A 53356-nucleotide genomic window follows, 5' to 3' on the forward strand; every position below is an offset into this window, starting at 1 on the left:
CACTGCCGGCGAGGCCCGAGCCCTGGGATGTCCTGCTCACCTCGGTGGCCACGTTCCGGCTCAGCCGCCTGGTGAGCAAGAGCGCCGTGCTCAGCCCGCTGCGGGCCCCGTTCACCGAGTACCGAGGATCCCAGGGTGCCGCGGAGCTGGCGGAGGAACCGCGCGACGGGGCCAAAGGGGTCGTCGGCAGCCTGCTGACGTGCCCCTTCTGCGTCAGCGTGTGGACCGTGTCCACCCTGACCGGTGCCGCGCTGCTGTGGCCCCGCGCCACCCGTACGGTCACGGGCGCCCTGACCGCGCTGGCCGGGGCCGACGCGCTCCAGTTCGTCCACACCGCCCTGAAGGAGAAGACCACCGGGAACTGAGCACCCGGTACGTCAGCGGCACCGCCCCGGCACGGTCAGGCACCGGACGCCGGGGCGATGTCCTGCTCCGCCCAGACCACCTTGCCCATGGGCGTCCGGCACGATCCCCAGCGGCGGCACAGCATGTTGATCAGTTGCAGACCCCGTCCCCCCTCTGCGCTGAGCGGGGCGTGCTGGATCTGCGGCAGGTCCGGGCCCGTGTCCGACACCTCCACGCTCAGCCGGTCGTGGCGGACGAGCCGGAGCTGCCGCGGACCGCCGCCGTACCGCAGCGCGTTGCCGACCAGCTCGCTCACCACCAGCTCCGTGACGTCCACCAGATCGGCCAGCGCCCAGCGGCCGAGCTGCTCCCTGACCAGGCGGCGTGCCTCCCCGGCGGCCGACCCGTCCGGCGGCAGCGACCGTACGCACAGCTCACCGTCGCCGAAGGCACGGGCCTCCGCCACGAGGACGACCGCGTCGTCGAAGCGCCTGCCCCCCTCCCCGAGGATCCGGGCCGACGACACGTCACAACTCCGCCGCAGCGCGGGCCGAGGCCCCGCGACCGCCTCGCGGAGGCGGCCGAGCTGCACCTCGATGTCCGCCTCCCGGCTCTTGACCAGGCCGTCGGTGTACAGCATCAGCCGCGCGTCCTCCGGCACCCGTACCGTCAGCGGGTCGTACGGGATCACGCCCGCCCCCAGCGGCGCGCCCGGGGGCACCTCCACGAACGACGCGCCGCCCCCGGAGGCGATCAGCAGGGGCGGCGGGTGCCCGGCGCTGGCCAGCCGGAACGTCCCGTCCGCCGGGTCGTACACGGCGCACAGACAGGTGGCGACCTGGTCCTCCTCCAGGTCCCGGGCGGCGAGGTCCAGCCGCGCGAGGACCCGTTCCGGCGCGATGTCCAGGCCGAGCAGCGTGCGGGCGACCGAACGCAGCCGCCCCATGGTGGCCGCCGCCGCCAGACCGTGGCCCATGACGTCGCCGACGACCAGCGCGGTCCGGCCGCTCGGCAGGGGGACCACGTCGAACCAGTCGCCGCCCACCCCGCTCGGCTCCACGGCCGGCTGGTAACTGGACGCCACCCGCAGCCCGGGTGTCGAGGGGGCCGCCCGGGGCAGCAGGGCGCGCTGGAGGGTGAGCACCGTCTCCCGCTCGCGGCCGTAGAGACGGGCGTTGTCGATGTACACCGCGGCCTTCGACGCGAGCTCCCAGGCCAGCGCCAGGTCGGTCGGGGTGAAGGGGCCCCTCGACCCGGCCCGGACGAAGTCGGCGGCCCCCAGCAGCACACCGCGGGCGACGAGGGGCACGGCCATGTAGCTGTGCACCCCCGCGTGCCGCATCACCCGCGCGGCCTGCGGGCTCGGGGCGATGGACTCGTACTGACCGGGCGCGATCCGGCTCACCAGAACCGGGCGGCGTGCCGTCAGACACCGGTACACGACCTTGGGCGTCGCGTGGAGGGAGGTCAGCTCGCCCACCGGATCCGGTTCCAAGTGCCGCAGCGGGTCGATCACGGAGACGGCCATGGCGCGGGTCAGCGGCACGCCGGTACCACCCGCGCGGTCGCCCTCACCCCCGCGCAGCACCGACTCCAGCAGGTCCACCGCCGCCCCGTCCGCGATCCGGGGCACCGCGAAGTCGGCGAGCTCCTGCGCGGTCCGGCCCAGGTCCAGCGTGGTGCCGATGAGGTTGCCCGCCTCGTTCAGCCACTCCAGCCGGCCGCGCGCGGCGGACAGGGAACCCACGGCGGCCGCGGCCCGCCGCAGCATCCGCGCCGCACGCAGCGGGTCCACCCGGGCACCCGGCCCGCGCCCTCCGCGCCCCCGACTGCGGTTGTCGTCCACGTCGTGTACCTCTTCCCACGGCGCCGCCGAACCCTGGAGCTCCCGATTCTGCCCTGCGCCGGCACCGGAGGCCTCCCCATCGCACCACCCGGCCCCAGGACGGCCACGCCAGGACGACCAGCACGCCGCCCGCCGCCGTGCCGCCGTGGAACGGATGACCGAAGTCCGTGCTTCCACCAACGACATGCGGGTACCAGGGCAGCCATGACCGCTCACGGCCCGGCCGACCGCACCGTGAGACCGGTGTGTGCCGATGGACGGATGTCTCCGGGGCATCCGTTACGCGCCACCCCGCGACGGTCATGGCTGAGGAGTCCCAGTCCCGAGCACGGAGGAACCATGCCCAACCCCAATCCGCTCAAGGCCGCCGCCGAGAAGCTGACCGAGACCCTCCGGGACGGCGGCCCGGCCGAGGGCGTCCCGGGCGCCCCGGCCCCCGAGCCCGCCCAGGTGGACGAACCCACCGAGCCGCGCGACCCCCTCCCGCCCAAGCCGGACCAGGGCGAGCCGGCGCCGTACTCGCCCACCGGCCGGCACACCGGCAACCCGCCGCAGTCCCGCGCGCAGGACGGCCCCTACCTGACCACCGCCCAGGGCACCCGGCTGTACGACTCCGACCACTCGCTCAAGGCGGGCCCGCGCGGGCCGGTCCTCCTCCAGGACCACCACCTGCGCGAGAAGATCATGCACTTCGACCACGAGCGGATCCCGGAGCGCGTCGTCCACGCCCGGGGCGCCGGGGCCCACGGCGTGTTCCAGGCGTACGGCACCGCCGAGGGCGTCACCAAGGCGGCCTTCCTCCGCAAGGGCACCGAGACCCCCGTCTTCGTACGGTTCTCCACCGTCCTCGGCTCACGCGGCTCCGCGGACACCGTCCGCGACACCCGCGGCTTCGCCACGAAGTTCTACACCGAGGAGGGCGTCTTCGACCTCGTCGGCAACAACATCCCGGTCTTCTTCATCCAGGACGCCATCAAGTTCCCCGACGTCATCCACGCGGGCAAGCCGCACCCCGACCGGGAGATCCCGCAGGCCCAGAGCGCCCACGACACCTTCTGGGACTTCGTCTCGCTGCATACCGAGGCCCAGCACCACACCATGTGGAACATGTCCGACCGGGGCATCCCCCGCTCGTACCGCACCATGGAGGGCTTCGGCGTCCACACCTTCCGCCTCGTCAACGCCGAAGGCGCCACCACCCTGGTCAAGTTCCACTGGAAGCCCAAGCTCGGCGTGCACTCCCAGCTCTGGGAGGAGGCCCAGATCACCGGCGGCGTCGACCCGGACTTCCACCGCCGCGACCTCGCCGACGCGATCGAGGCCGGCGCCCACCCGCAGTGGGAGCTCGGCATCCAGACCTTCCCCGACACCCCCGAGCAGACCTTCGAGGGCATCGACCTGCTCGACCCGACGAAGATCGTCCCCGAGGAGCTCGCGCCGGTGCAGCCCATCGGCCTGCTCACCCTCAACCGCAACCCCAGCAACTTCTTCGCCGAGACCGAGCAGGTCGCCTTCCACGTCGGACACCTCGTCCCCGGTATCGACGTCACCGACGACCCGCTGCTCGCCGGCCGCCTCTTCTCGTACCTGGACACCCAGATCACCCGGCTCGCGGGCCCCAACTTCCACCAGATCCCCATCAACCGCCCGCACGCCCCGGTCAACGACATGCTCCGCGACGGCTTCCACCAGCAGGCCGTGCACAGCGGCGTCGCCCCCTACAAGCCCAACTCGCTCGACGGCGGCTGCCCGTTCTTCGCCGGCGCCGACACCGGCGCCTACATCGAGACCCCGGTGGAAGTGCCCGCCGCCCGCAAGGTCCGGGAGGCCCCCGCCAGCTTCGACGACCACTTCAGCCAGCCCCGGCTGTTCTGGCTCAGCATGTCCCCGGTCGAGCGCGAGCACATCATCACCGCTTACACCTTCGAGCTGGCCAAGTGCTACGACAACGCCGTCAAGCAGCGCCAGCTCCAGGCACTCGCCAACATCGACGCCGAGCTGTGCGCCCGTGTCGCCGAAGGCCTCGGCCTTCCCGCGCCCGAACCCACCCGGGCGCCGGCCGACGTCGTACCGAGCCCCGCGCTCTCCCAGATCGGCCAGGAGTGGCCCGCCGACGGCCGCATCATCGGCATCGTCGCCGACGACACCGCCGACCTCGACGGCGTCCGCGCCGTCCGCCAGGCCGTCCTCGACGCGGGCATGGTGCCCCTCGTCGTCGCACCGGCCGGCGGGAAGATCGGGGCGGACGGCCCCGACCCCGTCACCGTGCAGCGCACCTTCGCCACCGCGCGCTCCATCGAGTTCGACGCGCTCGTCCTGGCCGGGGTCCCCGCGCCGGGCGGCGACGCCTACGGCGCGCGGGACGCCAAGGCCGGCGACGCCGGACAGGCGGCCACCGCCCTCGACCCCCGGCTGCTGCTGATGGTCTCCGAGGCCTACCGGCACTCCAAGGCCATCGGCGGCTGGGCCGGCGCCGATACCGTCCTGGAAGCGGCCGGCGTCCCGGCCGGGGCCCCCGGCGTGGTGACCGGGGACAGCGGCGAGGGCGTGCTCGCCCGGCTCACCCCGCTCCTCGCCCGCCACCGCGTCTGGGACCGCTTCCCCGCCGCCGCCTGAGCGGTCAGGTGCGGACCCCCGGCTCCCGGTCCGCGTCGTGCCGCAACGGCGTGATCTGCTCGATGTCGTAGCGGCCGCGCAACGCGGCGATCGCCGCGTGGTCCGGGGGCCCGCCCCGGTCGAGGATGCCGATCAGCTCCTCGAAGTACCGCTCGTGGTCCGGGGGAGGGGACGCCTGGAAGAACATCCTGGCGGGCCGGTCCGTGCGGTTGGCGAAGGCGTGCGGACACCCCGGCGGGACCACGATCACCGTGCCCGGCGTGGCCCGGACGGTGCGCCGGCCGGACGGCGACTCCCAGTGCCGCCAGTCGTCGCCCGTCCGGACCCGGGGCTCGAACGCCAGGACGTCCAGCTCGCCGTCGAGGAGGTAGAACAGCTCCTCGCTCCGGGCGTGCACGTGCGCCCCCACGTCGAACCCCGGGGGCACCACCACCTCGAAACTGGACGCCGCCCGGGAGTGCTCGCCCGTCACCTTGAAGGTGACCTCCTGCGCCGGCGAGCGCAGCGTCCGCCCCTGGCCCCTCGGGACCAGCAGCCCGTCGGGGGCGTCGGCCACCATCGCGGCCGGCGCCCCCTGGTGCGCGGTCACCAGGTCACCGGAAGGGACTCGGGCCCACGGATGAGCGCACCGCGGCGGAACCGCACCTCCTCGACCGGAACGGCGAACCGCAGACCGGGGAACCGGTCCAGGAAGGCGTCCACCAGCAGCTCGGACTCCATCCGCGCCAGCATGGCCCCCACGCAGAAGTGGGGCCCGTACCCGAACGCCACATGCGGATTGGGGGCCCGGTCCAGGTCCAGGGCATCCGGGTGCGGAAAGACGTCCGGGTCGCGGTTGGCCGCCAGGTACGAGACGTACACCGGCTCGCCCGCCCGGATCCGTACCCCCGCCACCGTCACGTCCTCCAGGGCGATCCGGGACAGGCCGACGGCGCTGCGGTGCGGAATGAACCGCAGCAGCTCGTCGATCGCCCGCGGGCGGATGTCCGGCTCGGCGCGCATCCGGGCCATGTGCTCGGGGTGGGTGAGCAGGACGAACAGCATGTTGCCGCAGTTGTTGGTGACCGCCTCACCGCCGATCTGGATCAGCAGCGCCAGCCCCACCGCCTCCGAGGCGGTGATCTCACCGTTCGCCACCGCCGTGCCGAGCAGCCCGATGACGCTCTCCTCGTCGCCGTCGTCACCGTCGCGCGGCTGGCTCAGCAGGTCGGCGAAGTAGGCGCACATGTCCTCCTTGGCACGCTGGCTGCGCTCCACGCCGTGGGCGGAGGACAGGATCAGGTTCGTCCACTCGTGCATCCGTGGCCGGTCGATGGGCGGCACGCCCATCAGCTCGCACACCACGGCCAGCGGGAACGGCCCGAGCAGCCGCTCGGTGAAATCGGCCGGCGGGCCGTCGGCCAGCACCTCGTCGACCAGCTCCGCCAGCAGGAGCCGGGCCCGCTCGCGCAGCCGTTCCACGCCGCGCGTGGTGAAGGCGGGCGCCACCGCCCGGCGCAGCCGCGTGTGGTCGGGCGGATCCTCGAACCCCACCGCCCCGTCGACCGGGATGAAGTGCGGCGCAAGCCGGGTGACGTCGTTCTCGACGACCAGCTTCCGGCTGAACCGCGGGTCGTTGGTGACCGCCCGGACGTCGTCGTAGCGCGTCACCAGCCATGCCCAGCCGTCGCCGTTGGGCAGCTTGATCCGGCTCACCGGTCCCTCGCGCATCAGTTCCGCGAGCACCGGGTCGAACTCCACCCCGAACAGGTCCAGGGCCGGCCAGTGCCGTACCGGGGGCAGGGCGGCCGTGGTCGTCGTCTCATCCAACACGGGACGGTTCCTCCACCAGGACACGGTCGGGCACGTCCGAGAGCACGCGGGTGGGCACCCGCTCGGACACGCGGTCGGAGACGGTCCAGCGGCCGAGCGACATCTCGGCCGTGATGCCGGGGCCGAAGCCCGCGAGCAGGCCGCGCGCCGTGTCGTGCGCGCCGCCCTCGTCGAACAGCCGGCGCAGCGCGTCCAGGACGACGGCGCTCGCGATGTTCCCGTACTCCGTCAGCGTGGCGCGGCTGAAGCGGAACGCCTCGGCCGGCACGCCCAGGAACGTGCTCAGGTCGTCCAGGATCCTCGGACCGCCCGCGTGGATGATGTAGAAGTCCAGGTCGGACGCGTCCCAGCCGTGCCGGCCCGCCAGCTCCTTGAGCGCCGGAGCCAACGGCTCCATGGTGCCGGGCACCCGCTTGTCGAGCTTGAAGTGGAACCCGGTGGACCGCACGTCGTACGCGATCCAGTCCTCCGTCTCCGGAACCAGGTACGAGCCGTTGCGCTCCAGCGTCACGCCGGTGCCGCCCCGGCCGCGCATCACGGCGGCGGCGATGCCGTCGCCGAAGAGCCCGTTGGACAGCAGGTTCCCGACGCCCAGGTCGGTGGGCTGGTAGCACAGCGAGCAGAACTCGCACGCCACGATGAGCGCGTTCGCCTCCGGGTAGGCGGTGCAGAAGTCGTGCGCCCGGTTGATCGCCGCGCCGCCCGCCGCGCAGCCGAGCTGGGCGATGGGCACCTGACGGGTGTCGCCCCGGAAGCCCATGGTGTTGATCAGCCACGCCGTGAGCGACGGCATCATGAAGCCGGTGCACGACACGTAGATGATCACGTCGATGTCGGAGGCCCGGAGCTCCGCGTCCGCCAGCGCCTGTTCGATGACGGCCGGCACGCGGGCCTTGGCCTCCGTCTCGTATATCCGGTTGCGTATCTCGAAGCCGTCGTGCCGGAGGGTTTCCTCGATCGGCCGCAGCAGGTGCCGTTTCTGGACACCGGTGTTCTCCATCAGCCGCAGGGCGAGCGGGAGCTGGGGGTGGTCCGCGTGAATGGTCCGCGCCAGATCGAGCGTCTGCTGCATGGTGATCACGTGCTCGGGGACGGAGACCGCGGGTCTGCACAACGTGGCCATGACGTAAGCCCTTTCGTCGCGTTTGCACTCAAAGGATCCGGGACGGGCGATCGTCGCGCGCGCCGAAACTCGTGCCACCCCGTTACGTCGAACCGGTGACCGGCACCCCCTGCGGCCGCCCTCCGGTACCCCCCGCATCCGCCCTCCGTGCACCGGGCACCCCCGCCCACGCCTCACCACGCACGCGCGCCGCACCGGCCCGGCCCCGGCGCCCGGCCGGAGCACACCACGCGGCAACGGGCCAGCCGCGCGCGCCGACCACGGCGGGAGCCCTGGCCCGCACCGGGCCCTTCCGTTCCCCCGTACGGGGGAGCACCGGGTGCCCCGGGGGACGGGCGCGACGGAGCATGGGCGCATGCCCCTCCACCTCCGCATCGTCCACGGCCGCCCGACCGCCACCGAACTCGCGGCCCTCACCGCCGTACTGACCGCCCTGGCCTGCCGGACCGGGCCGGCCGGGCCGTCGCGGGGCGGCGGGGCGCCCACCGGCCGTGCGCAGTGGGACCGGGGCTGGCGGGCCCATCCGGCACCCAACTCCTGGTGCGCCCGGCTCCACCTCCCGGCCCGCCACCCGCACCATTGAGGGGTGAAGGCGAACCGTGACGTACGACTGCTCCTGACGACCGACACCCACCTGCCGACACGGGCCAGGGAACTGCCCGCCGAACTGCTGGCCGGCATCGAGGCCGCCGACGTGGTGGTGCACGCCGGCGACTGGGTGGACACCGCCACGCTCGACCTGCTGGAGGCGCGCGCCCGGCGGCTGCTGGCCGTCCACGGCAACAACGACGGCCCGGAACTGCGCGCCCGGCTTCCCGAGGTCGCCCGCGCCGAGCTGGACGGCCTCCGGTTCGGCGTCGTCCACGAGACGGGCCCCGCGCAAGGCCGCGAACGCCGGTGCGAGGAGCGGTTCCCCGACCTGGACGTCCTGGTCTTCGGCCACAGCCACATCCCCTGGGACAGCACGGCGCCCGGCGGGCTGCGGCTGCTCAACCCCGGCTCGCCCACCGACCGCCGCCGCCAGCCGCACTGCACGTACATGACCGCCGTCGTCACCGGCGGCCGGCTCGCCGAGGTCCGCCTCCACCGGCTGCCTCCCCGCCACCCGGTGCGTCCCGGCACCCCGTAGAGCGGATACGGTGCTGCCGTGGTGATCGACAGGGAGGACACGGCCGGGACGGCGCTGCTGCTGGCGGCCGCCCCCGTCGGCAAGGGACGACTGATCGACGCGGCGGGCGTGCTCCCCGCGCTGGCCGCCGTACCGCCGGGCGCGCTGACCGGCACGGCGGCCGCGACACTGGTCGAGCTGGCGGACCCGCTGGACCCGCAGACCGTGCTCACCCGGCTCCGGGCCGCCGTCGCCGCGTCCGGCCCGCTGTCCGTCTACATCGCCGGGCAGCTCCACCTCGACCACCGGCAGCGCCTGCCGCACCTCGCCCTGGCCCGTACCTCGCCCTCCACCCTGCGCTACACGGCCCTGCCCTGGCACTGGATCGCCGGCGAGCTGAAACTCCGCCGCCCGGGCACGACGACGGTCGTCGTCGACCTGGTCGCCGACGAGCAGACCTGGCAGCAACTCGCCACCGACCCGGGGCTCCTCGCGCTCTGCCACGGGGTGCGGGTCTACGGCAGGGTGGGTCCGCCCCCCGGGCGCCGCGCGCTCGCGAGCCCCGACTACCTCAAGGCCTATGCCGCCGTCTGGCGCAGTGGGGCGCGTCCGCCGCTCGCCGCGCTGCACGAGCAGGTCGTCGCACAGTCCGCCCCGGACCGCGCCCTGGTGTTCGCCGCCGACTTCCCGCCGGCACAGGCCCCCGCCCCGGCCGCGCCCTCCTCCGCCGTCCCGCCCGTTCACGTGCCGGCCGTTCCCGCCCCGCCCGCGCCCGGGACCACCGCCGCGACCGCGGCCGTACCCTCCGCGCGGCAGGAGCCGGGGCGGACCGCCGGGGACACCACCGCACCGCCCCCCACCGGGGACACCACCGCACCGCCCCCCACCGGGGCCGACCCCCTGCCGTCCATCCTGGCCGCCGCGGAATCCGGCCGTCACGAGGAGGCGGCGGCCGCCGCGGCGGCCTGGGAGCAGCACGCCCACCGGACGCACGGCTCCGGCTCGGCGCAGGCGCTGCACTGGCTGGAGGTCCGCGCCGACCTCGCCCGGCTGGCCCGGGACCCGGCCGCCAGTTGCCGGCTCTGGATGGCGGCCGCCGAGGCGAGGCTGGCGCGCGGGCAGACGCTGGACGCGCCCGACGTCGAGGGTGCCGTGGACCGGGCCCACCACCAGTGGGAACGGCTGAGCGACCCGGAGGCCGCCCGCGCCCTCGCCCCCGCCCTGATCGCGCTGCGCCGCCGGGTGCCCGGCCGTCAGCGCGCAGCGCTCCAGGTGCTGCAACGCCGCCTCGAACGCTGGCATGACACCGGTGAAGGTGTCATGCGCTGACACATTGGCCGAAAGGCGCTGCACCCGCACTCCGCTTATGGCCATTCCTCATACCGGCACACCGACTCTCCCTAGCATGTGCCTCTCATACGACCGACCCCACGGCACCCGAGCGGATGAGGACTGGATGGCACGCGAGTTGTGGAGCCCAGCGGAAATCGACACGACCGTGCCCAGCGTGGCGCGCATGTACGACTTCTTCCTGGGCGGCAGCGACAACTACGAGTCCGACCGCGAGGCCTGCGAGCTGTTGCTCAAGCAGGTCCCCAGCACCAAGGCGCTCGCGGTGAACAACCGGCACTTCCTGCGCCGTGTCGTGCGCGTCCTCGCGACGGAGTACGGAATCCGCCAATTCATCGACCACGGATCCGGTCTGCCCACCCAGGACAACGTCCACCAGGTCGCCCAGTCCGTCGACCCCGACTCCCGCGTCGTGTACGTCGACAACGACCCCATCGTGCTCGCCCACGGCCGCGCCCTGCTGGACGAGAACGACCGCACCGCGGTCATCCAGGCGGACATGCGCGACACGGACGGCATCTTCGGGCACGAGGAAACGCGGCGGCTGATCGACTTCAGCCGGCCCGTCGCCGCCCTGTTCGTGTCGGTCCTGCACTGCATTCCCGACGAGGACGATCCGGGCGCGCTGGTCCGGCGGGTCGCCGAGCGTCTCGTACCGGGAAGCTTCCTCGTCGTGTGCCAACTGGTCAGCGACCGGCCGGAGATCCGGGCCTTCGTGACCGACTTCATGGCCGAGGCCACCGACGGCCACTGGGGCCGGGTACGCGAGGAGCACGAGGTGTCCGGGTTCCTCGACGGCCTGGAGCTCCTCGAACCGGGCCTGGTGGAGGTGTCCACCTGGCGCCCGGACAACGACCTCGCCCCCACCCAGCAGACCGACGAGTGGGTGGAGTGGGGCGGCGTCGCCCGGATCGTCTAGCGGTGGACGACGCCGGTGCCGTCAGGAGTAGCGCCGGATCCGCTCCTCCAGCAGCAGGAGCGACTCCTTGGGAGTGAGCGCGCAGGCCCCCAGCCGGTCGAGCATGTCGCGGTACTGCTCGACCGTCTGGGGCTTCTGGCTGAAGGTGCTGTCCGTCAAGTGCTCGATGTAGACGGCGTCCTTGAGGTCCCCGAGCGCGAACCGGAGGTACGTCACCCCGGTGCCCACCCCCACGGACGCGGTGACGTCCAGCGGCGCGACCTGCACGGTGACGTGGGCGCGCCGCATCATGTCGGCGAGGTGCTCCAGTTGTTCCCGCATCACCCGGGGGCCGCCGACCGTGCGCATCAGGACCGACTCGTCGATCACCGCCCAGAGCCGCGGCGCGTCCGGCTGATCCAGCTGCCGCTGCCGTTCCTGCCGCAGGTCCACCCGGCGGCGCACGTCGTGGGGCAGCAGGCGGGCGGGCCCCGACTCGATCACGGCCCGCGCGTAGGCGGCCGTCTGGAGCAGGCCCGGCACGTAGAACGGCTCGTACGTGCGGATGATCGCGGCCGCCCCCTCCAGGGCGACCAGCGGGGTGAAGAAGTCCGACAGCACATCGCTGAACGACCGCCACCAGTCCGGTCGGCGGGACTGGTTGACCAGCCGGTGGAACTCCGCGACCAGTTCCTCGTCCTCCACGCCGTACAGACGCAACAGGGCTTCGGCGTCGGCCGGTTTGCACCCGTGCCGGCCCAGCTCGATCCTGCTGGTCTTCGATCGTGAGAAGCCGAGGCGGACGTCGACGTCCGCGGGGTCGAGCCCGGCGTTCACGCGCAGTTCGCGCAGCTTGCCGCCCAGGATGAGCTTCAGGGCGGTCGGGTTGTTCTCGACCGCCCCCAAGGGCCGGACGAACAACGACGTGCTCCGTTCGGTTGCAGCCATCGGGGCGCTCCTGCTCTGTGAGGACACGACAGTATCCGGCACGGGGCGGGGCGGGCCAGAGAGCGTGACGCCCTCCTGGCCGGTTCAGTCCAGTACGGAGTCGAAGTCGCCGTCCCGCGCGCCCTCGACGAAGGCCGCGATCTCGTCACGGGTGTAGATCAGCGCGGGGCCGTGCGGGTCGCGGGAGTTGCGGACGGCGACCCGGCCGCCGGGGAGGGCCGCCAGCTCGACGCAGTTTCCCGTGGCGTTGCTACGACCGCTCTTGGTCCATGTGACCGGACCCAGGGCTCCGGCCCGTATACCGTTGAAGAACTCCACACCCACCAACCCCTGTCGTTATCGTTCAGGTGTTCACGCTGTCCCAGAATGCAATCCCAGATGCAATTGCATTCTGGGTACCAGGCCGACGATACTCGTTGCAGATCGACTGCCGCACCGTCGAACACCGAAGCCAGCAGGGGGACATGCCCAGTGACGGCTCATATGTCGGCCTTGACCCGTACGGATGCCACGTTGCCCCGCGACGAGAGCCTGGGCGCCTTCGCCGCGTGCGGCCTCGGTGGGTGTCCCCGCAGTCCGGGGCAGGCGCGGCGCTTCGTGAAGGCCACGCTGACCTCGTGGGCGCTGCCGTCGCTCGTACCGGACATGACGCTCGTCGTCAGTGAACTGGTGACGAACGCGGTCCAGCACGGCCTGGCCCCGGCGTCCCCGCCGCCCGGCCCCCCGCCCTCCGCCCCACCCCCGCCGCCGTCCGAGAACCCGGTCTGGCTGGGCCTCTTCCGCTACCCCGGCGCCGTCGTGTGCGCCGTCTCCGACCCGAGCCCGGAGCCCCCGCGGCCGCGCACCGCCCCCGAGGGCGCGGGGAACGGCCGGGGCCTCGCCCTCGTGGGCGCCCTCAGCGAGTCCTGGTCCTGGGACGCGGCCCCCTTGTGGGGCAAGACCGTCTGGGCCACCCTCCCCCTGCCCCGCGACGGGGCCTGACCCCCCTCGGCACACCGGCCCGCCCCGCGTGTGCCGCGGGGCGGGCCGGTCGCCGGTGCCTCGGTACGCCGTACGTCAGTCCTGGACGGCGGCCGAGAGGTTCTCGGAGATGACGTCCTCGAGGATGTGCGACAGGGCGCTGTCGCCCTTGACCGCGGTGGAGTTCTCCGCGCACTGCTGGTTCTGCGTGTCCTGGAGGAGGTCCTGGACACCGATGTTGATCAGCAGGATGTTCTGGACGTCGCCCTCGACCGGCAGGCCGACGCACAGCTTGTTCAGCGAGCCCTGCACCAGCCCGACCTGCGGGCTCATCCGGCCCCCGGTCACGGTGTTGCCGTACGACTGGGTGGCGAAGTTGCCGTTCTGCGTATCGATCCCGCGATCACCCACGGCAGCGGCCATCGGCGCGGACACACCGAGAACGGCGGCGGCGACACCGGCCGTGGCCAGAGCCTTCTTGATCATGTTCGTCCTTCGTCGTTCGGGATACCCGGATCCCCGGGTCCCTTTGCGTAACAGGCCGCTCCCGGCCGCGTAACGGTCGCGCGACCGGGGAAGCACGAGTTCACCCCTTTGCCGCACCGCGCAGTCCCGGCGCCGGGACTCCGGACGTGCCGTCCTCCCGGGGGCCGACCGGGCCGACCGGGTCGATCGGGTCGAGCCGGCATGGGCCCGGCCATCGGGGGTCACACATGGGGCATGAGTGATTCGCTTGCGGACGAACAGGTCGTCGAACGACTCGTACCGGTATGGCTGGAGGAGGCGGCCCGGCACGACGCCCGGGCCGCCGAGGACGCCCGGGAGGGATGGCGGCGGGGCGACCTGTCCGCCGAGTCCGCCCGGGAACTGGCCGACTGGGTGACGGCGCGCGTGACCGCCACCGGATTCAACGAGGACGAGGGGCCCGCCCCCGACGGGCCCGCCCCCATCAGCGTGGCCGACAAGGCGGCCGTTCACCGCTGGCTCGCGGCACGGGGGTACGACGTGTGACCCGGGGCGTCAGCCGAAGAGGGGGAAGCGCTCCGCGTCCGCGCCGAGGGCCGCGCGTTCGGCGGGTGTGAGCGGCGCCCGCCCGGTGGCGGCGCGGGCGTAGTGCGCATCGTCCCACCGCACCGGGACGGGGTGGCCCAGCAGTCCGTCCAGCGTGCGGCGGACCTCGGCGAGGCCCTCGGGGGAGGGGCCGGGCGAACCGGCGCCCGACGCCCCGAGGTCCAGGTGGTGGACCGTCGCCTCCACCGCGAGCGTACGCAGCAGGTCGCCCGCGCGCAGGACGTGCCCCTGGGTGCGGACGGCCTGCCCGGGGTCGGTGCGGTCCGCGGCGTGCAGCGCGGCCGCCGCCGTCTCCAGGTACAGCTCCCGCAGTTGCCCGAACCGCAGGAACATCCCGGCGACGGTACGGGCGAACCGGCGGCCGTGGGCGGCCCGCTCCTTGCCCTCGGCGTCCTGCTGCCGCCAGTCGGCCCAGTAGGTGACGGCGTCACGGTCGGGCGCGGCGTCCGTGGGGGTGTGCAGCGCGTTGAGGGCGCGTTGCGCGTCGGCCAGGCAGTGGAACACCAGATCGCGCACGGCCCAGCCGGTGCATCCGGTCGGCGCCCACGAGCGCTCGTCGTCGGTCTCGCGGACGGCGGCCATGAACGCCCCGTACGCCGCGCGCAGCACCGCCGTCGGATCGCTGGAGCTCTCGGTGTCGGTCATGACCTCCAGTGTGCGCGGGCGGGTGCCGTGCCGGCTCGGGCGCCGTGCCGTGGCGGGGGCACGACACCCGGGCGCTGCTTGGTGTGTACCTGACGCTAGAGTGCGGTGCTCGATCCATCGGCGTACGGAGTAGGGGGACGGCGCATGAGTGCGCAACTGCGGGAGGCGGCGGCCGAGTTGGCGGCCGTACTGTGGCGGGAGCACACCGTCTACCGTGAGCGGACCGGGGGAGTGGTCATCCGGGGCGAGCACGTCAGGCGCTGGATCAGCCTTGCCCCGGCCGGGGGCAGGGGCGAGATACTCCTCCGCGCCGGCCGCATCCTCGACGGCGGTACGACGGCCCCGGCCCGCTCGGAAGCGGTCGTACCGCTCACCGCGGGCACGGCCGAACTCGCCGCCGCGTGCCGCCGCCTGCTCGCCGAGACGGCCGCCGAGCCCGCCGAGACCGCCGGCGGTCGTGCGCGCGGTGCACGCGGGACGCGCGGTACGGCGGGCGCCGGCGACGGTGTACGACGGAGGTCGGCGGCCCGCCCCCGGCGCCCGAAGAGGACGCGCCGGCTGGGGCGCGGGGGACGGCACACGGGCTTCGGCTCCTGGCTCGTCCTGCTGTGCCTCGGCGGCGTCATCGCGTACCACTTCTGGAGCATCGGGGCGACGCCCTGAGGTGACCCGCGCCCTCCGCGCTGCCCCGCACCGCCTTTCGTGGTCCACTTGAGGCAGTCAGGAGCGGAACCGATGGGGACGAAACGCACGTCGGCGGAACGCGAGCCCGCGAAGCACCAGCCCGCGAAGCACCAGTCCACGGCACGCGGGCCGGCCGCACGTGGGCCGGCACCGGTCCGGGCGGCCGTCGCCGCGGCGGTGTCCGCCGCCATGACGGCCGGTCTCTTCGCCTGCACGGGGACCGGCCCGGAACCCCGCCCGCAGCCACCACCGCGCACGGCCACCCCGCCCGCACCCGCCCGGCCCGGCGTCTCGCCCTTCACGGGCCTGCCGGCCGAGCCCGCACCGGTGCTCGCCGTGAAGGTCGACAACGTCCGCCCGGCGCGACCCCAGACCGGCCTGGACGCGGCCGACATCGTCTACGTCGAGCAGGTCGAGGCGGGGCAGAGCCGCCTCCTCGCCGTCTACTCGTCACGCCTGCCGCGCACGGTCGGCCCGGTGCGCAGCGCCCGCGAGTCGGACCTGGAACTGCTGCGGCAGTTCGGCCGCCCCGCCCTCGCCTACTCCGGCGAGCAGTCGGCGCTCCGCCCGCTCGTCGACGCCGCCCCGCTGTTTCCCCTCACGCCCGGCCAGGCACCCCGGGCCTACTTCCGGGGCGGGGACCGGGCCGCCCCCTACAACCTGTACGTACGGCCCGAACGCGCCCTGGCCGCCGCCCGGAAGGCCGGCGCGGCGAAGGACATCGGCTTCCGGTTCGGCGCCGCGCCTCCGGGCGGCACACCCGTGAACCGGTACACCGTCCGCTATCCGGCGGCCCGGTACGCCTTCACCTGGTCCGCCGGCGCCGGCCGGTGGCTCGTCTCCTTCGACGGGGAACCCGCCCGCACCACCGACGGCGGGCAGGCGGCGCCCAGGACGGTCGTCGTGCAGAACGTCGACGTCAGCCCCTCCCGGTTCCGTGACCGGGGCGGCCACGTCACCCCGTACACCAGGACCGTCGGCTCCGGCACCGCGCTCGTCCTGCGCGACGGCAGGAGCCACCGGGCACGGTGGAGCCGCCCCTCGGCGGACGGCGGCACCACCTTCACCACCCCCGCCGGGCGGCCTCTCGCCTTCGCCCCCGGCCAGGTCTGGGTCGTCCTCACGGGCGGGTGACGGCCACCCACGTGCCATCCCACGCGCCGCCCCGGCGGCGCCGGGCCGCTCAGCCGTTCAGCCGCGCGAGCTGCGACGGCGACAGCGTCAGCCCGGCAGCCAGGGCACAGTCCCGTACGTTCCCGGCCCGGCGCGCACCGGGGATCGGCACCACGCGCGGGGACAGGGCGAGCATCCACGCCAGGCACACCCGCTGCGGACTCACGCCCAGCTCGCCGGCCACCTCGTGGAACGCCCGGTGCCGCGAGCCCAGCGCCGCCGCCTCGCCCATGCCGCCCAGCGGGCTCCACGGCAGGAACGCCAGCCCCAGCCGCTCGCACAGCTCCAGCTCGGGCAGGCTGTCGCGGAAGGAGGGCGAGAACCGGTTCTGCACGGCGACCAGCCGCTCGCCCAGGATCCCGTGGGCCAGCCGGATCTGCTCCGGGTCGGCGTTCGAGACGCCCACCGCCCGCACCTTCCCCGCGTCGCACAGCTCCTTGAGCGCGCCGACCGACTCCTCGTACGGGACCGCCGGGTCCGGGCGGTGGTACTGGTACAGCCCGATCGCCTCCACGCCCAGCCGCCGCAGCGACGCCTCGGCGGCCCGGCGCAGGTGCGCCGGCGAACCGTCCAGCGCCCACGAGCCGTCCGGCGGGCGGGTGTGCCCGCCCTTGGTGGCGACCAGGACGTGCGAGGTGTCGCCCCCGTACGCGGCCAGCGCCCCGGCGATCAGCGTCTCGTTGTGCCCGGGGTCGCTCGCGTCGAGGTGGTAGGCGTCGGCCGTGTCGATCAGAGTGATGCCGGCGTCCAGCGCCGCGTGCAGGGTGGCGACGGCCTGCCGCTCGTCCGGGCGCCCGGGGACGGACAGCGGCATGGCGCCCAGGCCGATCGCGCTCACCTCCACGCGTCCGACACGGCGGGCGGGCAGGGTGGTGGGAAGGGGAGTCTCAGTCACCGCTCCAGCCTGCGTGCGGAGGTACGGCACTGTCCAACACCGGCTGCCGATGGCTGCCATCAGCCGGACCGATCGCTCCCCGCCGTCGCTCCCGCCACCGACAGGGAGGCCAGCAGCGCCCGTGCCGCCGCCGAGGGACGGGTGTGCGCCGGCCACGCCACCGACACCTCCCAGGTGACGTCCGTGGCCGGGACCAGCGACCGCAGCCCGCGGGCCTGCTCCTTGTCCGCGACCGACCGGGGCACGAGCGCCACGGCGCTCCCGCCGGCCACCACCTCCAGCAGCTTGTGCACGTCGTCCAGCTGCATGGCGACGGCACGCCGCACCCCCGCCGCGGCGAACGCGGCGTCGGCGACCCGCCGCGCCCCCCAGTGCGGGTGCAGGTCCGTGAAGACCTCGTCGGCCAGCTCCGCCGGGTCCACCGGCTCCCGCCGCCCCGCGACCCGGTGCCCGGGCGCGCACAGCAGCACCATGGACTCCCGCGCCAGCTCCCGCTGCCGGAGCCCCGACGAGTCGCCCGGGCCGGCGACGAACGCCACGTCCAGCCGGCCCTGCCGCAACCGCTCCCGCAGCACCGCCGACCCGGCCTGCTCCACGTGCACGTCCACCGACGGGTGCGCCGCCCCGAACCGCATGAGCGCGCCGAACGGGTCGGCCGCCCCCATGCACTGCTCGGTCCCCACCCGCAGGGTCCCGCCGACCACCCCGCGTACCGCCGCGACCGCCTCGCGCGCGGCGGCCGCGCTGTCCAGCGTCCGCCGGGCCTCCTCCAGCAGCGCACGGCCCGCGTCGGTCAGCTCCACGCCCCGCGCGGTGCGCACGAACAGCTCCGCCCCCAGCTCCCGCTCCAGGGCGCGGACCGACGACGACAGCCCCGACTGCGCCAGGTGCAGCCGCGCGGCGGCCCGGGTGACGTTGCCTTCCTCGGCCACGGCCACGAAATGTTCCAGATGCCGAAGCTCCACGTCAGGCAGTCTAGGTCGGGCGCCGAACGCCCCCTCCGGCCGGGACGCCCCCTCCGGCCGGGACGCCCCCTCCGGCCGGGACGCCCTTTCGGGCGGGCGACGCCATCTCCGGCGCACGCCCCGCGGCACCCCTCCGGATGCCCCCACGTGCGGGTGATCCATGGCGCCGCGGGCGCTCCCGGCGGCCCCGGCCGGGGACGGCTCCCCCTGTCGGTACCGCAACCCGAGGGGAGCCTTCCATGAGCATCGGATCCGTCGGCCGCGCCGTGCTGGCCTGGGGCGTCAACCACTGCGGACAGCTCGGGGACGGCACCCGCGGCGAACGGCCCGCGCCGCTGGCCCTGCACGATGTCGGGGCCGACGTCGTGGCCGTCGCGGCAGGCTCCCACCACACCCTGGCACTGACCCGGGAGGGCACCGTCCTCGCCTGGGGCGCCAACCACTACGGACAGCTCGGGGACGGCACCCGCGAGGACCGCCACCGGCCCGTGCCCGTCCAGGGGCTGACCGGCGTCACCGCCGTCGCGGCGGGCGGCGGCCACAGCGTGGCCCTGCTGCGCGACGGCACGGTCCGCACCTGGGGCGCCAACGACTGGGGCCAGCTCGGCGACGGCACCCGGCACGACCACCACGTGCCCGTCCCCGTGCCCGGCCTGCACGAGGTCGTCTCCGTCGCGGCGGGCGGCGGGCACAACCTCGCGCTGCTGAAGGACGGCACCGTACGGACCTGGGGCTCCAACAACCGTGGCCAGCTCGGCGACGGCAGCAAGGACGAACGCCGCACTCCGGTGGCCGTCCGCGACCTCGGGGACGTCACGGCCGTGTCCGGCGGCGGCTACTTCAGCGTGGCCCTGCTGCGCGACGGCACGGTCCGGGCCTGGGGCACCAACCACTGGTGCCAGCTCGGTGACGGCACCAACCAGGAGCGCCGTACGCCCGTCCCCGTACGGGACCTCGCCGGCGTCACCGCCCTGGAGGCCGGATGGCACCACACCCTGGCCGTCCTCGGGGACGGCACCGTGCGGGCGTGGGGCAACAACCACTGCGGGCAGCTCGGACTCGACCCGGACCACGACCCGGCGGGCCCGGTCACCGTCCCGCGTATCCAGCACGTCCACCGGGTGACCGCCGGCTACCGCCACAACCTCGCCGTGCTGGAACCCCAGGGACAGGACGGGCCGCACCAGTGCCTCACCTGGGGCCTGGCCCCCGACGACCGCGCGGCGCCCACCGGGGGCCCGGCGCACCTGGACCTGACCGGCGGCCGGCCCGGGCCCCGCGTCCACTCGCTGAGCGCCGGGTGGGCGCACACCGTGGCCCTCGTCGGCCACGCCCCCGCGACCACGGGCCACTGAGGCGCCGGTGGCCCCGCCCGGCCGGCAGGCGTACCGGTCCGCCGCCCCGCACCGCTCGCGCGCCCGCCGGGCGCTGACGCGGCCACGCGTAGGGGGCTACGCGGCCAGGCAGAGTCCGTTCCGCCGGGCGTCCGGGCGCGGGGCCGTGCCGGTGCCCGCCCGCCGGACGTGGAGCTCGCTCACGGCGGACCCGCCGCCCACCGCGACGGCGACGCGCCCCGGCACCGTCCGCGCACCCACCGGGCGCGCACCCGCCGCGCGGGCCAGATCGGTCCGGGCACGGTCGAGGAGACCGGCCAGCCCGAGCCCCAGCGCCCGCGCCGCGGCCGCGAGGACCTCCGACGAGGCCTCCTTGCGGCCCCGTTCGATCTCGGACAGGTAGGGCATGGAGATCCTGGCCGCCTCGGCCACGTCCTTGAGCGTCCGTCGCTGCGCGAGGCGCTCGCGCCGCAGGACGTCACCGACGACGTGCCGCCAGAGCGGCTCTTCGGGTATGGGGTTGCTCATCCCCACAGACTAGGGCGTCGCCGTACCAGGGGAGTTGGGTTCGCCCCCGGCGGAACGCCACCGTGTTCCGTGCCGGTCCCGCGCCGGTCCCGTCCCCGTGGGGCGCGTGATCGACTGGTCCGGTCCGGCGCCCGGCCTTACCGTCGAACAGTGGCCGGGGCTTCCCCGGGACGCTCCGCCACCGTCCGCTGACCCTCCGACGAGGGATGCGCGCCATGACCGGATCCCAGCAGACCCCCGCCCCCCGGACGACCACCCCGAAGCGGGGCGGCGGCAACGCGATGGCGCTCCTGGTGATCGCCTCGTGCCAGTTGATGGTGGTCCTCGACATCACCATCGTGAACATCGCTCTGCCGCACATCCAGAGCTCGCTCGACTTCTCGACCACCAACCTCTCCTGGGTGGTCAACGCCTACACCCTCACCTTCGGCGGCCTGCTGCTGCTGGGCGGGCGCGCGGGCGACATCCTCGGCCGCCGCAGGGTGTTCATCTTCGGCGTGCTGCTGTTCGTCCTCGCCTCGCTGCTCGGCGGACTCGCCCAGAACTCCGCACAGCTTCTCGCCGCACGCGCCCTCCAGGGCGTCGGCGGCGCGATCGCGTCCCCCACCTCCCTGGCGTTGATCAGCACCACGTTCAAGGAGGGCCCGGAACGCAACCGGGCCTTCGGCGTGTTCGCCGCCGTCTCCGCGGGCGGCAGCGCCATCGGACTGCTCGCGGGCGGTCTCCTCGTCGAATGGCTCGACTGGCGGTGGGTCCTGTTCGTCAACGTACCGATCGGGCTGCTCATCGCCCTCGCCACCCCGAAGTGGATCAAGGAGTCGGAGCGTCATCCCGGCAACTTCGACATCACCGGAGCCCTGACGTCCACCCTCGGCATGGTGCTGCTGGTGTACGGGTTCATCCGGGCCGCGCAGGACGGCTGGGGCGATCCGCTCACCGTGGCGTCCTTCGCCGCGGCCGTGGTGATCCTCGCGCTGTTCGTCCTCGTGGAACGACGCTCCCGGCAGCCCATCACCCCGCTCCACATGTTCGCCGACCGCAACCGGGCGGGCACCTACGCGATCATGCTCAGTCTCGCCGCCGCCATGTTCGGCATGTTCTTCTTCCTGACGCTCTTCGTGCAGAACGTCCTGGACTTCAGCCCGCTGCGCGCCGGCCTGGCGTTCCTGCCGGTCAGCGCCATCATCGCGGTCGGGGCCGGGCTGGCCTCCCAGCTCCTGCCCCGCTACGGGCCGAAACCCTTCATGGTGACCGGGGCGCTGCTCGCGGCGGCCGGCCTCGCCTGGCTGACGCTGACCGACGTGCACTCCACCTACCTGGGCAGCGTGCTCGGCCCGATGCTCGTCTTCGGCCTGGGCATGGGCATGGAGTTCGTCTCGCTCACCCTCATGGCACTGTCCAACGTCCCCGTCCACGAGACGGGCGCGGCATCCGGACTGCTCAACGCCACCCAGCAGGTGGGCGGTTCCCTCGGCCTGTCCATCCTGGTCACCATGTTCGGTACGGCGAGCACCAACGAGGCGGAGAAGCAGGTGCCCGCCTTCCTCGCCCAGGCCACCCCCGCCGAACGCCTGCGGTTCCAGCGCACCGGGGAGCTGCCACCGCCCTGGGCCGACCAGGTCCTCACGTCCGGTGTCTCCGCCGCCTTCATCGTCGCGGCCGTCTTCACCGCCGTCGCGGCGGTCGTCGCCCTGGTGGTCATCCAGGTCCGCCCCTCCGACATCGAGCGCCTCAAGGGCGGCATCGGCCCGGGTGCGGTGTGACCCGGCCACACCCCGACGGCCGGTCCGGAAACGCGCGGCCGGCCCGGGCGGACACGTCCTAGAATCGCCGGCCATGGAGCACATACCGCACGGCTCTCCCGACGACCCCAACCCGCTCCGGCGGCTCTCCCTGAAGGAGTTGCGCCGGCGCACGAGCGCCAAGTGGCGGACGTACCCCGACGACGTACTGCCGCTGTGGGTGGCGGAGATGGACGTCCCGCTCGCGGAGCCGGTGGCCCGGGCGGTCACCGACGCGGTGGCCGCCGGCGACACCGGCTATCCCGCCGGGAACGGGTACGCCGAGGCGCTCGCGGCCTTCGCGGAGGAGCGGTGGGGCTGGGACACGCTCGCCGTGGACCGCACCCGGCTCGTGCCCGACGTGATGCTGGGCATCGTCGAGGTGCTGAAGCTGATCACCCGGCCCGGTGACGCCGTCGTGGTCAACTGCCCCGTCTACAACCCGTTCTACCTGTTCGTCGAGCACATGGGGCGCCGGATCGTGGAGGCACCCCTCGACGCGCGGGCGCGGATCGACCCGGCCGCGCTGGAGGAGGCGTTCCGCCGGGCCGTCCGGGGCGGCCGCCGCGCGGCGTACCTCCTGTGCAGCCCGCAGAACCCGACCGGCACGGTGCACACCGCCGACGAGCTCGCCGGCGTCGCGGCGCTCGCCGACCGCCACGGCGTACGGGTCGTCGCCGACGAGATCCACGCCCCCCTGGTGTCCCGCCCGGCCGGGTTCGTGCCCTACCTGAGCGTGCCGGGCGCCGGCAGCGCCTTCTCGCTGATGTCCGCCTCCAAGGGCTGGAACCTGGCCGGTCTCAAAGCCGCGCTGGCCGTCGCCGGACCGGCCGCGGCCGACGACCTGGCGGCCATGCCCCCCGAGGTGAGCCACGGCCCCAGCCACCTCGGGGTCATCGCCCACACTGCCGCCTACCGGGACGGCGGCGCCTGGCTCGACGCCCTGCTCGACGGCCTCGACGACAACCGGCGGCTCCTCGCCACCCTCCTGTCCACCCATCTGCCCGACGTCCGCCACGTCCCCGGCCAGGGCACCTACCTGGCCTGGCTCGACTTCCGGGCGCTCGGCCTGGGTGACGACCCGTCCGCCCACTTCCTCGACCGCGCCCGGGTCGCGCTCCACCCCGGCCCGCCCTGCGGCACCGGCGGCGCCGGCCACGCCCGCCTCAACCTGGCCACCTCGCCCGAGGTGCTCACCGAGGCGGTGCGGCGCATGGCCGCCGCCGTGTGACCGGGCCGCCTACCCGGCGTCCCGTGACGCGGGCGAGGCGGCCATGTACGACGACCACACCCGCAGCGGCAGGAAGTCCGCCCGGTCCGACTCGCTCCCGGCCACGCCGTTCATGGGCATCAGCCCCTCCGTACCCGGCCTGCTGCGGAACACCGTCACCGCGGTGGACAGCCGGCCCGTGTACCCGACGAACCAGGACGCGGGCACCCGGTCCCCGGCCCCGGTCCGGCCCGCCGCGACCGGCGGCAGGGTACGGAGGGACTCCGGGTCCATGTCCTCCACGGCCACGTCCCGCAGCGCCGCCGACACCTCCCGGGCCACCCCGGCGTCGAGCACCCGCCGGGAGGCGGGCCGCCCCAGCCCCTCCAGCGGCGTGCCCAGGTGGGTGGCCGCGGTGACGGAGTACGGATCGGTCCGCCGGCCGTCGGCGGCGAAGGTGCCGTACGCGCCCGCCATCCTGATCGCGCTCGGCGTCGACGTGCCGACGGGGAAGGAGGGCGTCAGGGGCGCCATGCTCAACGGCAGCAGACCCGAACCGACCGCCAGGTCACGGACCTTCTCCAGACCCACCGCCTCACCCAGCCTGCTGTACAGGCCGCTGTCGCCCCGGACCAGCGCCCGGCGCAGCGCGGGCGGACCGTCCCCGGCGCCCCCGGACCCGGCATCGGACTCGAGGCCGGTGCCGTGCTGGAGCGCCGCCGCCAGCACGAACGGGGTGAAGGCGGAACCCACCGGTACCCCGGCCGTGTCGGCGTTGTTGGTGAAGTGCTCGGTCGCGTCGGACCCCCCGTACAGCGCCAGCACCGCCCCGTCACCGGGCCGGACCGACGCGGCGCCGATCTCCACCTCCCGGTCGGCGATCCGGCGCGCCGGATCGAGCGACTCCTGCCGGACCTCCTCCACCGTCGTCCTCAGCCGCTCCACCTCCCGCTTGTCGAAGGTGGTGCGGATCCGGTAACCACCGCGCCCCAGTTGCTCGGTGGTCAGCCCGGTGCGGTTCTTGATGTCCTTGTTGGCCACGTCCACCAGATAGCCGATCTGACCGGACAGGCGGGTGGACACCGACTCGGGCCTGGGCTCGGGGAAGACGGTGTACTTCGCCCGCTCCTGGGCGGACATGTAGCCGAGCTCCACCTGCCGGTCCAGTACGTACGCCCACCGCTCGACCGCCCGGCGGTGGTGGGCCTCGCTCAGCGAGGGGTCGTACAGCTCACCGCCCTTGAGCAGGGCGGCCAGCAGGGCGCTGCGGGAGGGATCGAGGTCCTTGGCGTCCCGGCCGTAGTAGGCCACCGCCGCGGCCTGCACCCCGTAGGCGTTGCGGCCGAACCAGCTCGTGTTGAGGTAGCCCTGAAGGATCTCCTGCTTGGACAGCGAGCGGGACAGCTTGACCGCCAGGCACAGTTCGCGCACCTTGCGGTCCAGGGTCTGGTCCGGCGTGAGGTACGTGTTCTTGACGTACTGCTGCGTGATGGTCGAACCGCCCTGCACCTCCTGGCCGCGCGCCATGTTGACCACGGCCCGCGCCAGTCCGCGCACCGAGAACCCCGGGTCGTCGTAGAAAGTGGAGTTCTCCGTCGCGATCACGGCGTTCTGGAGCGACGGCGGGATGTCGGACAGCGGCACGTTCTGCCGGTTGACCGGTCCGACGCTCACCATCTGGGTGCCGTCCGCCCAGTAGTACACGTTGGCCTCGGCGCGGGCGTAGGCGTTCACGTCCGAGATCCGCACCGTGGCGTACACATGGCCCACCAGCGCGGCGAGCCCGGCGACGCCGAGCAGCGCGAGGCACAGCAGCTGGCGCCACGACGGGACCCACCGGAGGATTCCCCGCCGCCCCCGGCGCGGGTAATCGACGCGGAACCGGCGCCCTTGTCCGGGCAGTCGGCGTGGCACCCACGCTTCCCGCCCCCAGCGACGCAGCACGGCTCATCGCCCCCCTTTCCGTACGGGTGACTTGCTCGTCCCCTACTACGGGACGGGGGAGCCACCCGTTCACGGCGGGCGAGCGCGGATGAACGCGGGTGAGCACGGCGGGCGCGGGGCGCGGGGGAGGGGAAGGGGGTGGGCGGGGCGGTGCTCAGCCGCCGAGCGGGAGCCCCGCGGGCAGCCCGCCGAGCAGGGCGCCGCCGACCGGCAGCGGGGACGCCTGCCCCGGGGAGGCGGGGGCGGTGCTGAGCGGGCCCGTGCTGTTGAGGTCGGTCACCACGGGCGCGCCGACCGAGGCGGGCGGCTGCTCGCCGGCCGCCGCCGGGCCGGCGGCCGCGACGCTCGCGCCCGCGATCGAGGCGCAGACGACCAGCAGACGGGTGCGGGGGTTACGGGACATGCGGTGCTCCTGGGTGTGAGGGGCGTGAGGGGGGGGAATTGGCCGAATCCGGCGGCCGGAATGTGCAACGAACCGGGCGGGCCGACGACACGGCCCACCCCCTGCCGGCCCTCCCACCAGGACAGAACGCCCGGCCGACCGCGCGCCCGACCGCATGCCGTGCCCGGCCGGGTGCCCGAGCTCAGGCCGCCGGCCGGGCGGGTTCACGCCCCGGCGTACCGCCCGGCCAGCACGGCGACGGCGTCGGCGACCGCCCGCCGCAGCTCCGGGGGGCCCAGCACCTCCGCCTCGGTGCCCAGCCTGAGCAGGTCCCCCACCGCGACGGCCTCCGTCTCGACCGGCAGGTCCACCTCCACCCAGCCGTCCCCGTCCGCCGGCCCGGCGCCCTCCAGGGCCCGCGCACCCGGCGCGCCGAACTGCACCGGCAGCAGCCGCTGTGCCCGGGGCGACAGGCGCAGCCGGGCGGTGCCCCGGTGCAGCGCGAGCTCCAGCCGCCGGGAGGAGCCCTCCCAGTGGGCGGCCAGGTCGAACCCGGCCGGCCGTTCGAAGTCTTCCCCGGTCGGCTCCACCGCCAGGAACCGCGAGATCCGGTAGGTCCGTACCGCCTCCTCGCCGGCCGCCGCCACCAGGTACCAGATGCCGCCCTTGAGGACGATGCCGAGCGGGCGGAGTTCCCGGTGCACCTCGCCGCTCCAGCGCCGGTAGTGCGCGCGCAGCACCCGTTGTTCCCACACCGCCCCCGCGATCACCTCCAGGTGCGGTACCGGATCGGCGTCCCGGAACCACGCCGGCGCGTCCAGGTGGAACCGCTCCTGGACCCGCCGCGCTTGTTCGGCGGGGCCGGGCGGCAGCGCCGCCTCCAGCTTCAGCCGGGCGGTCGTCAGCAGCGCGCCCAGGCCCAGGTCCCGTGCGGGGCCGGGCGCCCCGGCCAGGAAGAGGGAGCCCGCCTCGGCGCCGGTGAGCCCGGTCAGCCGGGTGCGGTACCCGTCCATGAGCCGGTAGCCGCCGTCGGGGCCGCGGTCGGCGCGGACCGGGACGCCCGCCGCGCCGAGCGCCTCGACATCCCGGTAGACCGTGCGGACGGAGACCTCCAGCTCCTCGGCGAGCTGAGGGGCGGTCATCCGGCCCCGGTTCTGGAGGAGCAACAGCAGGGAGAGGAGCCGGTCGGCGCGCATGGGGCCATTGTGCCCGGTACCTGACAGGCGGTGTCAGGTACCGGGCCCAGGCTGGTCACATCCCCCGGGCACCGGCCCGGGCGGCCCACCGAGAGGACACCCATGCCCGCACGGACCACCGGTACGCACACCACCGGTCACTTCACCTTCGCCGACTGGCGCGAGACCCCGCTGGGGGAGGGGGACGGCTGCCCGCGACTCGCCCGTGCCTCCGTCACCAACGCCTTCTCGGGTGGCATCGAGGCGCCGGCCACCATCTGCGAGTACACCATCGCGTACATCACGGAGAAGACCGGCACGTTCACCGGCATGGAACTGCTGACCGGCCGGCTCGACGGCCGCCGGGGCTCCTTCACCGTCGAGGAGCGCGGGTCGTTCCATCCGGACGGCACCGTGACGTGCGTCTTCGAGGTCGTCGCCGGCTCGGGCACCGGAGAGCTGGCGGGGCTGCGCGGAACCGGCTCCTTCACGGCCCGGCACGGCGAACCGTCCGTCCCCTACTCCTTCGGCTACGACCTGGACGGCGGTACCGGGTCCGAGGGGTGACCGGGCCGCACGGTCGCCGTTGACCCGCTCCCGAGCGGCGCCGTACGGTGCGTATCACCCAGTACGCCACTCGCACACGGGGCGGCTCATGGCTCCCACGGCCCTCACCACACGCGTCCGCCGCCGGGCGGCGGCCCTCTCCGGCCCGGCCCTGCTGGTCACGGGCCTCGTGTTCACGCTCTCGGCGTGCGGCTCCGACGTCCCGTCCGGCGGTGACCGGAGCGTCCGCCCGGCCGCCGCCGTGTCCCTCGACCGCGTCGGTGCCCCGCTCGCGGACGTCCTGACGGCACAGGCCACCGCCCAGGCCACGGCCGCCCGTACGGCCCAGGCCCGGGAACCGGCCCGCGAACCCGCGACCGGGCCGGGGCCGGAGACCGCGCCGAAGGTGTGCACCACGGCCCCGGCCGACCGCGCGGCCTGCCGCAACCCGGGCGGGAGGATCGACCCCCGGGGCGGAGACCTGGACGGCGACGGCGTCTTCGAGCCGCACGAGCCGGTCGGACCCGGCTACAAGGATCCGCGCGCCTACGACGGCGGCAGGACGTCGGGCGAGACGCAGTGCGCATGGCTGCGGTCCCAGGGCAAGGCCTGCTGAACCCCGCGGCGCACGCGCACGAGAGCGCCGGGGGTGCGGACCGGGAAACCTCCCGTCCCGCACCCCCGGCGTCCTCCGGCCCGCTAGCGGGTGTCTCGCCGATCATGCCGGGCTCACGACGCCTGGCACCGCGCCTCGCCCGGGACCGGCAGGGTGGACCGCTCGTCCGTCAGAGGTCGCCCGGCTTGATGCGGCCGCGCCAGCCGCCGGACTCGCCGCCCTGGCCCTCGATGTAGTCCTTGAACCGCCGCATGTCACCCTTCACGCGCCGGTCGATCGTGCCGGTGAGATCGGCGGCCTTCTCCGCGAGGCCGCTGGTCTCGATGTCCATCACCAGTTCCACGCGCGTGTGCGTGTCGTCCAGGCGCTGGAAACTGACCACGCCCTTCTGCTGGGTGTCGCCGCTGATGGTCCGCCACGCGATCCGTTCGTCGGGCAGTTGGTCGACGATCTCGGTGTCGAACTCCCGCCGCACGCCACCGATCTTGGTCTTCCAGTGGTTGTGGCGGGAGTCGACCTGCACGACCTCCTCGACGCCCTCCATGAACCGCGGGAACTCCTCGAACATCGTCCACTGGTTGTACGCGGTGTGGACGGGGACCTCGACCTCGACGGCTTCCTTCACCTTGCTCATCAGCGCCTCCTCGTTCCCGGTCATCGGCGCGGCGGGGACCCGCCGCGCACGTCGGCCGGTGATCCGGGTACCCGCCCCGACGGAGCCATGCCCATGGGATCCGCATCCCTTCGATCCGTGCCCGCCACAGCCCTGCCCCGCTGGACCCCGTCCCGGGCGCTTCCGCCACCGCGACGGTGTCCCGCCCTCCTCCCCCCGGAAGGGCGGGACACCGGCACGCCCCCATCGGCGGACCGGCCCGGAGGCCCGTGAGCCCCCGGGCCCCCGAAGGGCCCGCCGTCCCGCGACCGCCGTGCCGTGGGCGGTCGCGGCGTCCTGGTGCCGTGGACGAACCTACGGCCGTCCGCCCGGCCCGTCGTCCCACGCAGGGTCGAATTCCGTGACCATCTCCCGCGGCAGGCCGCCGGTTCCTGCGACTACCGCCGTACCGCCAACGATTGACGTGGGCCCCTCCCCGTACGGGTTACGCTGCGGCGATGCGGATCCGCCCCCTCGCCGCCGACGTGCTGATCACGGCGGCGCTGACCAGCGTCGCCGTACTGCTCGGGCAGGAGGCCACCAGCCAGGGCTGGCCCGCACTCGACCTCGCCGGGTACCTGCTGCTGGGGCTGGTCAACCTGCCGGTCGTCGTCCGGGGCAGGGCGCCCGTCGCCGTGTGCCTCTTCGTCCTGGCCCTGTGGATCGTGTACGTCACCGCCGGCTACTGGCCCGTGGTGAACTCCTTCGCCCCCATGCTCACCGTCTACACGGTCGCCTCCCTGCGCCCACTGCGCGCCGCCGCCGGCTGCGCGGCTCTGATGAGCGCCGTCTGGATCTACGCGGGCCTCGTCAGCGACCACGCCGCCATGCCGTCCGTCGTCGGCCAGGCCATCGGTTTCCCCCTCGTCCTGGTCCGCTTCGGGCACCTCGCCCGGCGCTCCGCCGAACTGGCCCGCCGGCTGCGGGACGAGCAGGAGGAACGGGCCCGCCGCGAGGTCGCCGAGGAACGCGGCCGGATCGCCCGCGAGCTCCACGACGTGGTCGCCCACCACATGTCGGTGATATCCGTCCAGGTGGGTCTGGCCCGCTTCGTCTTCGACTCCGATCCGGCCACCGCCCGCACCGCCCTCGGGACCATCGCCGGCACCAGCACGGAGGCCCTTGAGGAACTCCGGCGCGTCCTCCAGGTGCTGCGCGCCGACGGCGACGGCGGCCCGTCCGCGCCGATGCCCGGCCTCGCCCGCCTGGAGGAGATGGCCGAACGCGTACGGGCCGGGGGAGTGCCGGTGCGGGTGCGCGTCGACGGGACGCCGCGACCGCTGCCGCCCGGCGCGGATCTGTGCGCGTACCGCGTCGTCCAGGAGGCGCTGACGAACGTGCTGAAACACGCGCCGGGCTCCCGCGCCCTGGTGGAGATCCACTACCGGCAGCACCATGTGGCGGTCTCGGTCACCAACGACAGGGGTGAGGGGGTGATTCTGGACAGAGTGCGAACGGGCGGCGGCCACGGGTTGATCGGCATGCGCGAGCGGGCCAAGCTGTACGGGGGGACGATCAGCATCGGCCCGCGGAGCGAGGGGGGATTCGCCGTCAGGCTCACCCTGCCGACCTCCGCGCGGACCGCACACCAGGGGGACGGCGCGTCGGAATGACCAGGGTGCTCGTCGTCGACGACCAGTTCCTCATCCGGGCGGGCCTGGTGGGGCTGTTGCGCGCCGCGCCCGGCATCGAGGTCGTGGGCGAGGCGGCCGACGGCGAGGAGGCCGTCGCGCTGGTGGCCGAGACCCGCCCCGACGTGGTCCTGATGGACATCCGGATGCCCGGCATGGGCGGCATCGCGGCCACCGAGCGGATCCTCGCCGAAGCCCCCGACCCCGCTCCCAAGGTCCTGGTGCTCACCACCTTCGACCTGGACGAGTACGTGTACGGCGCGCTGCGCGCGGGCGCGTCCGGCTTCCTGCTCAAGGACTCCGGGCCCGAGCGGCTGCTCGCCGCGGTCGCGGCGGTGGGCGGGGGCGACGCCCTGTTCGCGCCCAGCGTCACCCGGCGGCTGGTCGAGGCGTTCGCCCGGCAGACCGGCGACGGGGCCCGCCGGCCACCGCCCGACCTGGCCGTGCTGACCGGCCGTGAGACCGAGGTGCTGCGGCTGACCGCACGCGGTCTGAGCAACCTGGAGATCGCCGGCGAGCTGTTCATCAGCGAGGCCACCGTCAAGACGCACCTCAACCGCGCCATGGGCAAGCTGAACCTGGACAGCCGCGCGCAGGCGGTCGTGGTGGCGTACGAGACGGGCCTGGTGACCCCGGGCGGCGGCTGACCGGCCGGTGAACCGAACGGTGCGGCGGAACGTATGGGAGGGCGACCTTCTGTTTCGCACCGGTACGGCATTGGGGGCCATGAATGAGGCACGGGCGGCGCACCCTGCGGCGGGTCATCCGGCTCGCCGCCGTCGGAGGGCTGCTCTGCGGCGGGCTGATGGTGTCGCACGCGGTGGCGGGGGAGACGGCGCCGGACGGCGGCCGCCCGGCCGTCGGGACCTCCGCCCCGCCCACCGACGCGACGGCGGACCTGATCGCACGGCTGGGCACGACGCGCACCGCGGGGAGCTGGATCGGTGCGGACGGCCGCCCGGTCGTCGCCGTGACCGACGACGCCGCGGCCGCCGAGGTCCGGCGGGCGGGAGCGCGGGCCGAGGTGAAACGGCACAGCATGCGGGACCTCCGCTCGGCGACGCGGAGCCTGGAGAGCGCCCCCAGGGTGCCCGGTACCGCGTGGGTGATGGACTACGCGTCCAACCAGGTCACCGTGTACGCGGACCGCACCGTCTCCTCGGGCGACTGGTCACGCATGACGCAAGTGGCCCGGCAGGCGGGCGACTTCGTCCGCATGCGGCGCACCGGAGGTGCCTTCACCACCAGGATCAACGGCGCCGTCCCCATCTTCAACGGGACCGGTCGCTGCTCCGTGGGCTTCAACGTCACCGACGGGCGGGACAACTTCCTGCTGACGGCCGGGCATTGCGGCCCGGTGGGCACGCCGTGGTTCCGCGACACCGGGGGCGGCAGCGGGAGGCTCGGCACCACGGTCGCCCGCAGCTTCCCCGGCGACGACTTCTCCCTCGTCCGGTACGACGACCGCGGGGCCTTCGACGGCTCGAACGCCGTGGACATCGGGCAGGGCAGGAGCGTCCCGGTCGTCGGCGCCGCCGACCCCGTGGTGGGGCAGGAGGTCTTCCGCAGCGGCAGCACCACCGGACTGCGGTCCGGACGGGTCACCGCCCTGAACGCCACCGTCAACTACCGCGAGGGCACCGTCACCGGACTCATCGCCACCACGGTGTGCGCCGAGCCGGGGGACAGCGGCGGCCCGCTCCTGGCGCAGGGACTGGCACTCGGCGTGACCTCCGGGGGCAACGGTGACTGCGCCGAGGGAGGGATGACGTTCTTCCAGCCGATGACCAAGGCGCTGACGGCGCTGGGCGTGCGCGTCATCGACGGGCGCCTGGCGGCCGACCGCGGCACCGTCGCCGCCCCGTCCGCACCGCCCGCCACCCCGTCACCCGCCGCCGCCGGCGGGGGAGCGGGCACCGGGGCCGACGGCGGCACGGGCGCCGGGTTCGTGCCGCCCGCCCAGGCCGTGGCACCGCCGGGCGGCGTCGCGCGGCGGGCCGTCACCGGGATCGTGGACACGGCGGAACTCGTCCCGGGGCTGGGGGTCATCGCCGTGAGCCTGCTCGTCCTGCTCGCCCTCCGCCGGCTGCTGACCGAGCGCGCCGACCGCGACCACCTCCGTGCGCACTACTCCCAGCACTGGGGTTGACGCTGGATGGATTATCCGTATCGCGTTGCTCGTGTCGAATAATCCGGTTATCCGCCTACGTGCTTAAGGTGAGCCCGCTGAAGCCACCCCCCTACGCTTTGGGAGACATAGCAATGGGTCAGTTCGCACGTACCTGGGGCGCCGGAATCGCCGCCGCCGCGCTCATCGCCGGCTCCGTCGGGACGGCCGTGGCGGTCTCGTCCCCGTCCTCCGCGCCCCACAAGCCGGCCGCCGTCGCCGGTACCGCACTCACGACCGCGTCGGCCAACGCCACGGTGAGGACCGTCCGGGCGTGGCAGCAGTTCCGCATCCGCGGTGTCGTCAAGAGCCTCCGCCCCGGCAGCAAGGTCATCCTCCAGCAGAAGCAGAACCGCCGCTGGGTCTCGCTCCCCGCGTCGATGAACACCACCTCCCGCTCCACCTACAGCATGCGCGTCATGCTCGGGATGAAGGGCCACAACAAGCTGCGCCTCGTCGACAGCCGCAAGCGGGTCGTCTCGCCCGTCATCAACGTCTGGGTGCGCTGACGGCCTCCGCGCCCCAGGGGCTCCCACCCGGCTCCGGGCTCGCTCGCCGCCTCGGCGACGCGAGCCCGGCCGTACGGGGGCGGGGCCCCCGCCGGGCGGGTTAGGGTCGGTCGCATGGCCGGACTCGACGCGTTCAGTGACCTGGTGGACTACCCCATGTATGTCGTGACGGCCGAGGCCGACGGCGAACGGGCGGGCTGCCTCGTCGGTTTCGCCTCGCAGTGCTCGATCCACCCGCCCCGCTTCACCGTATGGCTCTCCACCGCCAACCGGACGTACCGGGTGGCACGGCACGCCACCCATCTGGCCGTCCACCTCCTCCGCCGCGAACAGCACGGCCTCGCCCGGCTCTTCGGCGGGGAGACCGGTGACAAGACCGACAAGTTCCGCCAGGTCGCCTGGTGGCCCGGACCCGGGGGCGCACCGGTCCTCGCCGGCACCTGCGCCTGGTTCGTCGGCCGCGTGCTCGACCGCGTCCACGGCGGCGACCACGTGGGGTTCCTCCTGGACCCCGTCGAGGCCTCCCCGCCCACCGCGGAGCGGCCCCCGCTCGTCATGTTCAGCGACGTCGGCGACATCTCCCCGGGACACCCCGCCTGACCCGCCCCGGACAGCCGCCCCGGAGCGCGGGTCCGCTCGTCTGGCCGGGCAGGTACCTACTAGGTACCCTCAAGGCATGCCGTCTCTGAACATCACCTTCACCGACGAGGAGCTGGAGGAGGTCCGCGCCGCGGCGGCCGCCGAAGGCAAGTCGCTCAAGCAGTACGTCCACGACCTGCCCCTCCGTGAGCGCCAGCGGCGGCAGTTCGTCCGCTACGCCGTCTCCTGGGGGGAGGCCCACCGCGCCGAGTTCGACGAGGCCTTCCCCGACGAGATCCCCCGGCCGGAGGGCCGACGGGGAGGCGCGGCCGCCTGATGGTGTTCTACGTCGACGTCCCCTGGCTCCTCGACGTCCAGGAGCAGGCCGTGCCCGAGGACGTGTCCGTCGCGGACTACTCCGCCCTCGTCGCGGCCGTCGCCCGGCACAAGACCCGCATCCCGCGCGCCACCACCGCCGAACCCGACCCGGCGTGGCGCGCGGCCGCCCTGCTGCACACCCTCGTGCGCCTCCAGCCCCTGCCGCACCGCAACTCCCTGTACGCCTGCCAGGTCGCCGTCGCGTACATGCACGCCTCCGGCGAGGGCATCGACGCTCCGTACGGCGCCCTGGTGGAACTGGTCCGTGACATCCAGGCGGCCAAGGCCACCGTCTACCAGGCGGCGGACCGCATCCGTGGCTGGCGCATATGACCGCCCCGGCGGCTGCCGTGTGACGGCCGGCCGCGGTGCGGCGGTACGAGGCGGGGCGCGGCGCGTGACACGGACGGCCGCCCGCCGCGCCCGGCCGGTGCCCCGTACAGGGGACCTCCAGCAACCTCCCCGCCGGGTGATCGTTTGCCGTCGTGGGGGCGGGCCTCCCGCTCCCACGACCCCTCACCTGGAGGCCCGATGCGCGGGAAAGTCCCGTCCCTCGTCGCCGCTCTGGCATTCGTCACCACCACCGCTCTGGGCGGCGCCGCCGCCACGGCCGGCACCGCCGCCACGGCCGGCACCGCCGTCGCCGCCGGTCCCGCCGGCCGGCCCGGCGTACTGGAGCAGGCGGACCGGATCATGAACCTCACCTACGGCGCGTTCGCGGAGACACCGCACGTCGAGCCGTTCGACTGGAGCACCGACGGCTGTTCCGTACCGGTCGGCTTCGCCCCGTACCGTGAGGTGTTCCGCCCGGCGTGCGAGCAGCACGACTTCGGGTACCGGAACTACGGCGCCCACGGGAAGCTGCGGCTCGGCCCGACCAGGGACACCAAGAACTGGATCGACGGCCGGTTCCGCACGGAGATGGAGCGGATCTGCCAGGACGCCTACGCCGCCGCGGCCGACCGGGGGAACTGCGTGGGCGCGGCCCAGGGGTACTTCGTCGCCGTCAACGTCGGGGGCGACGCCGCCTTCTTCTGACCGGCGGGCCGGCCGGCCGCGACGGTGCTCAGCGTTCGCCCGGCACCGTCGCCGGCCGCTTGGTGAAGCGGTGCCACCAGTGGTGGCGCCGGGGGTGCACGGCCCTGCCGAGCCGACGGCCGATCAGCAGGTAACCCAGCAGGGCACCGGCCGTGTTGAGCAGCACGTCGTCGATGTCGAAGGCCCGCCCGGTGATCAGGGCCCCCTGGACCAGCTCGACCAGCAGCATCACCAGCGCGGTCACCACCGCCACCCGCAGCAGTCCCCGGGCGCGGGGCACCAGCACCGGCAGGAGCACGCCGAACGGGACGCCCAGCAGGACGTTCCCGCCGAGCTGCTTGACCGTGTCACGGAAGGCGGGCTGCCCGAGGTAGTCGCCGATCGAGTCACCCGGCCGCAGATTGCTGTGCGTCATCGGTTCCGAAGCCGCCGACGGCTCCAGGGTCAGCCGGGCCAGCACCACCGCGAAGGCCACCATCCCCGCGAAGGCCAGCAGCATGGCCGCCACCCGCCCCCACCGGGGAGCACCCCGCCGGTCCTCCACCGCCTCGTCGCTCATCACCTTCCGCGCCATCACACGCCCCCAACTCAGGTCGGAATGCCTCAGCTTCCGTTACCCCCGTCGCAGCGGAGCACGCGGGGTGACCGTGCGTGACCGTACGGGATGCGGATGCGGGGACGCTCTGTTTGTCTGATCTGGCCCGGCCTCGCGCCACCCCCACGGACGGAAGGCAGGACCACGATGAGCATCGCCGACGAACCCGGGAACCGGATCAACCAGATGCGCGCCAAGGCGCAGGAGCTGGAACAGGCGGCGGAACGCGCCACCGATCCGCACGACCGCCAGCGGCTGCGGGACAAGGCCCGCCGGCTCAAGGAGCAGAGCGAGCAGGAGCGCGGCACGACGGGCGGCGGCACCCACCCGATGTGACGGGACGGCGGGACGGACGGGCGGCGGCTCCCCTGCGGGCCGCCGCCCGCCGCCCGCCGCCCCGGTCCATGGGGGGCGGGAGTGGTCCATGGGGGGCGGGAGTGCCGCTAGGCACCCACGGCACCCCTAGCGGACGCGCTCCTGGGTGGGTTCCTCGTCGTCGTCCTCGGGCAGGTGGACGTCGTTCACGGCGATGTTCACCTCGACCACTTCCAGACCGGTCATGCGCTCCACCGCCTCGACGACGTTCTCGCGCACGGAACCGGCCACGTCGGTGATGGGTACGCCGTACTCGACGACGAGCTCGAGATCGATGGCGCTCTGGCGCTCGCCCACTTCCACCTTGACGCCGCGCGTGACGCTCGAACGCCCACCGGGGACCCGGTCGCGTACCGCGCCCATGGTCCGGGCGAGCCCGCCGCCCAGGGCGTGGACGCCGTCGACCTCTCTGGCTGCCATCCCGGCGATCTTGACCACGACCCCGTCGGCGATGGTCGTCCTGCCCCGGGCCGCCGGGTCGGCGGCGGGGTTCCTCGAACCGCTCGGCTCCGTCATGGCGAAGCCACCTCCTCGATGCGCGAACGTGGGGCTCCCTCCTCTTCTCAGCGTGCCCTCGTGCCCCGTCCCGCGCCACGCGAGACCGTGCCCGGCGAAAAGCGACACACGGAACGGGGTGTGCGCTGCGTAGCAGCGTGACCACTGTTCGGGTACGGTCGGTGGCAGAGAAGTCGTGGTTCCGAAGTGTGCGCCCGTGATCGCGATCACGGGCGTTCGTGCTGTCACACCCCATGTCGGGCCCCGCACTCTCACGGCCCGCACCGTGCGGGCCGTTCAGGCTTAGGAGGCCGGTATGGCTACAGGAACGGTCAAGTGGTTCAACAGCGAGAAGGGCTTCGGCTTCATCGCCCAGGACGGCGGCGGCCCCGACGTGTTCGCCCACTACTCGCACATCACCGGTGCCGGTTACCGCGAGCTGATGGAGGGTCAGAAGGTGGCCTTCGACGTCACCGAGGGACGCAAGGGGCCGCAGGCGGAGAACATCGTCTCCGCCTGACGTTCCGTGAGGACGGCCATGACGACCCGTCCGGTCGTCATGGCCGTCCTCGTCACCGCTCCGGCGCCGCCGGGTCCCGGGGCGCACGCCTCGCCCGGGACCCGGCGGCGCCGACCGCGCGGGTCGCGCCGGTCAGGCGCCGTCGAGGGCGCGGAGGGCGGCCTTGTGCGCCGTGTCGAGCGCCTGCTCGGCGGGGACCGGGACGTCCGGGGTGACCCCGGTGCCCTCCCAGTTGGTGCCGGTGACGGTGCTGATGGTGCGGGCGCTGGGGACCGTCACGAGGATGTGCTCGGTCAGCGGGTACCGGGCCGTGGGATGCGCGCCGCCCCGGGTCGTCTCACCCACCACGACCGCCTTGCCGTGCGCTTGCAGGGTGTACGCCACGTCCTCGCCGCCCGAGAAGGTCAGCGCGCTCGTCAGCACGTACACCGGCCGGTCCAGGTACCGGGGGGCGGGGAGGTGCGCGGTGGTCCAGAACTGCCGGGTCGAGTCCGTGGGACGGTCGTAGATGTCGTTGAGGTGCACCTGGTCGTCGGGGAAGAAGTAACTGCACCACATCGCCGCCCCCTCCGGGGCACCGCCCCGGCAGGCACGCAGGTCGAGGACGAGGGCGGAACTGAGGGCCGCCAGTTCCATGGCGGCGCCGATCGCCCGGCCGCCCTCGCCGGCCTCGGCGATCCGCCGGACGTCGATGAGGGCGACATTGCCCTCCAGGTGCTCGAAACGGCGGATGCCCTGGTTCTCCGTCCGCAGCAGTTCGAGGAACGCCGACCGGCCCCCGTCCTCCGCCGCCGGGTCCGGGTCCTGCGGCTCGTCCGTCCACAGCAGCCGCAGATGCTTGTCGGGGCACGCCTCCTGGAAGTGGGCGGTCACCGTCTCGCAGAGGGCCCGCCCCTCCAGCCCGTCGTAGTGCCCGGCCGCGAGGTGGCGCCGGACCTCGGTCCCGATGCGGGCGGTCCTGTCGGGGAAGACGTACCCCGCCGTGATCCGGTCCAGGGCACGGCTGATGATCTCTGCGTTGGTGGGCATGGGCGGAGATGCTAGACCGCCGACGCCCGGCGCGGGAAGGGGTTTCAGGGCGGTCGGCGGGGGCGTCCGGCGCCGGCCGGGAGCGATGCCCGGCCCGAAATCCTGATGCGCCGTGACCGGCCGGTGCGTAGGGTCGGCGTCCGTGGAACCGCTCAGTGAGAAACAGATCCGCTCGTCGTTCGTGAACTGCACCAAGGGTGAGGCGGCCCGGCTCAGACTGCCGGCCGACTTCGCCGAGGTGCCCTGGGCGGACCTGGACTTCCTGGGCTGGGTGGATCCGGGGGCTCCGCTGCGGGCCCACCTCGTCCTGCCCCGTTCGGAGGGGCCGCTGGGGATCACCTTGCGGGTCCCCGCCGTGGGCCGCACCAGTGCGGTGAAGTCCAGCCTGTGCCAGATATGCCTCACCGGGCACGCCTCTTCCGGCGTCACCCTGCTCGCCGCCCCGCTGGCGGGCGTGCGCGGCCGTGAGGGCAACACGGTCGGCATCTACATCTGCGCCGATCTCGCCTGTCCGCTGTACGTACGCGGCAAGCGGCAGCCGAAGCTCCGCACCGGACGTTACGAGGAGTCCCTCGGCGTGGCGGAGCGGGTCGCGCGGATGACCGGCAACCTGGACGCCTTCGCCGCGAAGGTCACTTCGGGCTGAGCGAGCCGCGGAGGGGACGCCCCGCCCCGCATGCGGCAAAATGTGGAGGAGACGAGTGACTTTCCCGCACGTCCCCGCGTGACACCTCCCGAAGCAGGTGGGCTGCCATGGAACACGAGTCGGAAGGGCGCATCCTCGCCCAGATCGAGCGTGGGCTCACCAGCGACGATCCCGGGCTCGCCGCCAGGATGAGCGCCCTCAACGGGCACTTCCCGGGGGAGGGGCAGGACGCCGTCCCGCCCGGGCGCGGGCAGAGGTCATGGCGCCGGAGGACCGCCTGGGTGCTGGTCGTCATCGCCCTGGTGGGGCTGCTGCTGACGGCGATCCTCAACGCCTCGTCGGCCGGGACGCCGGAGCCACCCAGCGGCCAGACGCCCGCCGTGTCCTTGTGAGCCGAGCCGAGCCGAGCCGGGCCGAGCCGAGCCGGGCCGAGCAGCCCCGGCCGGGCCCGCCGGCCGTAGCTCCTCGCGGTCCCGCCGGCCCCCGGTCGCCGTTCCGGCCGGGCCCCGGCGTGCCCGGGCGCGCCGGTGCGGTGGACAGCGCGGCGCTCGGGGCTTACCTATGGATCGACGGGCCGCTTCCCGTCGCACGGCCGATCCGGAACGCCGGCGCCCGGCGCTCTCCGGCGGCGGAAGGGGGTGTCCCGCGATGCCCGACGAGCTGCACATCGACGTCACCGGCACGCCCGGCGGGCAGACCCTGCTCACCGTGGCCGGCGAACTCGACATCGTCACCGGCGAGGAACTGCGCGCCCGCCTCCACGGCCTGCTGCTCGGGCCCGCCACCGTCGTCGTCGACCTGTCCGCCGTCACCTTCCTGGACTGCTCGGGCCTGCGCGTCCTGCTCTGGGCCCGGCGCCGGTCGAACGCCGTGGGCGCCGAACTGCGGCTGCACGCCCCGTCACCCGCCGTACGCAAGATCCTCCGCGTGACACGTCTGGAAGCGGCCTTCGCCCCGGCCCCCGAGGTGCCCCACCCGGCCCGCGGCTGACCCCGGACCGGACCGGCCGGTCACCCGCGCCCGACCGGACCCGCCCCCCTCACAGCGACGGCCGGCCGGCCGGCCCGTCCAGGACGCGCATGGCCTCGGCGTGGGCGCTCATCCGGCCGCTGACGCTGCCGACGGTGAACATCACCGCGCCCGCGACCGCCACCGGCACCGACAGGCCCAGCACGGCGAGCGCCTCCGGCCAGTCCCGCTCGTCCGCACACCAGTCGCCCCGCCACACCCCGTCGTTGGCCGTGCCGCCGTGGGTCAGCAGCCGTGACTCGCACTCCCGGGGGTGCCGGTCGTCCGGCTTCCTCTCCGCCTGGTACGGGGTGAGCAGCAACACCGCGCACCACGTCCACAGCAGCGCCGCCAGGGACAGCAAACCGGCGCCCCACCCCCGTGTCCGCCGGGCCCGGACGCGGAAGTCCTGGTCATAGTCATGTGCTCGCATGGCGCAGCAAGCTAGCAGTCACCCCGCCGGCCCCCGCCACGCGGCTCCCTCGCCACCGCCCGGGCCCCGGGCGGCGCCGGGTTGTTTGACGGCGGCGGTGAGGGATACGCGGACACGGTGCGGGGCCACCGGCGCCCTGGAGGCCGCTATGGAGTACGTGGAGGAGCGCCCCTACCGTTTCCGCATCGCCCGCCACGGAGACATGCGGGTGCCAGGAGTGGTGTTCGCGTCACGGAGCCTGCTGCGGGACGCGGAGAAGTCCCTGGAGCAGGTCGCGAACGTGGCGACCCTGCCGGGCGTCGTGAGCGCCTCGTACGCCATGCCGGACATCCACTGGGGCTACGGGTTCCCCATCGGCGGAGTGGCCGCCACCGACATCGCCGACGGGGGAGTGGTGTCGCCCGGTGGCGTCGGCTTCGACATCTCGTGCGGGGTGCGGCTGCTGGCCGCCGACTGCGACCGCCGGGAGCTGGAGCCGGTGCTGCGGTCCCTCATGGACGGCCTCGGCCGGGTGGTCCCGCGCGGCGCCGGACCGGGCGGCGTCTGGCCGGTCGGCCGGGGAAAACTGGAACGCATCCTCCTGGGCGGCTCCCGCTACGCCGTGGAGGAGGGCCACGGCGAGGAACGCGACCTGTGGCGCTGCGAGGACGGCGGGGCGGTCGCCGACGCGGACCCCGGCCAGGTGGACGAACGGGCCCGCGAGCGAGGCCTCGGCCAGGTCGGCAGCCTCGGTTCGGGCAACCACTTCCTGGAGGTCCAGCAGGTCACGGAGGTCTACGACGCGCCCGTGGCCGCCGCCTTCGGGCTGGCCGCCGGCCAGGTCTGTGTGATGATCCACTGCGGGTCACGCGGCCTCGGGCACCAGATCTGCTCCGACCACGTCCGCCTGATGGACCGGGCGATGGCACGGTACGGGATCGGCGTGCCGGACCGGCAACTCGCCTGCACCCCGGTCGACTCGCCGGAGGGCCGCGCCTACCTGGGAGCGATGGCCGCCGCGGCCAACTACGGCCGCGCCAACCGGCAACTGCTCTCCGAAGCCGCCCGCGAGGTCTTCCGCCGCGAGGCGCACGCCCGCCTCACGCTGGTGTACGACGTCTCCCACAACCTCGCCAAGGTCGAGGACCACCCGGTCGACGGCGTACGGCGCCGGCTGTGCGTGCACCGCAAGGGCGCCACCCGTGCCTTCCCGCCCGGGCACCCCGAACTCCCCGACGACCTGCGCCCGGTGGGCCAGCCGGTGCTGATCCCCGGCACCATGGGCACGGCGTCGTACGTCCTCACCGGAGTCCCCAGGGGTGACGCCTTCCACTCCACCTGCCACGGCGCCGGCCGGGTGATGAGCCGCCACCAGGCCGCGCGCACCACCGGTGGCAAGGAGCTCCGGGCACGGCTGGAGGCGGACGGCATCGCGGTACGCCCGGTGTCCTGGCGCGGCCTGGCGGAGGAGACCCCGGAGGCGTACAAGGACGTCGACGCGGTGGTGCGGGCGAGCGAGGGCGCGGGCCTGTGCCGCAAGGTGGCCCGCCTCGTCCCGCTGGGCGTGGTCAAGGGGTGAACCGGCCGCGGGGCCGTCGGGGGGCGGCCCTCAGACGTCGACCGTCACCGCGCACGACCATCCGTACGGATCGGGGGCCAGCCGCAGCTCGTGCCAGGACACCGCCTTCGGCACGGCACCGGTGATCGGCACCGACCGCACGTCCGTCACCGCCATCCGGACGTCCAGTCCGCCGTCGACCGTCTCCACCTCGACGTCCACCGGCACGTCACCGCGCACCTCCAGCCCGAAGACCACCTCGTCCAGCAGCGTGGCCAGCAGGTCGTCGTCGCTGCCCTCGTCCACCTGCACCTGCCGCACGGCGGTCGGCCGCGTCCCCGAGACGTCCGCGAAGCACTCGACCATCCCGAGGACCGCCTCCACCAGGCACTGCTCCCGGTTCGTGCCCCACGCCTCGACGCGCACGTCGGCCGTGTGCGGCACCGCCCGGTGCCCGCACGTCCCGGGCCGCCGGACCCGCATGTCGTCGTCCGTCTCACCGGCCATGCCGACCGCGTGCCCCCTCACCGCACCCGTATGCCTCCCCGCGCGTCACCGGCTACTCGCCGGCGGGCCGGGCACCCGTGCGCACGAACACCTCCGTGTCGTCGTCGTGCTGGTCGCCGGCGTCCCCCGGAGCGCCGCCGCCCCCCTCCGGCGGGTCCTCCGCGAGCAGCAGGGTGGCCAGCAAGGTCGCCGAGCGGTTGCTCAGGGCGTCGGCCGCCTCGATGAGCCGGTGCTGCTGGGCGGCCGGCAGCGACAGGGCCACCGCCCCCGCCCGGCCGTCGACGGTCAGGGGGAAGGCGACGCACACCTCGTCGTTGGAGTACTCCAGCAGGTCGAACTGCGCCGCCTGGGGTCCGTGGTGGTCGAGCGCCCGGAACAGGTGGCGGTGATCGGTGATGGTGCGCGGTGTCAGCGGTACGGGGCGGCGCCGGTGGAGATGGTCCATCCGGCCGTCGAAGTCGAGCTGCGCCAGCAGGCTCTTGCCGACGGCGCTGGCGTGCGCCGCCTCGCGGAAGTCGACGTACTCCCGCACCGCCGGGGTGCGGGGCCCCGCCGCGTACTGGGTGATCCGCACCTCGCCGTCGGTGTAGCGGCCCACGTACACGGCCGCCCCCACCCGGTCCCGGAGACCGGACAGGACCTCCCGCAGGGCGTTCTCCCGCTCGGTGCCCTCGTGCGCGGCCCACGCCCGGAGCAGGGGACCGGCGGCGTACGCGCCGGGCTCCGGCGCGGTCACCAGGCCCTGCTCGGACAGCCAGGCCAGCAGGCGCTCCAGCGCGGTCGCGTCCAGGCCGGTGCCGTGTGCGAGCTGCACGGTGCTCATCGGCCCGTCCGTCCCGCCGATGGCGTGCAGGACGTCCAGCGCGCGCATGGCCTGCTGCCACCGCTGCGCCGATTCCCGGCCGTCCGGTACCTGCTGGGCCAGGCCGGTGAGGGAGGCGGGCCGCAGGGGCGCCGGTGTCCACAGGCGGCTGCTCCCGGGCCGGCCGGGCACCCACAGTCCGCCGGCCGTGGCGAGCACGGACGCGCCCGGCGGGGGCCCCGACGGGTCGGGGGCGGGGCCGGATGGGGTGCGGAGTGCGGTGCTCTCGGGTGCGGGGCCCGCCGCGGTGCCGGGTGCGGTGCCGGTGCCGGTGCCGGTGGCGGAGGTGGGCGCGGTGGTGTCACCGGCCGGGACCGCGGAGGCGTCCCGGAGCGGCGCGGCGCGCGGACGGCCCAGCGCGGCACGGACCTCGTCGATGAACTCGGGATCCTGCACCGTGCCGTCCCGCTCCCGTACGCCCGCCGTTACCTCGCGCAGCAGCACCCGGGCGTCACCGTGACCCAGCCGTGCCGCCTCGGCGACGAGGTACGCGGCATCGTCCCGGCCCTCCTCCCCGTACCGGCGGCCGACCACCACCGCCAGACGGAACAGCGCTCCGGGGTGCCCCCGCTCGGCGGCCCGCCCCAGCCAGTCGGCCGCCATGGACAGCTCGTCGCGGCGCAGCGCCTTGGTGCCCAGCCGGTAGAGGGAGTTGACCCGCGCCCGCTCTTCCCCGGCGCCGTCCTCCGGGGCGGGGCCGGCGGGCCCCCATGTGCCGTCCGGCCGGTCCCAGTGGTCCCGCTTCCCCTCCAACTCCTCCAGCAGTGCGGTGAGCCCGGCCGGAACCGGCGGCTGGGAGCACTCGCTCCGGGGCCCGTCGTACCTGCTCACACCACTCACCTGATTCCCTTTCCGTGCACCGCTGTGTCCTTCCGCCGCTGTGGTCGGCGATGCCGGCCGAGCTTGCGCCGCAGCTCGACGATCGCGTTGTGCCGCTGGACCCGGAGGTTCGGCAGGGATATCCCGAGGGCGTCGGCGATCTCCTGGTCCTCCAGTCCGCGCGCCTGGAGCTCGACGACCCGCCGCCGTGTCCCGGGCGTCATCCGCTCGATGGCCGGTACGACCAAGTCGTGCAGGACGTGCAGGTCGACGGCCGGGGGAGACAGCCGCCGCTCCTGGAGCTGGGCCAGTACCGTGTCCGCCACCAGCACCGCCCGCTCCCGGCGGAAGGTGCTGACGGCCAGGTTGTGGGCCGCGCCCAGCAGGTAGGCCATCAGGTGCTCGCCCGGCGCGGCCCTCCCCGACAGACAGGCGTCGGTGACCCGGAGGAAGGCCTCCTGTGCGACGTCCTGGCCCTGGACCAGCGACATGCCGAACTTCCGCCGCAGCGCGTGCGGGGCCCGCTCGATGTACGCCGGATAGATGTCCAGCAGGCGCTGCCCGAGGCTCCCGCCCGGGCGGAGCGTTTCGCCGGGCGGTACGTCGTTCACCACAGGCCGGTCTCCTCGCGGCACCGTCCTGGGACCGGCCGTACCGTCCACACGGTCAGCACGCCGCCGTCCGCCGTCTCGAACCGCGCCACCCAGGGCACCAGGCATCCGCACAGCTCCCGCTCCGTTCCACCGCCCGCGCCCGGCGTCCGCCGGGCCGGCCGCCTCCAGGGCCGGCGCCGCACGGCGCCCAGCGCGTGCACCGCGCTCAACGCGGCCGAGACCAATCCGACCCAGTCCAGGGACGACGTCATGCAAGGGCTCCCGATCTTCCGTGAGGAGGCACGGCGCGGACGCGCCGTCACCCATGGACGCGCGGAAGGCCGCGGACATTAACGCGTGATCGCAGATGGCTGGAGATGACCGATCCTGAGCATGTTCCGACGTGTGCTCGACGGATGTTCGACGGGTCGAGGAGGGAGCCGGTCCGCGAACGTACGCAAAGTCATCGCCGCGCCGTCGAGGAGCGGAGGGGAACGGGTGCCCGCAGAACGGCACTTGAGGATCCGTACAGTGGCCGCATGACCATCTCCGCGCCGCACGACGGCACCCTGGAATACCGCGAGGCGAGGCCCGAGGACCTGGCCGGCGCCGAGGGCATCGACTCCTCGTTCACCACGGACCGGACGTTCACCGTGGTGGACACCGGCTCGGGCTTCTCCATCGTGGAGACGCCGGTCGACCCGCCCCTCCGCAAGGAGTTCCCCGACGACGACGGGGAGGGGGACGGAGACGAGAACGGGGACGGGGACCCGGCCGGGGCCGGCACACTCGTCGCGGTGGACGGCACGCGCGTGTGCGGGTACGTCACCACCACGTATCAGGAATGGAACCGGCGCCTGACCGTCGCCGACCTCGCGGTGTCGCCGGACCACCGGGGCCGGGGCATCGGCGCCGAACTGCTCCGCCGCACCGTGGAACGGGCCCGGGCGCGCGGTGCCTCGCACGTCTGGCTGGAGGTCACCCACGTCAACGCGCCCGCGATCCGGCTGTACCGCCGGGCGGGCTTCACCTTCTGCGGTCTGGACACGTCCCTCTACGAGGGGACCGAGTCGGCCGGGGAGACGGCCCTGTACATGAGCCGGCGCTGCTGACCTGTTCCCGTACCAGGGTCATTCCGCGAGCTCAGCCCGCCCGGGCCGGGAGGAGCAGGCGCTCACCGGCCCCCGGCCGGCCGCGACCGGAGCGGTGTTGCTCCCACGAGGCTTCGCCCGTACGTCAGGAGCCGTTCGCCCGCGCGTCATCCTGGCCGCACCCGTACCCGCCACCATCGGAGCTCCGGCCTTCGGAGAGGAACGACAGGTGCAGCGTCGACGGACACATCGGGGACTCACGCCGGGCACCGGCGCGGCGATGGCGGCGGGCGTCCTGCTGCTGTCGGCCTGCGGCACCACGTCCGTCACGGACGACAGCCCGGCCCCCACGCGCACCAGCGGCATCGCGTGCGCGGAGAGCGGCCGGCTCGCCGCCTCCGGTTCCAGCGCCCAGCAGCACGCGATGAAGCACTGGACGCGCGAGTACCGGGAAGCGTGCCCGGGCGTGGAGATCCGCTACGTACCCATCGGATCCGGTGGAGGAGTCGCCCAGTTCCTGCGCGGGGCGACCGTCATCGGCGGGACCGACAGCCCGCTGAAGGCCGACGAGGTGGAGCGGTCCCGCGAGGTGTGCCGGGGCGGCAGGGCCATAGACCTGCCCATGGTCGGCGGCCCCGTCGCCATCGGCTACAACCTGTCCGGAGTGCGGGACCTCGTCCTGGACGCCCCCACCCTCGCCAAGATCTTCGACTCCAGGATCACCGTGTGGAACGCGCCGGAGATCCGCCGGCTCAACCCGGGCGCACAACTCCCCGCCACCCCCATCAGCCCCGTGCACCGGTCCGACGAATCGGGTACGACCCAGCACCTGAACGCCTACCTCGCCGACGCCGCGCCGGCACAGTGGCGGTACCCCGAGGACAAGGCGTGGCAGGCCCACGGCGGCCAGTCGGCCGTCGGCTCCGGGGGAGTGGCGGACCTGGTGCAGGTGACCGACGGGGCGATCGGCTACTTCGAGCTGTCCTTCGCCAAGGCGAAGGGGATCTCGACCGTCCGGCTCGACACCGGGGCCCCCGAGCCCGTCGCCGTGTCCGCCGGGACCGCCTCCGCGGGCATCGCCACGGGGAGGGTGGAGGGCACCGGCAACGACATGACGCTGGCCCTCGACCACCGCACCCGCGCGCCCGGGGCGTACCCGCTCGTCCTCGTCACCTACGAGATCGTGTGCGACCGGGGCAACCCCGCCGAGCTGCTGCCCGCCCTGAAGTCCTTCCTCACCTACACGGCGAGCGCACGGGGCCAGCGGGATCTCCCCCGGATCCACTACGCGCCGCTGCCGGACGAGGTGGCCGCCCGGGTCCGGCAGGTCGTCGACGGACTTTCCTGAACGCCCTGCTGGCCGCGCCGCCCGTCATGGGCTGTCGCCCGTCCAGTCCCAGTGGCCGGGATCGCCCGGACGGCACCGGTAGTGGGCGCGCCCGCCCGGACCGTACCGCCCTATCTCCGTGGGGAGCCGGGCCTCTTCGCCGAGCCGGGCCCCGCTCCACCCCGTGACGTCGAGGAGGAGCCCGTCGAGCGGCCCGCCCACGAGTTCGCCGTACTCGCGGTCGGGGCGCGGGCCCGGGTCGGGGTCGTCGTGGTCGGCGCCGTACACCCGGCGCCGGAGGATCCTGTCGTCCATACCGACCAGCTTCACATCCGGCACTGACAGTCGTCCGGCACCGACCGGCGGGCGGTCGGGCGCACGGACGGGAGGGGCCGGGACACGGCGGGCACCCGCCCGGGGCCGGATAGAGTGCCGCGCATGGGGGCGACGTTCATCTTCTGCGCGGATCCGCTCCGGCCCCGGCGGCCGGACGAGCACTACGCGGACGAGGCGGCCGCCGTGCGCGACCTCGGGCACCCCGTCGCCCTGATCGACCACGACGCACTGACCGCCGGCCGCACGGCCGCCGCCGTGGCACGTGTCCCGGAGGGCGCCGGACCGGCCTGGTACCGCGGCTGGATGCTCACGGCGGGACAGTACGCCGCCCTGTCCGAGGCCCTGGCCGCGCGCGGGGTGTCGCTCTCGACGGCCCCCGAGGACTACCGGCGGGCCCATGAACTCCCCGGCTGGTACCCGGCGTTCGCGCCCGTCACCCCTCCGGCCGTGTGGCTCCCCACCCCGCCCGGCACGCCCCCGGCCGCACCCCGGCTCGCCACGGCGGCCACGACGCTCGGCGGCGGCCCGGCGATCGTCAAGGATTACGTCAAGTCCCGCAAGGACCGGTGGGACGAGGCCTGCTTCGTCCCGGACCTGGCGGACCCGCACCGCCTGGCCGCCGTCGTCGCCCGTTTCGTGGAGTTGCAGGACGCGTCCCTGACCGGCGGCGTGGTGATCCGCGCCTTCGAGGACTTCCGCACCACCGACGGCGAGGCGCGCCTGTGGTGGATCGACGGCGATCCGGCCCTCCTCACGGCACACCCCGACAGCCCGGCGCTGCGGCCGCGACCCGACCCCGCCTTCGTCGCCCTCGTACGCCCCCTGGTCGCCGCGCTGGGCTGCCGCTTCGTCACCACGGACCTGGCCCGGCGGGCCGACGGCGCCTGGCGGGTCGTGGAGGTCGGCGACGGGCAGGTCAGTGATCTGCCGAAGGGCGTGGCCGCCGGGCGGCTGGTCCACCCCCTGGCGACGGCGCTCCCGCCCCGGGCGGTGTGACCCGGCCGGTCGCGGCCGGCCGGTCACCCACCCGCCGCCGCGCCGGGGCGGAGGTCCGGGTGCTGCTCGGCGAGGCGGTCCGGCGCCGCCTGTCTCCACGAGTCGACCAGGATGTCCCGCAGCTCGTCCAGACCCTCCAGGGCGGCGATCCGCACCCGCACCCAGGCGGAGCTCGCCTCGTGCGGCGGCACCCAGAACTTCTCCGGCTCGGCGGCGATCAGTTCCGTGCGCTCCAGCTTGGGGCAGCGCACCGCGAACGAGGTCCGGTCGTCGGGAATCGTCACGTACATCTTCCCGGCCACGCGGAAGGTGGGCATGCTCCAAGCCTCCTTCTCCACCGTCTCGGGGAAGGACAGGGCGATACGGCGGACGTCTTCAGCGTCGATCATGAACACCACGGTAGCCAGCCCCACTGACAGCCCGGCGCCGTCCCCGGCGGCCCGGTGTCCGCGGGGGTCCGGTGCGATCGCCGGCGGCCCGGTGTCCGCGGGGGTCCGGTGCCGGGCGTTCGGCGACCGGCGGACCGGCCTCTTCCGACCCCTCGCCACCGGCTGACCGACCGCTTAGCATGGTGCGCGGCCGCCGCCGGGCCTACCCCGACCGTGGAGAAGCCGCTGCCGCCCGGCGCCGCCGCGCCCCGGTCGGGAACCACACCCCACCGCCCCACGCGGCGAGCCGCCGTGGTGACCACGCACGTCCCGTCCGACTGGAGGGTCCATGCACACCAGTTCCGCCCCCGGTGGCGTCCGCCCGGTCGCCCGCACCACCCACGCCGACGAGGCCCTGCCGGTGCCGGGCGCGGAACCGCCGGGCCCCGAGGTGTTCCGGCGGGCCTGCCGGCGACTCCTCGGCAAGGGCACCGGCTTCACCGACACGGTGGTCCACCGGATCCGTACGGAGGTGCCGTACTACGCGGACCCCGTCCTCGCACCGCCCGACCTGCGGCCGACCGTCGGCACGGGCGTACGGCACGGGCTGGAGGCGGGCACCGACCCCGACGCCGTGGTGCTGGTCGAGCGGTACACGAGGGAACTCGGCGTCAGACGCGCCGAGCAGGGTCGTCCCCTCGACGAGGTGCTGCACGCCTACCGGGTGGCCGGAGCGGCGGTCTGGAACGGCATCGTCGCCGTCGTGGAGCGGGACGGGCCGGGCGAACTGCGCCACCTGGTCCACGCGGCCGAACTGGTGTGGAAGCACAACGACCGCGACGCCCTGCTGGTCGCCGACGCCTACCGGCAGGTGGCCAACGGCCTGGCGAGCAGACAGGCGGAACGCGTCCGCCTGGTGCTCGCGGCCCTCCTGGAGAGCGGCGGCGACCCGTGCTCCACCCGGGACGCGGCGGCGATCCTCGACCTGCCCCCGGACGGCCGGTACGCGGTGGCGGTGCTGCGGGCCCGGCCACCGTACGGCCGCGTACCGAGCTCCCTCCCGGACATCGCCGGGGTCCGGCTCCTGGGCCATCCCCAGGGGCAGTGGCACACCCTCGTCGCGCACCTCGGCGACCTGCCCCTGGACGTGTTCGCCGACGCCCTGGAGGCCGGACCGGGCCTGCGCGTCGGGATCAGCCCGGTCGTGCGCGGCCTGGACGGCCTGCCCCGGGCCCGGGACATGGCAGCCCTCGCGCTCTCCACCTGCCGCTCCGACGGCGAGGTCGCCCGGCTGGACGCCCGCCTGCCGGACGGCCTGCTCGTCTCGCGGCCCGATCTGTCGGCCGAACTGGCTCACCAGGTGCTCCAGCCCCTCCAGGAGCTTCCGCCGGCCGACCGGGACACCCTCATGGAGACGCTCGGGGTCTGGATCGAGTGCGGCGGCTCCGCCGCGCGCACGGCCCGGCGCATGCTCTGCCACCGCAACACCGTGCTCAACCGGCTGCGCCGCTGCGAGCAGATCACCGGCACCGACCTGACCCGTCCCCGCGACCTGGTACGGGTCGTCCTGGCCTTCGACGCCCACCGACTCCTCGGCCCCACCGCCGCGCTCCCCGCCCCCGCCCCCGCGCTCGGTACCGCCCCCGCGCTCGGCCCCACCACCGCGCCGGGCCGCACACCCGCCCCCGCGCTCGGCCCCGCCCCCGCCGCCCGACCCCGCTGACTGGGCAGCCGCACAACCGGGACGTGCGCGGGGTGGGAGCGGGCAACGGCACCGGCGCCGCCCATGGCCCGGCCGGGCGGTCCGTGTTCTGGTGAGGCCGCGTCAGCGCGGGGAGCCACCCGAGACCAGGTCCGCCAGGAGAGCGCATGCCCCCTCAGCACGTCCCCCGCGTCCCGCACGCGCGGCACCCTCTTCCCCACCCGTCCCACCGCCACGGGGCGTCGCCGAGCCGTCCCGGGGTGGCCTTCGCCCTGCTGAACGCCGTCACCCTGGCCGTGCACCTGCTCCTCGCCTGCTCCGCCCCGGAGTTGCTGGCCACCCGTCTCGGCGACGGGGGAGAGGTCACCCTCGGGCTCGTCGCCCTCCTCCTCCAGGCCGCCCTGCTGCTGTGGACCGCGGCGCGCTACGACCACCTGGCCCGCCGCCGCGCCCAGTACCGGCGCGAGAGCGAACACGGGCACGAGGAGGCGTACGGACCCGGCCGGGACCAGGGCGGGCGGCAGCCGGAGTGGGGGGCGGAGCGGTGACCGCGGCCCGGACACCACTCGCCGTACCGGCCGGGATCCTGGACTCGGACACGCGCGCCGCCGTGCTGGTCGGCTTCCTCACGATCATCGTCCCCGTGCTCTTCATCTGCGTCCTCAGCGGCCCCGAACGCGACCGGGTCCACGACTTCTACACGGCCGGACGCGCGGTTCCTCCCGTCCGGCGCACCCTGGTGCTGTCCGGCATCTGCCTGTCCGCCGCCACGGTCCTCGGCACCACCGGCAACGTGGCGCTGGTCGGCTACGACGGGCTCTTCATCGCGTTGTGCACGGTGCTCTCCCTCGGCGTGCTCCTCCTGCTCGCCGCCCCCCTGCGGGAGTTCGGCGGCTGCACGCTCGGGGACGCCTTCGCCCGCCGCGCCCCCGGGCCCGCGGTACGCGGCGCGGTCGCCCTGGTCACGCTCAGCGCCTGCGTGCCGTACCTGGTCGTCCAGCTCACCGGTGCGGGGAAGACCACCGCCATGCTGCTGGGGCTGTCGGGCCCGGGCGCGGAACAGGTCGCGATCGTCATGATCGGCGCGCTGGTCGTCTGCGCCACCGCTTTCGGCGGCATGCGGGGCACCGTCACCCTGCAAGTGATCAAAACGGTGGTGCTCCTCGCGATGGCCCTGGCCATGACGGCCGTGGTGTTCCACCGCTTCGGCTGGAGCCCGGACTCCCTCCTCCGCGGCGCCGCCCGGGGCAGCGGTCGCCCGGACACCTATCTGCGCCCCGGCCTGCTGTTCGGCGCGGGCGGGGGAGCGGGCACCGACACCGGCACCGGGCTGGTGCCCGCACTGGACTTCGTCGGACTGATGGTCACCGTCGTGCTCGGTGTCGCCTGCATGCCCCACGTCGCCATGCAGCTCAACCTCGCGCCCGACGCGGACGCCGCCCGCCGCACGGTACGGAACACCACCGGCGTCATCGCCGGGTTCTGCCTCGCCACGGCGGCCCTGGGCTTCGGCGCGGCCGCCGTGATCGGGCCCGCCGCCATCACGGCGGCCGAGCCGGGTGGCCAGAGCGCCCTGCTGCTGCTCACCGGGGACCTGGCGGGCGGGGGAGCGGTGGGCACGTGGGGGACCCTGCTCGTCGTCCTGGTCTCGTCGGCGGTCTTCCTCACCACCCTGTCCGTCGTCGCCAGCATCACCCTCGCCGCCGCGGGCGCGATCGCGCACGACCTGTACACCCATGTCCTGGCCCGGGGGCGCACCACGGAGGGCCGGGAGGTGGCCGCCGCCCGGTGGGCCTCCGCCGGGGCGGGGGCGCTGAGCATCGCGCTGGCCGTCCGGGTGCAGGGCTGGAACGTCGGCTTCCTGTCGGTCTTCGGGCTGGCCGTGGCGGCCTCCTGCCTGCTGCCGGCCCTGCTCTACTCGCTGTTCTGGCGCGGCTTCACCAGGACGGGGCTGCTGTGGACGCTGTACGGAGGGCTGGGCTGCGCCATCGGCCTCCAAGTGTGCAGCCCCGTCTTCACCGGCGCCCCCACGGCACTGTTCCCCGGCCGGCACCTCGACTGGTTCCCCCTCCAGACGGTCGCCCTGGTGTCGGTGCCCGTCGGCTTCCTGGCCGGGCTGGCCGGCAGCCGCCTCGACCGGTACCGGTACCGGCGGCGGAGGGGAACGGCCGCCACCGCGTCCGCCGGGGGGTGAGGGTTGGCACCCGTGGCCGGCCCCCGTGCTACGGGCGTACGCCGGGTCCCGCTCCGCCGTTCCTGACCGGCCGTGTGTGGATCTTGGCGATGCACGCCGGCATGGCGGCGCCCTGCTCATGGCTCCGGGCCCGGTAGGCGCTGGGGGTCTCGCCGACCAACTGCGTGAAGCGCGAACTGAACGACCCGAGCGAGGTGCAGCCGACCGCGAAGCACACCTCGGTCACGGTCATGTCGCCACGCCGCAGCAGCGCCTTCGCCCGCTCGATGCGACGCGTCATCAGATAGCTGTACGGGCTCTCGCCGAAGGCGGCGCGGAAGCTGCGGGAGAAGTGGCCCGGGGACATCAGGGCGTCCCGCGCCAGCGCCGTGACGTCGAGCGGCTCGGCGTACTCGCGGTCCATCCGGTCACGCGCCCGCCGCAGCCGGACGAGGTCGGCGAGGTCCTGGCGTTTCACCCGAGCAGTTTCCCACAGCGCCCCCACAGCGCCCCCGCCGGCGGCAACGGGCGGCGCCAGGCCGGCCGCGCCGCCCGGACCACCGGCACCGGCACCGGCGCCGACGACGGCCGCGGCGGCGCCGGGACCGCCGCCGCGGACCGGTCAGGAATGGAGAAGCGTCCGCCGGGGGCCGTGCCTAGCCTGGGACCCATGGACCTCACCATCCACTGGACCTTCCTCCCGCACGACGACCCCGAAGCCTCCCTCGCCTTCTACCGCGACACCCTCGGCTTCGAGGTCCGCAACGACGTCGGCACCGACAGGATGCGCTGGATCACGGTCGGCCCGCCCGGCCGGCCGGACACGTCCATCGTCCTGGAGCCCCCGGCCACCGGCCCCGGCGTCACCGAGGACGAGCGCCGCACCATCACCGAGATGATGGCCAAGGGCACGTACGCCCGCATCACCCTCGCCACCGCGGACCTCGACGGCGTCTTCTCCCGGGTACGGGCCGGCGGCGCCGAAGTCGTCCAGGAGCCGGCCGAGCAGCCGTACGGCGTGCGTGACTGCGCCTT

Annotated in this window: 62 protein-coding genes (2 of these 62 running past the window's edge); 36 read left to right on the forward strand and 26 right to left on the reverse strand. The window is 74.3% G+C overall.

The window, feature by feature from the left end:
• A protein-coding gene (locus ACF068_RS06110; protein WP_392272954.1) for a DUF1360 domain-containing protein crosses the window boundary here: on the forward strand, window positions 1-365 show its 3' portion. 157 nt of this gene lie to the left of the window's left edge; only the last 365 of its 522 coding nucleotides appear in the window; the start codon falls outside the window, past its left edge; the stop codon is at window positions 363-365.
• Window positions 366-400: 35 nt separating this feature from the next.
• Here ACF068_RS06110 and ACF068_RS06115 read toward each other — a convergent pair whose 3' ends face one another.
• Window positions 401-2116 carry a SpoIIE family protein phosphatase gene (locus ACF068_RS06115; RefSeq protein WP_392273273.1) on the reverse strand — a complete coding sequence of 572 codons (1716 nt, stop codon included), beginning with the start codon at window positions 2114-2116 and terminating at the stop codon, window positions 401-403.
• 414 nt (window positions 2117-2530) lie between these two features.
• On the opposite strand from ACF068_RS06115, the gene ACF068_RS06120 reads away from it, so the two are divergent.
• A complete protein-coding gene (locus ACF068_RS06120) occupies window positions 2531-4807 on the forward strand; it encodes a catalase (RefSeq protein WP_392272955.1) in 2277 nt (758 codons plus the stop codon).
• A 4-nt stretch (window positions 4808-4811) separates the two neighbouring features.
• On the opposite strand, the gene ACF068_RS06125 is transcribed toward ACF068_RS06120, so the two are convergent.
• Genes ACF068_RS06125 through ACF068_RS06135 form a run of 3 tightly spaced genes read right to left on the reverse strand, consistent with a single transcriptional unit; the run spans window position 4812 to window position 7742 of the window.
• Window positions 4812-5366, reverse strand: coding sequence for a cupin domain-containing protein (locus ACF068_RS06125; RefSeq protein ID WP_392273274.1), 555 nt, complete (start codon window positions 5364-5366; stop codon window positions 4812-4814).
• A gap of 26 nt (window positions 5367-5392) precedes the next feature.
• Entirely contained in the window at window positions 5393-6616 is a 1224-nt protein-coding gene (locus ACF068_RS06130; protein ID WP_392273275.1) for a cytochrome P450, read from the reverse strand.
• The gene (locus ACF068_RS06135; RefSeq protein ID WP_392272956.1) at window positions 6609-7742 is read right to left on the reverse strand and encodes a type III polyketide synthase; all 1134 of its coding nucleotides are present in this window, start codon (window positions 7740-7742) and stop codon (window positions 6609-6611) included. The genes ACF068_RS06130 and ACF068_RS06135 overlap by 8 nt, the downstream gene beginning before the upstream one ends.
• Window positions 7743-8097: 355 nt before the next feature.
• Here ACF068_RS06135 and ACF068_RS06140 point away from each other — a divergent pair, with 355 nt between their 5' ends.
• The 4 genes from ACF068_RS06140 to ACF068_RS06155 all read left to right on the forward strand — a co-directional run bounded on the left by ACF068_RS06140 (window position 8098) and on the right by ACF068_RS06155 (window position 11119).
• Entirely contained in the window at window positions 8098-8325 is a 228-nt protein-coding gene (locus ACF068_RS06140) for an acyl-CoA carboxylase subunit epsilon (protein WP_392272957.1), read from the forward strand.
• A 3-nt stretch (window positions 8326-8328) separates the two neighbouring features.
• Window positions 8329-8871: a metallophosphoesterase family protein gene (locus tag ACF068_RS06145; RefSeq protein WP_392272958.1), complete on the forward strand. Its 543-nt coding sequence runs from the start codon at window positions 8329-8331 to the stop codon at window positions 8869-8871.
• Window positions 8872-8889: 18 nt separating this feature from the next.
• Window positions 8890-10179: a hypothetical protein gene (locus tag ACF068_RS06150; protein ID WP_392272959.1), complete on the forward strand. Its 1290-nt coding sequence runs from the start codon at window positions 8890-8892 to the stop codon at window positions 10177-10179.
• 127 nt (window positions 10180-10306) lie between these two features.
• Complete coding sequence (locus ACF068_RS06155) at window positions 10307-11119, forward strand: SAM-dependent methyltransferase (RefSeq protein ID WP_392272960.1); 813 nt, start codon at window positions 10307-10309, stop codon at window positions 11117-11119.
• Between the two features lie 21 nt (window positions 11120-11140).
• On the opposite strand, the gene ACF068_RS06160 is transcribed toward ACF068_RS06155, so the two are convergent.
• The gene (locus tag ACF068_RS06160; protein ID WP_392272961.1) at window positions 11141-12046 is read right to left on the reverse strand and encodes a helix-turn-helix domain-containing protein; all 906 of its coding nucleotides are present in this window, start codon (window positions 12044-12046) and stop codon (window positions 11141-11143) included.
• An 84-nt stretch (window positions 12047-12130) separates the two neighbouring features.
• Complete coding sequence (locus ACF068_RS06165; RefSeq protein ID WP_392272962.1) at window positions 12131-12364, reverse strand: DUF397 domain-containing protein; 234 nt, start codon at window positions 12362-12364, stop codon at window positions 12131-12133.
• A gap of 165 nt (window positions 12365-12529) precedes the next feature.
• On the opposite strand from ACF068_RS06165, the gene ACF068_RS06170 reads away from it, so the two are divergent.
• Window positions 12530-13027: an ATP-binding protein gene (locus ACF068_RS06170; protein WP_392272963.1), complete on the forward strand. Its 498-nt coding sequence runs from the start codon at window positions 12530-12532 to the stop codon at window positions 13025-13027.
• Window positions 13028-13102: 75 nt separating this feature from the next.
• On the opposite strand, the gene ACF068_RS06175 is transcribed toward ACF068_RS06170, so the two are convergent.
• Complete coding sequence (locus ACF068_RS06175; RefSeq protein WP_392272964.1) at window positions 13103-13492, reverse strand: rodlin; 390 nt, start codon at window positions 13490-13492, stop codon at window positions 13103-13105.
• Window positions 13493-13726: 234 nt separating this feature from the next.
• Here ACF068_RS06175 and ACF068_RS06180 point away from each other — a divergent pair, with 234 nt between their 5' ends.
• On the forward strand, window positions 13727-14017 hold the full coding sequence (locus ACF068_RS06180; protein WP_392272965.1) for a hypothetical protein: 291 nt from the start codon (window positions 13727-13729) through the stop codon (window positions 14015-14017).
• Window positions 14018-14026: 9 nt separating this feature from the next.
• On the opposite strand, the gene ACF068_RS06185 is transcribed toward ACF068_RS06180, so the two are convergent.
• Window positions 14027-14722, reverse strand: a complete 696-nt coding sequence (locus ACF068_RS06185; protein ID WP_392272966.1) for a maleylpyruvate isomerase N-terminal domain-containing protein — start codon at window positions 14720-14722, stop codon at window positions 14027-14029.
• Window positions 14723-14866: 144 nt separating this feature from the next.
• On the opposite strand from ACF068_RS06185, the gene ACF068_RS06190 reads away from it, so the two are divergent.
• Window positions 14867-15385 (forward strand): hypothetical protein, encoded by a 519-nt coding sequence (locus ACF068_RS06190; RefSeq protein ID WP_392272967.1) that lies wholly within the window; start codon window positions 14867-14869, stop codon window positions 15383-15385.
• 210 nt (window positions 15386-15595) lie between these two features.
• Window positions 15596-16540, forward strand: a complete 945-nt coding sequence (locus tag ACF068_RS06195) for a DUF3048 domain-containing protein (protein WP_392273276.1) — start codon at window positions 15596-15598, stop codon at window positions 16538-16540.
• A gap of 49 nt (window positions 16541-16589) precedes the next feature.
• On the opposite strand, the gene ACF068_RS06200 is transcribed toward ACF068_RS06195, so the two are convergent.
• Together ACF068_RS06200 and ACF068_RS06205 are read right to left on the reverse strand one after the other, a co-directional pair.
• Window positions 16590-17447 carry an aldo/keto reductase gene (locus ACF068_RS06200; protein ID WP_392273277.1) on the reverse strand — a complete coding sequence of 286 codons (858 nt, stop codon included), beginning with the start codon at window positions 17445-17447 and terminating at the stop codon, window positions 16590-16592.
• Window positions 17448-17533: 86 nt separating this feature from the next.
• Window positions 17534-18439 carry a LysR family transcriptional regulator gene (locus ACF068_RS06205; protein WP_392272968.1) on the reverse strand — a complete coding sequence of 302 codons (906 nt, stop codon included), beginning with the start codon at window positions 18437-18439 and terminating at the stop codon, window positions 17534-17536.
• 239 nt (window positions 18440-18678) lie between these two features.
• Between ACF068_RS06205 and ACF068_RS06210 the strand changes: the two genes are divergently transcribed.
• Window positions 18679-19794 carry an RCC1 domain-containing protein gene (locus ACF068_RS06210; protein WP_392272969.1) on the forward strand — a complete coding sequence of 372 codons (1116 nt, stop codon included), beginning with the start codon at window positions 18679-18681 and terminating at the stop codon, window positions 19792-19794.
• A 96-nt stretch (window positions 19795-19890) separates the two neighbouring features.
• On the opposite strand, the gene ACF068_RS06215 is transcribed toward ACF068_RS06210, so the two are convergent.
• The gene (locus ACF068_RS06215; protein ID WP_392272970.1) at window positions 19891-20301 is read right to left on the reverse strand and encodes a helix-turn-helix domain-containing protein; all 411 of its coding nucleotides are present in this window, start codon (window positions 20299-20301) and stop codon (window positions 19891-19893) included.
• Window positions 20302-20516: 215 nt separating this feature from the next.
• On the opposite strand from ACF068_RS06215, the gene ACF068_RS06220 reads away from it, so the two are divergent.
• The gene (locus ACF068_RS06220; RefSeq protein WP_392272971.1) at window positions 20517-22064 is read left to right on the forward strand and encodes an MFS transporter; all 1548 of its coding nucleotides are present in this window, start codon (window positions 20517-20519) and stop codon (window positions 22062-22064) included.
• A 73-nt stretch (window positions 22065-22137) separates the two neighbouring features.
• Window positions 22138-23313 carry a MalY/PatB family protein gene (locus ACF068_RS06225; RefSeq protein ID WP_392272972.1) on the forward strand — a complete coding sequence of 392 codons (1176 nt, stop codon included), beginning with the start codon at window positions 22138-22140 and terminating at the stop codon, window positions 23311-23313.
• Window positions 23314-23322: 9 nt separating this feature from the next.
• On the opposite strand, the gene ACF068_RS06230 is transcribed toward ACF068_RS06225, so the two are convergent.
• The 3 genes from ACF068_RS06230 to ACF068_RS06240 all read right to left on the reverse strand — a co-directional run bounded on the left by ACF068_RS06230 (window position 23323) and on the right by ACF068_RS06240 (window position 26814).
• A complete protein-coding gene (locus tag ACF068_RS06230) occupies window positions 23323-25206 on the reverse strand; it encodes a transglycosylase domain-containing protein (protein WP_392272973.1) in 1884 nt (627 codons plus the stop codon).
• 184 nt (window positions 25207-25390) lie between these two features.
• Window positions 25391-25639 carry a hypothetical protein gene (locus ACF068_RS06235; protein WP_392272974.1) on the reverse strand — a complete coding sequence of 83 codons (249 nt, stop codon included), beginning with the start codon at window positions 25637-25639 and terminating at the stop codon, window positions 25391-25393.
• Window positions 25640-25842: 203 nt separating this feature from the next.
• On the reverse strand, window positions 25843-26814 hold the full coding sequence (locus ACF068_RS06240) for a helix-turn-helix transcriptional regulator (protein WP_392272975.1): 972 nt from the start codon (window positions 26812-26814) through the stop codon (window positions 25843-25845).
• A gap of 102 nt (window positions 26815-26916) precedes the next feature.
• On the opposite strand from ACF068_RS06240, the gene ACF068_RS06245 reads away from it, so the two are divergent.
• Window positions 26917-27360, forward strand: a complete 444-nt coding sequence (locus ACF068_RS06245; RefSeq protein ID WP_392272976.1) for a DUF3224 domain-containing protein — start codon at window positions 26917-26919, stop codon at window positions 27358-27360.
• Between the two features lie 88 nt (window positions 27361-27448).
• Complete coding sequence (locus ACF068_RS06250; RefSeq protein ID WP_392272977.1) at window positions 27449-27955, forward strand: hypothetical protein; 507 nt, start codon at window positions 27449-27451, stop codon at window positions 27953-27955.
• A 169-nt stretch (window positions 27956-28124) separates the two neighbouring features.
• Here ACF068_RS06250 and ACF068_RS06255 read toward each other — a convergent pair whose 3' ends face one another.
• Entirely contained in the window at window positions 28125-28589 is a 465-nt protein-coding gene (locus ACF068_RS06255; protein WP_392272978.1) for an SRPBCC family protein, read from the reverse strand.
• Window positions 28590-29065: 476 nt separating this feature from the next.
• Here ACF068_RS06255 and ACF068_RS06260 point away from each other — a divergent pair, with 476 nt between their 5' ends.
• The 8 genes from ACF068_RS06260 to ACF068_RS06295 all read left to right on the forward strand — a co-directional run bounded on the left by ACF068_RS06260 (window position 29066) and on the right by ACF068_RS06295 (window position 34909).
• On the forward strand, window positions 29066-30220 hold the full coding sequence (locus tag ACF068_RS06260; protein WP_392272979.1) for a sensor histidine kinase: 1155 nt from the start codon (window positions 29066-29068) through the stop codon (window positions 30218-30220).
• Window positions 30217-30885, forward strand: coding sequence for a response regulator (locus ACF068_RS06265; protein WP_392272980.1), 669 nt, complete (start codon window positions 30217-30219; stop codon window positions 30883-30885). Before ACF068_RS06260 ends, ACF068_RS06265 begins: the two co-directional genes overlap by 4 nt.
• 83 nt (window positions 30886-30968) lie before the next feature.
• On the forward strand, window positions 30969-32387 hold the full coding sequence (locus ACF068_RS06270; protein WP_392272981.1) for a S1 family peptidase: 1419 nt from the start codon (window positions 30969-30971) through the stop codon (window positions 32385-32387).
• A gap of 113 nt (window positions 32388-32500) precedes the next feature.
• The gene (locus tag ACF068_RS06275) at window positions 32501-32914 is read left to right on the forward strand and encodes a hypothetical protein (RefSeq protein ID WP_392272982.1); all 414 of its coding nucleotides are present in this window, start codon (window positions 32501-32503) and stop codon (window positions 32912-32914) included.
• Between the two features lie 114 nt (window positions 32915-33028).
• Window positions 33029-33514, forward strand: a complete 486-nt coding sequence (locus ACF068_RS06280; protein ID WP_392272983.1) for a flavin reductase family protein — start codon at window positions 33029-33031, stop codon at window positions 33512-33514.
• Between the two features lie 76 nt (window positions 33515-33590).
• Window positions 33591-33830, forward strand: a complete 240-nt coding sequence (locus tag ACF068_RS06285) for a hypothetical protein (protein ID WP_392272984.1) — start codon at window positions 33591-33593, stop codon at window positions 33828-33830.
• Window positions 33830-34204 carry a toxin Doc gene (locus ACF068_RS06290; RefSeq protein ID WP_392272985.1) on the forward strand — a complete coding sequence of 125 codons (375 nt, stop codon included), beginning with the start codon at window positions 33830-33832 and terminating at the stop codon, window positions 34202-34204. The genes ACF068_RS06285 and ACF068_RS06290 overlap by 1 nt, the downstream gene beginning before the upstream one ends.
• A gap of 198 nt (window positions 34205-34402) precedes the next feature.
• Window positions 34403-34909, forward strand: coding sequence for a phospholipase A2 (locus ACF068_RS06295; RefSeq protein WP_392272986.1), 507 nt, complete (start codon window positions 34403-34405; stop codon window positions 34907-34909).
• Between the two features lie 28 nt (window positions 34910-34937).
• Here ACF068_RS06295 and ACF068_RS06300 read toward each other — a convergent pair whose 3' ends face one another.
• On the reverse strand, window positions 34938-35468 hold the full coding sequence (locus ACF068_RS06300; protein ID WP_392272987.1) for a VanZ family protein: 531 nt from the start codon (window positions 35466-35468) through the stop codon (window positions 34938-34940).
• A gap of 183 nt (window positions 35469-35651) precedes the next feature.
• On the opposite strand from ACF068_RS06300, the gene ACF068_RS06305 reads away from it, so the two are divergent.
• Window positions 35652-35840, forward strand: coding sequence for a DUF6381 family protein (locus ACF068_RS06305; RefSeq protein ID WP_392272988.1), 189 nt, complete (start codon window positions 35652-35654; stop codon window positions 35838-35840).
• A gap of 126 nt (window positions 35841-35966) precedes the next feature.
• Here the strand turns inward: ACF068_RS06305 and ACF068_RS06310 are convergent, their stop codons facing one another.
• Entirely contained in the window at window positions 35967-36395 is a 429-nt protein-coding gene (locus ACF068_RS06310; protein WP_392272989.1) for an Asp23/Gls24 family envelope stress response protein, read from the reverse strand.
• Window positions 36396-36690: 295 nt separating this feature from the next.
• On the opposite strand from ACF068_RS06310, the gene ACF068_RS06315 reads away from it, so the two are divergent.
• A complete protein-coding gene (locus ACF068_RS06315; protein WP_392272990.1) occupies window positions 36691-36894 on the forward strand; it encodes a cold-shock protein in 204 nt (67 codons plus the stop codon).
• A gap of 132 nt (window positions 36895-37026) precedes the next feature.
• Here ACF068_RS06315 and ACF068_RS06320 read toward each other — a convergent pair whose 3' ends face one another.
• Window positions 37027-37923: a S41 family peptidase gene (locus ACF068_RS06320; protein ID WP_392272991.1), complete on the reverse strand. Its 897-nt coding sequence runs from the start codon at window positions 37921-37923 to the stop codon at window positions 37027-37029.
• A 142-nt stretch (window positions 37924-38065) separates the two neighbouring features.
• Between ACF068_RS06320 and ACF068_RS06325 the strand changes: the two genes are divergently transcribed.
• From ACF068_RS06325 to ACF068_RS06335, 3 genes are all read left to right on the forward strand, one after another.
• A complete protein-coding gene (locus tag ACF068_RS06325; RefSeq protein WP_392272992.1) occupies window positions 38066-38569 on the forward strand; it encodes an FBP domain-containing protein in 504 nt (167 codons plus the stop codon).
• Between the two features lie 107 nt (window positions 38570-38676).
• Window positions 38677-38961: a DUF3040 domain-containing protein gene (locus ACF068_RS06330; RefSeq protein ID WP_392272993.1), complete on the forward strand. Its 285-nt coding sequence runs from the start codon at window positions 38677-38679 to the stop codon at window positions 38959-38961.
• Window positions 38962-39217: 256 nt separating this feature from the next.
• Entirely contained in the window at window positions 39218-39559 is a 342-nt protein-coding gene (locus ACF068_RS06335; protein ID WP_392272994.1) for an STAS domain-containing protein, read from the forward strand.
• A gap of 49 nt (window positions 39560-39608) precedes the next feature.
• Here ACF068_RS06335 and ACF068_RS06340 read toward each other — a convergent pair whose 3' ends face one another.
• Window positions 39609-40010, reverse strand: a complete 402-nt coding sequence (locus tag ACF068_RS06340; RefSeq protein ID WP_392272995.1) for a hypothetical protein — start codon at window positions 40008-40010, stop codon at window positions 39609-39611.
• Between the two features lie 148 nt (window positions 40011-40158).
• Between ACF068_RS06340 and ACF068_RS06345 the strand changes: the two genes are divergently transcribed.
• Window positions 40159-41568, forward strand: a complete 1410-nt coding sequence (locus ACF068_RS06345; RefSeq protein ID WP_392272996.1) for an RtcB family protein — start codon at window positions 40159-40161, stop codon at window positions 41566-41568.
• Window positions 41569-41598: 30 nt separating this feature from the next.
• On the opposite strand, the gene ACF068_RS06350 is transcribed toward ACF068_RS06345, so the two are convergent.
• The 4 genes from ACF068_RS06350 to ACF068_RS06365 are packed head-to-tail and all read right to left on the reverse strand — an operon-like array spanning window position 41599 to window position 44600.
• Entirely contained in the window at window positions 41599-42054 is a 456-nt protein-coding gene (locus ACF068_RS06350) for an archease (RefSeq protein WP_392272997.1), read from the reverse strand.
• Between the two features lie 52 nt (window positions 42055-42106).
• A complete protein-coding gene (locus ACF068_RS06355) occupies window positions 42107-43747 on the reverse strand; it encodes an IclR family transcriptional regulator C-terminal domain-containing protein (protein ID WP_392272998.1) in 1641 nt (546 codons plus the stop codon).
• A gap of 5 nt (window positions 43748-43752) precedes the next feature.
• Window positions 43753-44346 (reverse strand): RNA polymerase sigma factor, encoded by a 594-nt coding sequence (locus ACF068_RS06360; protein ID WP_392272999.1) that lies wholly within the window; start codon window positions 44344-44346, stop codon window positions 43753-43755.
• Window positions 44343-44600: a hypothetical protein gene (locus ACF068_RS06365; protein ID WP_392273000.1), complete on the reverse strand. Its 258-nt coding sequence runs from the start codon at window positions 44598-44600 to the stop codon at window positions 44343-44345. Before ACF068_RS06365 ends, ACF068_RS06360 begins: the two co-directional genes overlap by 4 nt.
• Window positions 44601-44867: 267 nt before the next feature.
• Between ACF068_RS06365 and ACF068_RS06370 the strand changes: the two genes are divergently transcribed.
• Entirely contained in the window at window positions 44868-45440 is a 573-nt protein-coding gene (locus ACF068_RS06370; RefSeq protein WP_392273001.1) for a GNAT family N-acetyltransferase, read from the forward strand.
• A 208-nt stretch (window positions 45441-45648) separates the two neighbouring features.
• Window positions 45649-46767 carry a phosphate ABC transporter substrate-binding protein PstS gene (pstS, locus tag ACF068_RS06375; RefSeq protein WP_392273002.1) on the forward strand — a complete coding sequence of 373 codons (1119 nt, stop codon included), beginning with the start codon at window positions 45649-45651 and terminating at the stop codon, window positions 46765-46767.
• 24 nt (window positions 46768-46791) lie between these two features.
• On the opposite strand, the gene ACF068_RS06380 is transcribed toward pstS, so the two are convergent.
• Entirely contained in the window at window positions 46792-47061 is a 270-nt protein-coding gene (locus tag ACF068_RS06380; RefSeq protein WP_392273003.1) for a hypothetical protein, read from the reverse strand.
• 123 nt (window positions 47062-47184) lie between these two features.
• On the opposite strand from ACF068_RS06380, the gene ACF068_RS06385 reads away from it, so the two are divergent.
• Window positions 47185-48078, forward strand: a complete 894-nt coding sequence (locus tag ACF068_RS06385) for an ATP-grasp domain-containing protein (RefSeq protein ID WP_392273004.1) — start codon at window positions 47185-47187, stop codon at window positions 48076-48078.
• Window positions 48079-48101: 23 nt separating this feature from the next.
• On the opposite strand, the gene ACF068_RS06390 is transcribed toward ACF068_RS06385, so the two are convergent.
• Window positions 48102-48467, reverse strand: a complete 366-nt coding sequence (locus tag ACF068_RS06390) for an MmcQ/YjbR family DNA-binding protein (RefSeq protein ID WP_392273005.1) — start codon at window positions 48465-48467, stop codon at window positions 48102-48104.
• A gap of 328 nt (window positions 48468-48795) precedes the next feature.
• Between ACF068_RS06390 and ACF068_RS06395 the strand changes: the two genes are divergently transcribed.
• From ACF068_RS06395 to ACF068_RS06405, 3 genes are all read left to right on the forward strand, one after another.
• Window positions 48796-50169, forward strand: a complete 1374-nt coding sequence (locus tag ACF068_RS06395) for a PucR family transcriptional regulator (protein WP_392273006.1) — start codon at window positions 48796-48798, stop codon at window positions 50167-50169.
• Window positions 50170-50315: 146 nt separating this feature from the next.
• On the forward strand, window positions 50316-50696 hold the full coding sequence (locus ACF068_RS06400) for a hypothetical protein (RefSeq protein WP_392273007.1): 381 nt from the start codon (window positions 50316-50318) through the stop codon (window positions 50694-50696).
• Complete coding sequence (locus ACF068_RS06405) at window positions 50693-52342, forward strand: cation acetate symporter (protein WP_392273008.1); 1650 nt, start codon at window positions 50693-50695, stop codon at window positions 52340-52342. The genes ACF068_RS06400 and ACF068_RS06405 overlap by 4 nt, the downstream gene beginning before the upstream one ends.
• A 28-nt stretch (window positions 52343-52370) precedes the next feature.
• Here ACF068_RS06405 and ACF068_RS06410 read toward each other — a convergent pair whose 3' ends face one another.
• Window positions 52371-52799: a helix-turn-helix transcriptional regulator gene (locus ACF068_RS06410; protein ID WP_392273009.1), complete on the reverse strand. Its 429-nt coding sequence runs from the start codon at window positions 52797-52799 to the stop codon at window positions 52371-52373.
• A 192-nt stretch (window positions 52800-52991) separates the two neighbouring features.
• Here ACF068_RS06410 and ACF068_RS06415 point away from each other — a divergent pair, with 192 nt between their 5' ends.
• Window positions 52992-53356 carry the 5' portion of a VOC family protein gene (locus ACF068_RS06415; protein ID WP_392273010.1) on the forward strand. 46 nt of this gene lie beyond the right edge of the window, so 365 of the gene's 411 nt are visible here — the first part of the coding sequence; its start codon is at window positions 52992-52994; its stop codon lies off the right edge, out of view.

Source organism: Streptomyces sp. NPDC016309, from assembly GCF_043077235.1.
GTDB lineage: Bacteria > Actinomycetota > Actinomycetes > Streptomycetales > Streptomycetaceae > Streptomyces.

What these genes read in the sequence shown, in the direction of transcription:
- ACF068_RS06240 (WP_392272975.1), bottom strand. Translation starts at nt 26,814, where the DNA reads ATGCGCGCCGACCGGCTCCTCTCCCTGCTGTTGCTCCTCCAGAACCGG.
- ACF068_RS06385 (WP_392273004.1), top strand. Translation starts at nt 47,185, where the DNA reads ATGGGGGCGACGTTCATCTTCTGCGCGGATCCGCTCCGGCCCCGGCGG.
- ACF068_RS06185 (WP_392272966.1), bottom strand. Translation starts at nt 14,722, where the DNA reads ATGACCGACACCGAGAGCTCCAGCGATCCGACGGCGGTGCTGCGCGCG.
- ACF068_RS06310 (WP_392272989.1), bottom strand. Translation starts at nt 36,395, where the DNA reads ATGACGGAGCCGAGCGGTTCGAGGAACCCCGCCGCCGACCCGGCGGCC.
- ACF068_RS06210 (WP_392272969.1), top strand. Translation starts at nt 18,679, where the DNA reads ATGAGCATCGGATCCGTCGGCCGCGCCGTGCTGGCCTGGGGCGTCAAC.
- ACF068_RS06120 (WP_392272955.1), top strand. Translation starts at nt 2,531, where the DNA reads ATGCCCAACCCCAATCCGCTCAAGGCCGCCGCCGAGAAGCTGACCGAG.
- ACF068_RS06140 (WP_392272957.1), top strand. Translation starts at nt 8,098, where the DNA reads ATGCCCCTCCACCTCCGCATCGTCCACGGCCGCCCGACCGCCACCGAA.
- ACF068_RS06115 (WP_392273273.1), bottom strand. Translation starts at nt 2,116, where the DNA reads ATGCTGCGGCGGGCCGCGGCCGCCGTGGGTTCCCTGTCCGCCGCGCGC.
- ACF068_RS06290 (WP_392272985.1), top strand. Translation starts at nt 33,830, where the DNA reads ATGGTGTTCTACGTCGACGTCCCCTGGCTCCTCGACGTCCAGGAGCAG.
- ACF068_RS06380 (WP_392273003.1), bottom strand. Translation starts at nt 47,061, where the DNA reads ATGGACGACAGGATCCTCCGGCGCCGGGTGTACGGCGCCGACCACGAC.
- ACF068_RS06330 (WP_392272993.1), top strand. Translation starts at nt 38,677, where the DNA reads ATGGAACACGAGTCGGAAGGGCGCATCCTCGCCCAGATCGAGCGTGGG.
- ACF068_RS06255 (WP_392272978.1), bottom strand. Translation starts at nt 28,589, where the DNA reads ATGAGCAAGGTGAAGGAAGCCGTCGAGGTCGAGGTCCCCGTCCACACC.
- ACF068_RS06135 (WP_392272956.1), bottom strand. Translation starts at nt 7,742, where the DNA reads ATGGCCACGTTGTGCAGACCCGCGGTCTCCGTCCCCGAGCACGTGATC.
- ACF068_RS06370 (WP_392273001.1), top strand. Translation starts at nt 44,868, where the DNA reads ATGACCATCTCCGCGCCGCACGACGGCACCCTGGAATACCGCGAGGCG.
- ACF068_RS06280 (WP_392272983.1), top strand. Translation starts at nt 33,029, where the DNA reads ATGGCCGGACTCGACGCGTTCAGTGACCTGGTGGACTACCCCATGTAT.
- ACF068_RS06395 (WP_392273006.1), top strand. Translation starts at nt 48,796, where the DNA reads ATGCACACCAGTTCCGCCCCCGGTGGCGTCCGCCCGGTCGCCCGCACC.
- ACF068_RS06195 (WP_392273276.1), top strand. Translation starts at nt 15,596, where the DNA reads ATGACGGCCGGTCTCTTCGCCTGCACGGGGACCGGCCCGGAACCCCGC.
- ACF068_RS06270 (WP_392272981.1), top strand. Translation starts at nt 30,969, where the DNA reads ATGAGGCACGGGCGGCGCACCCTGCGGCGGGTCATCCGGCTCGCCGCC.
- ACF068_RS06175 (WP_392272964.1), bottom strand. Translation starts at nt 13,492, where the DNA reads ATGATCAAGAAGGCTCTGGCCACGGCCGGTGTCGCCGCCGCCGTTCTC.
- ACF068_RS06295 (WP_392272986.1), top strand. Translation starts at nt 34,403, where the DNA reads ATGCGCGGGAAAGTCCCGTCCCTCGTCGCCGCTCTGGCATTCGTCACC.
- ACF068_RS06345 (WP_392272996.1), top strand. Translation starts at nt 40,159, where the DNA reads ATGGAGTACGTGGAGGAGCGCCCCTACCGTTTCCGCATCGCCCGCCAC.
- ACF068_RS06340 (WP_392272995.1), bottom strand. Translation starts at nt 40,010, where the DNA reads ATGCGAGCACATGACTATGACCAGGACTTCCGCGTCCGGGCCCGGCGG.
- ACF068_RS06335 (WP_392272994.1), top strand. Translation starts at nt 39,218, where the DNA reads ATGCCCGACGAGCTGCACATCGACGTCACCGGCACGCCCGGCGGGCAG.
- ACF068_RS06320 (WP_392272991.1), bottom strand. Translation starts at nt 37,923, where the DNA reads ATGCCCACCAACGCAGAGATCATCAGCCGTGCCCTGGACCGGATCACG.
- ACF068_RS06125 (WP_392273274.1), bottom strand. Translation starts at nt 5,366, where the DNA reads ATGGTGGCCGACGCCCCCGACGGGCTGCTGGTCCCGAGGGGCCAGGGG.
- ACF068_RS06260 (WP_392272979.1), top strand. Translation starts at nt 29,066, where the DNA reads ATGCGGATCCGCCCCCTCGCCGCCGACGTGCTGATCACGGCGGCGCTG.
- ACF068_RS06190 (WP_392272967.1), top strand. Translation starts at nt 14,867, where the DNA reads ATGAGTGCGCAACTGCGGGAGGCGGCGGCCGAGTTGGCGGCCGTACTG.
- ACF068_RS06235 (WP_392272974.1), bottom strand. Translation starts at nt 25,639, where the DNA reads ATGTCCCGTAACCCCCGCACCCGTCTGCTGGTCGTCTGCGCCTCGATC.
- ACF068_RS06265 (WP_392272980.1), top strand. Translation starts at nt 30,217, where the DNA reads ATGACCAGGGTGCTCGTCGTCGACGACCAGTTCCTCATCCGGGCGGGC.
- ACF068_RS06390 (WP_392273005.1), bottom strand. Translation starts at nt 48,467, where the DNA reads ATGATCGACGCTGAAGACGTCCGCCGTATCGCCCTGTCCTTCCCCGAG.
- ACF068_RS06315 (WP_392272990.1), top strand. Translation starts at nt 36,691, where the DNA reads ATGGCTACAGGAACGGTCAAGTGGTTCAACAGCGAGAAGGGCTTCGGC.
- ACF068_RS06275 (WP_392272982.1), top strand. Translation starts at nt 32,501, where the DNA reads ATGGGTCAGTTCGCACGTACCTGGGGCGCCGGAATCGCCGCCGCCGCG.
- ACF068_RS06250 (WP_392272977.1), top strand. Translation starts at nt 27,449, where the DNA reads ATGGCTCCCACGGCCCTCACCACACGCGTCCGCCGCCGGGCGGCGGCC.
- ACF068_RS06170 (WP_392272963.1), top strand. Translation starts at nt 12,530, where the DNA reads ATGTCGGCCTTGACCCGTACGGATGCCACGTTGCCCCGCGACGAGAGC.
- ACF068_RS06305 (WP_392272988.1), top strand. Translation starts at nt 35,652, where the DNA reads ATGAGCATCGCCGACGAACCCGGGAACCGGATCAACCAGATGCGCGCC.
- ACF068_RS06180 (WP_392272965.1), top strand. Translation starts at nt 13,727, where the DNA reads ATGAGTGATTCGCTTGCGGACGAACAGGTCGTCGAACGACTCGTACCG.
- ACF068_RS06365 (WP_392273000.1), bottom strand. Translation starts at nt 44,600, where the DNA reads ATGACGTCGTCCCTGGACTGGGTCGGATTGGTCTCGGCCGCGTTGAGC.
- ACF068_RS06155 (WP_392272960.1), top strand. Translation starts at nt 10,307, where the DNA reads ATGGCACGCGAGTTGTGGAGCCCAGCGGAAATCGACACGACCGTGCCC.
- ACF068_RS06350 (WP_392272997.1), bottom strand. Translation starts at nt 42,054, where the DNA reads ATGGCCGGTGAGACGGACGACGACATGCGGGTCCGGCGGCCCGGGACG.
- ACF068_RS06220 (WP_392272971.1), top strand. Translation starts at nt 20,517, where the DNA reads ATGACCGGATCCCAGCAGACCCCCGCCCCCCGGACGACCACCCCGAAG.
- ACF068_RS06300 (WP_392272987.1), bottom strand. Translation starts at nt 35,468, where the DNA reads ATGAGCGACGAGGCGGTGGAGGACCGGCGGGGTGCTCCCCGGTGGGGG.
- ACF068_RS06215 (WP_392272970.1), bottom strand. Translation starts at nt 20,301, where the DNA reads ATGAGCAACCCCATACCCGAAGAGCCGCTCTGGCGGCACGTCGTCGGT.
- ACF068_RS06245 (WP_392272976.1), top strand. Translation starts at nt 26,917, where the DNA reads ATGCCCGCACGGACCACCGGTACGCACACCACCGGTCACTTCACCTTC.
- ACF068_RS06400 (WP_392273007.1), top strand. Translation starts at nt 50,316, where the DNA reads ATGCCCCCTCAGCACGTCCCCCGCGTCCCGCACGCGCGGCACCCTCTT.
- ACF068_RS06160 (WP_392272961.1), bottom strand. Translation starts at nt 12,046, where the DNA reads ATGGCTGCAACCGAACGGAGCACGTCGTTGTTCGTCCGGCCCTTGGGG.
- ACF068_RS06285 (WP_392272984.1), top strand. Translation starts at nt 33,591, where the DNA reads ATGCCGTCTCTGAACATCACCTTCACCGACGAGGAGCTGGAGGAGGTC.
- ACF068_RS06225 (WP_392272972.1), top strand. Translation starts at nt 22,138, where the DNA reads ATGGAGCACATACCGCACGGCTCTCCCGACGACCCCAACCCGCTCCGG.